The organism is Nocardia sp. NPDC051911 (assembly GCF_040681035.1).
Classification (GTDB): Bacteria; Actinomycetota; Actinomycetes; order Mycobacteriales; family Mycobacteriaceae; genus Nocardia; species Nocardia sichangensis.
Genome location: NZ_JBFAXY010000016.1, coordinates 1 through 57,671, shown reverse-complemented (window position 1 = coordinate 57,671; position 57,671 = coordinate 1). Strand labels below are relative to the sequence as shown.

Annotated in this window: 41 protein-coding genes (1 of these 41 running past the window's edge); 7 read left to right on the top strand and 34 right to left on the bottom strand. The window is 68.2% G+C overall.

What is annotated here, in order from left to right:
* From AB0L97_RS20785 to AB0L97_RS20770, 4 genes are all read left to right on the top strand, one after another.
* A protein-coding gene (locus tag AB0L97_RS20785) for a TetR/AcrR family transcriptional regulator (protein WP_364431903.1) crosses the window boundary here: on the top strand, positions 1-157 show its end. 464 nt of this gene lie to the left of the window's left edge; only the last 157 of its 621 coding nucleotides appear in the window; the start codon falls outside the window, past its left edge; the stop codon is at positions 155-157.
* A gap of 182 nt (positions 158-339) precedes the next feature.
* Positions 340-1,089 carry a DUF6008 family protein gene (locus tag AB0L97_RS20780; protein ID WP_364431900.1) on the top strand — a complete coding sequence of 250 codons (750 nt, stop codon included), beginning with the start codon at positions 340-342 and terminating at the stop codon, positions 1,087-1,089.
* 938 nt (positions 1,090-2,027) lie between these two features.
* Positions 2,028-2,402, top strand: a complete 375-nt coding sequence (locus tag AB0L97_RS20775) for a hypothetical protein (RefSeq protein ID WP_364431897.1) — start codon at positions 2,028-2,030, stop codon at positions 2,400-2,402.
* Between the two features lie 149 nt (positions 2,403-2,551).
* Positions 2,552-3,094 carry a hypothetical protein gene (locus AB0L97_RS20770; RefSeq protein WP_355072227.1) on the top strand — a complete coding sequence of 181 codons (543 nt, stop codon included), beginning with the start codon at positions 2,552-2,554 and terminating at the stop codon, positions 3,092-3,094.
* A gap of 45 nt (positions 3,095-3,139) precedes the next feature.
* Here AB0L97_RS20770 and AB0L97_RS20765 read toward each other — a convergent pair whose 3' ends face one another.
* From AB0L97_RS20765 to AB0L97_RS20750, 4 genes are all read right to left on the bottom strand, one after another.
* A complete protein-coding gene (locus AB0L97_RS20765) occupies positions 3,140-5,692 on the bottom strand; it encodes a hypothetical protein (RefSeq protein ID WP_355072225.1) in 2,553 nt (850 codons plus the stop codon).
* A gap of 107 nt (positions 5,693-5,799) precedes the next feature.
* On the bottom strand, positions 5,800-8,328 hold the full coding sequence (locus tag AB0L97_RS20760) for an AAA family ATPase (RefSeq protein WP_364431893.1): 2,529 nt from the start codon (positions 8,326-8,328) through the stop codon (positions 5,800-5,802).
* Positions 8,329-8,443: 115 nt separating this feature from the next.
* Positions 8,444-9,019: a dihydrofolate reductase family protein gene (locus tag AB0L97_RS20755; protein WP_355072221.1), complete on the bottom strand. Its 576-nt coding sequence runs from the start codon at positions 9,017-9,019 to the stop codon at positions 8,444-8,446.
* Between the two features lie 241 nt (positions 9,020-9,260).
* The gene (locus AB0L97_RS20750; protein WP_355072219.1) at positions 9,261-9,995 is read right to left on the bottom strand and encodes a MerR family transcriptional regulator; all 735 of its coding nucleotides are present in this window, start codon (positions 9,993-9,995) and stop codon (positions 9,261-9,263) included.
* Positions 9,996-10,199: 204 nt separating this feature from the next.
* Here AB0L97_RS20750 and AB0L97_RS20745 point away from each other — a divergent pair, with 204 nt between their 5' ends.
* Positions 10,200-10,556: a DUF1707 domain-containing protein gene (locus AB0L97_RS20745; RefSeq protein ID WP_356966539.1), complete on the top strand. Its 357-nt coding sequence runs from the start codon at positions 10,200-10,202 to the stop codon at positions 10,554-10,556.
* A gap of 6 nt (positions 10,557-10,562) precedes the next feature.
* Here the strand turns inward: AB0L97_RS20745 and AB0L97_RS20740 are convergent, their stop codons facing one another.
* Both AB0L97_RS20740 and AB0L97_RS20735 read right to left on the bottom strand, forming a co-directional pair.
* Entirely contained in the window at positions 10,563-12,806 is a 2,244-nt protein-coding gene (locus tag AB0L97_RS20740) for a tetratricopeptide repeat protein (protein WP_355072215.1), read from the bottom strand.
* A gap of 318 nt (positions 12,807-13,124) precedes the next feature.
* Positions 13,125-14,657, bottom strand: coding sequence for an amino acid permease (locus AB0L97_RS20735; RefSeq protein ID WP_364431886.1), 1,533 nt, complete (start codon positions 14,655-14,657; stop codon positions 13,125-13,127).
* Between the two features lie 212 nt (positions 14,658-14,869).
* Between AB0L97_RS20735 and AB0L97_RS20730 the strand changes: the two genes are divergently transcribed.
* Positions 14,870-15,934 carry an SPFH domain-containing protein gene (locus AB0L97_RS20730; RefSeq protein ID WP_355072211.1) on the top strand — a complete coding sequence of 355 codons (1,065 nt, stop codon included), beginning with the start codon at positions 14,870-14,872 and terminating at the stop codon, positions 15,932-15,934.
* Between the two features lie 35 nt (positions 15,935-15,969).
* On the opposite strand, the gene AB0L97_RS20725 is transcribed toward AB0L97_RS20730, so the two are convergent.
* From AB0L97_RS20725 to AB0L97_RS20635, 19 genes are all read right to left on the bottom strand, one after another.
* Positions 15,970-20,907 (bottom strand): NAD-glutamate dehydrogenase, encoded by a 4,938-nt coding sequence (locus tag AB0L97_RS20725; protein ID WP_364431882.1) that lies wholly within the window; start codon positions 20,905-20,907, stop codon positions 15,970-15,972.
* A 174-nt stretch (positions 20,908-21,081) separates the two neighbouring features.
* Positions 21,082-21,762, bottom strand: coding sequence for a hypothetical protein (locus AB0L97_RS20720; RefSeq protein ID WP_364431879.1), 681 nt, complete (start codon positions 21,760-21,762; stop codon positions 21,082-21,084).
* A 1-nt stretch (position 21,763) separates the two neighbouring features.
* Positions 21,764-22,816, bottom strand: coding sequence for a discoidin domain-containing protein (locus AB0L97_RS20715; RefSeq protein WP_364431876.1), 1,053 nt, complete (start codon positions 22,814-22,816; stop codon positions 21,764-21,766).
* Positions 22,817-22,893: 77 nt separating this feature from the next.
* On the bottom strand, positions 22,894-23,247 hold the full coding sequence (locus AB0L97_RS20710; protein WP_039804933.1) for a helix-turn-helix transcriptional regulator: 354 nt from the start codon (positions 23,245-23,247) through the stop codon (positions 22,894-22,896).
* A gap of 16 nt (positions 23,248-23,263) precedes the next feature.
* Positions 23,264-24,982 (bottom strand): type VII secretion protein EccE, encoded by a 1,719-nt coding sequence (gene eccE / locus AB0L97_RS20705; RefSeq protein ID WP_364431872.1) that lies wholly within the window; start codon positions 24,980-24,982, stop codon positions 23,264-23,266.
* Positions 24,979-26,337 (bottom strand): type VII secretion-associated serine protease mycosin, encoded by a 1,359-nt coding sequence (gene mycP, locus AB0L97_RS20700; RefSeq protein ID WP_364431869.1) that lies wholly within the window; start codon positions 26,335-26,337, stop codon positions 24,979-24,981. The genes eccE and mycP overlap by 4 nt, the downstream gene beginning before the upstream one ends.
* Positions 26,337-27,860 carry a type VII secretion integral membrane protein EccD gene (gene eccD, locus AB0L97_RS20695; protein WP_364431866.1) on the bottom strand — a complete coding sequence of 508 codons (1,524 nt, stop codon included), beginning with the start codon at positions 27,858-27,860 and terminating at the stop codon, positions 26,337-26,339. The genes mycP and eccD overlap by 1 nt, the downstream gene beginning before the upstream one ends.
* Before the next feature lie 34 nt (positions 27,861-27,894).
* Positions 27,895-29,487, bottom strand: coding sequence for an AAA family ATPase (locus AB0L97_RS20690; protein ID WP_364431863.1), 1,593 nt, complete (start codon positions 29,485-29,487; stop codon positions 27,895-27,897).
* Positions 29,488-29,521: 34 nt separating this feature from the next.
* Complete coding sequence (locus AB0L97_RS20685; RefSeq protein ID WP_364431860.1) at positions 29,522-30,352, bottom strand: ESX secretion-associated protein EspG; 831 nt, start codon at positions 30,350-30,352, stop codon at positions 29,522-29,524.
* Positions 30,353-30,411: 59 nt separating this feature from the next.
* Positions 30,412-31,770 carry a PPE domain-containing protein gene (locus tag AB0L97_RS20680; protein WP_364431857.1) on the bottom strand — a complete coding sequence of 453 codons (1,359 nt, stop codon included), beginning with the start codon at positions 31,768-31,770 and terminating at the stop codon, positions 30,412-30,414.
* 30 nt (positions 31,771-31,800) lie between these two features.
* Positions 31,801-32,112 (bottom strand): PE domain-containing protein, encoded by a 312-nt coding sequence (locus AB0L97_RS20675; protein ID WP_364431854.1) that lies wholly within the window; start codon positions 32,110-32,112, stop codon positions 31,801-31,803.
* Between the two features lie 553 nt (positions 32,113-32,665).
* Positions 32,666-32,965 (bottom strand): hypothetical protein, encoded by a 300-nt coding sequence (locus AB0L97_RS20670; protein WP_364431851.1) that lies wholly within the window; start codon positions 32,963-32,965, stop codon positions 32,666-32,668.
* 42 nt (positions 32,966-33,007) lie between these two features.
* On the bottom strand, positions 33,008-33,418 hold the full coding sequence (locus tag AB0L97_RS20665) for a hypothetical protein (RefSeq protein WP_364431848.1): 411 nt from the start codon (positions 33,416-33,418) through the stop codon (positions 33,008-33,010).
* Positions 33,419-33,481: 63 nt separating this feature from the next.
* Positions 33,482-33,622 (bottom strand): hypothetical protein, encoded by a 141-nt coding sequence (locus AB0L97_RS20660; RefSeq protein WP_364431845.1) that lies wholly within the window; start codon positions 33,620-33,622, stop codon positions 33,482-33,484.
* Between the two features lie 743 nt (positions 33,623-34,365).
* Positions 34,366-38,367, bottom strand: coding sequence for a type VII secretion protein EccCa (eccCa, locus tag AB0L97_RS20655; RefSeq protein ID WP_364431842.1), 4,002 nt, complete (start codon positions 38,365-38,367; stop codon positions 34,366-34,368).
* A complete protein-coding gene (eccB, locus tag AB0L97_RS20650; protein WP_364431839.1) occupies positions 38,364-39,920 on the bottom strand; it encodes a type VII secretion protein EccB in 1,557 nt (518 codons plus the stop codon). The genes eccCa and eccB overlap by 4 nt, the downstream gene beginning before the upstream one ends.
* A 105-nt stretch (positions 39,921-40,025) precedes the next feature.
* On the bottom strand, positions 40,026-41,786 hold the full coding sequence (gene eccA, locus AB0L97_RS20645; protein WP_364431836.1) for a type VII secretion AAA-ATPase EccA: 1,761 nt from the start codon (positions 41,784-41,786) through the stop codon (positions 40,026-40,028).
* A 528-nt stretch (positions 41,787-42,314) separates the two neighbouring features.
* Positions 42,315-43,979 (bottom strand): hypothetical protein, encoded by a 1,665-nt coding sequence (locus AB0L97_RS20640; RefSeq protein ID WP_364431833.1) that lies wholly within the window; start codon positions 43,977-43,979, stop codon positions 42,315-42,317.
* A 27-nt stretch (positions 43,980-44,006) separates the two neighbouring features.
* Positions 44,007-44,954: a C40 family peptidase gene (locus AB0L97_RS20635; protein ID WP_364431830.1), complete on the bottom strand. Its 948-nt coding sequence runs from the start codon at positions 44,952-44,954 to the stop codon at positions 44,007-44,009.
* A gap of 399 nt (positions 44,955-45,353) precedes the next feature.
* Here AB0L97_RS20635 and AB0L97_RS20630 point away from each other — a divergent pair, with 399 nt between their 5' ends.
* A complete protein-coding gene (locus AB0L97_RS20630) occupies positions 45,354-46,250 on the top strand; it encodes a hypothetical protein (protein ID WP_364431827.1) in 897 nt (298 codons plus the stop codon).
* A gap of 412 nt (positions 46,251-46,662) precedes the next feature.
* Here AB0L97_RS20630 and AB0L97_RS20625 read toward each other — a convergent pair whose 3' ends face one another.
* The 9 genes from AB0L97_RS20625 to AB0L97_RS20585 all read right to left on the bottom strand — a co-directional run bounded on the left by AB0L97_RS20625 (position 46,663) and on the right by AB0L97_RS20585 (position 56,813).
* Positions 46,663-48,606, bottom strand: a complete 1,944-nt coding sequence (locus AB0L97_RS20625; RefSeq protein ID WP_364431824.1) for a type VII secretion target — start codon at positions 48,604-48,606, stop codon at positions 46,663-46,665.
* A gap of 146 nt (positions 48,607-48,752) precedes the next feature.
* Positions 48,753-51,299, bottom strand: coding sequence for a hypothetical protein (locus AB0L97_RS20620; RefSeq protein WP_364431821.1), 2,547 nt, complete (start codon positions 51,297-51,299; stop codon positions 48,753-48,755).
* 7 nt (positions 51,300-51,306) lie between these two features.
* A complete protein-coding gene (locus AB0L97_RS20615; RefSeq protein ID WP_364431818.1) occupies positions 51,307-51,624 on the bottom strand; it encodes a hypothetical protein in 318 nt (105 codons plus the stop codon).
* 37 nt (positions 51,625-51,661) lie between these two features.
* Positions 51,662-52,036: a hypothetical protein gene (locus AB0L97_RS20610; RefSeq protein WP_364431815.1), complete on the bottom strand. Its 375-nt coding sequence runs from the start codon at positions 52,034-52,036 to the stop codon at positions 51,662-51,664.
* Positions 52,033-52,758 (bottom strand): hypothetical protein, encoded by a 726-nt coding sequence (locus tag AB0L97_RS20605; protein WP_364431812.1) that lies wholly within the window; start codon positions 52,756-52,758, stop codon positions 52,033-52,035. Before AB0L97_RS20605 ends, AB0L97_RS20610 begins: the two co-directional genes overlap by 4 nt.
* Positions 52,755-53,093 (bottom strand): hypothetical protein, encoded by a 339-nt coding sequence (locus tag AB0L97_RS20600; RefSeq protein ID WP_364431809.1) that lies wholly within the window; start codon positions 53,091-53,093, stop codon positions 52,755-52,757. The genes AB0L97_RS20605 and AB0L97_RS20600 overlap by 4 nt, the downstream gene beginning before the upstream one ends.
* Before the next feature lie 22 nt (positions 53,094-53,115).
* Entirely contained in the window at positions 53,116-54,579 is a 1,464-nt protein-coding gene (locus AB0L97_RS20595; RefSeq protein WP_364431806.1) for a PE family protein, read from the bottom strand.
* Between the two features lie 45 nt (positions 54,580-54,624).
* Positions 54,625-56,286 (bottom strand): hypothetical protein, encoded by a 1,662-nt coding sequence (locus AB0L97_RS20590; protein WP_364431803.1) that lies wholly within the window; start codon positions 56,284-56,286, stop codon positions 54,625-54,627.
* On the bottom strand, positions 56,283-56,813 hold the full coding sequence (locus tag AB0L97_RS20585) for a hypothetical protein (RefSeq protein ID WP_364431800.1): 531 nt from the start codon (positions 56,811-56,813) through the stop codon (positions 56,283-56,285). Before AB0L97_RS20585 ends, AB0L97_RS20590 begins: the two co-directional genes overlap by 4 nt.
* Between the last annotated feature and the right edge of the window lie 858 nt (positions 56,814-57,671).

Below are 57,671 nucleotides of genomic sequence, written 5' to 3'. Positions count from 1 at the left end.
GGCGTCCGCCGGTGAGATCCCTCAACTGGACGCCGATCTGGTCGCCTTCCAGATCGATGCGGTGCTCTGCGCGACGAATACCGCGCTGCGGATCGGTGATCCGGAGGCCGCCGACCGCGCCCACCGCATCGTCGAAGGCTTTCTGCGACCATCGTGAACTCGCGCTATACGCGTTGAGTATGACTCGAATCGAATTGTCGCAGGTACCAGGACATTCGGAAATCTCGGACACGAGCCCGCACGACCTTGTATCTTGCGAACAACGCGTTCCGCGCGTTTCCGAAGCAACTCCCCCCATCCGTCGCCGTTGCCGGAGGGCGCGCAGAAGGGCGGTTCCCCATGAACCACACAGCCGAGGCGACCGGGTTCGAAATCCTAGGTGCGATCTTGATGGTGGCCTGGATGGTCGTCATGTGGGCGGCCGTCGGCGTGCTCGCCATCGCGATGCGCAAACCGTTGCGACCATGGATGTTCCGCACCGCGCTCGGTGTGATCGCGTTGGGCGTCATCGCCCAGATAGGTCACTTCCAGGAGCACGTGGCACAGGTCGGATACTGGATCCAGCACCCGAACTCACCGGCGTGGATGACGCCGTGGGGCACCGGCTTGGCCAAGGGATTCGGCCAGGTCAACCATATGAAGCCGTCGCTCGGGATGGAAATCTTGCACTTGGTCGGCAATTTCCACTTCCTCGCCGGACTGGTCGGTGTCGCACTGGTCACCCACCACGCCCTGGAGAGCAAGGCGCGCAAGTGGGGCCGCATGGGCGTACTGATGCAGGGCATCCACGGACTCGAGCATCTCGCGCTCACCCTGACGGTCGCCTTCGGCACCAAAGCGATCGGCCTGTCGACCTTCTTCGGCCTGCTCGACCCGGGAGCCGGTGCGTCGACCTACCGCATCTGGTGGCATTTCCTGGCCAACGTGATCGGCACGAGCATCTTCGCCATGGCGCTGTACTACCTGTGGCAGGAGCGCGCCGTGATCGAAGCCCCGTTCCGCGACCCCGCCGCCGCGAAGCCGAGCCGCGCGCCCGCGGCGGCCACGGGTTCAGGGGCCCCGGCATACGCGGCGGTCACCGAGGCCTGATCCAGCAACCCTAAAAGGGCGTCTGCCATCGCGGCAGGCGCCCTTTTCGTGTATGCGCGAAGGGCTTTCCGTCGCAGCCCGTTCATCAGCCCACAGCGGCGAACCGCGCGGCACTGCCGCTGCCCTTCATTCGCCCCCACATCCCGCGCGCATGCCGGCTCCACCTCCGCGGTCAGCACGGCCCTGGCGTGGTGAGTGCAACGAAGACACAGCCCCCGTGCCCCGGCCGGTCGTGCTACCCACGTCACTTTCGGCGAGAGCGCCGCATCACTGCCGCGCCCCCTACCCGGCCCGCCGGAAGGCCGCACCGTCCCGAAAAAGCATCGCGTCGAGCAAGTTTCGCAAAGCCCCCGGGTTACAGGCGGTCGGCATCACCCCTGGTCAAGACGCCGACCCACGCCGGAAACTCCGCAATTCTTCCCAAGTATGGGAAAGCACTCGACAAGGCATCGACCCGTCGATTAATGTGACGTTATCCAACGGCACGATAGATAGGGACCCGCCGATCGGACCACACCGGGCCGATCTCCGATCCCGAGGTGGCGAGATGAACGGACGCGAACGATGACCGGCATCACGCCGCACCAGCGACGGACACAGACCTGGCTCGTCCGCCCGCTGATCGTGAGCGCGATAGCGGCCACGCCGGAAACCCCGGCGCCGGCCGAAGCGCTGGCCGGGCCCGACGCGATCGTCGCGGCACCGCGCCCCGCAGACCCGGGCCGCCACGGAGACGACAGGCCGGGCTCTTCCCATCCCGACAACCGGGACCGAGCCGACCGGCACCGGCCCGCGGACCAGACGTCCGCGACGGATGCCGCCCCGATCCCTTCCCCGCCCCCACCTCGCGCGGCAACCCCGACCATCGACGTTCGCCGCACCGCCGCCGCTCGAACCGTGTCGCCGCGCACGGCTCGAATTCCGAACGGAGACTTACGATGACCGCCACGACCAACTCCGCCGCACGGCGACTGCTCGCCTGTACCGCGATCGTCGGCATCCTCACCGCCGGCGCCGTCGGCATCGCGGGCGCCGAGTCGCACTCGGGCCCCTCCGACCCGCGCAACGGCACCGGCGACACCAACGGCTGGCACCAGATCGACCCGATGGGCTACAACCACCGCGACAACGACCCGCTCCGCGCGGACGAGCACGACGACGCCATCCGCGACTACCACCAGCGCCAGAGCACCCCTGCGCCGGCCGACACCACCACGGGCAACAATTCCGTCAGCCCCAGCTGGTCGCGCGTCGCCCGCCCGGACGGCAGCGGCTACACCGTCTGCCGCCCGCAGGCCCGCTGGTGCCAGTGATCGCCGGACCGGCTCACTCACTCGCACCCACAATCTTCCGCGACGTCCTTCTGGACTGATCGTACCGCTGTCTAGCGGCACATTACTTGAAGTATCACCAATCCCGGAAATCCACTCCGGCCGGGATAGCGCACGAAAGAGAAACACCAATGATCAACATTAACGGGCTTCGCCGGACGACCGCGTGTAACGACAAGCGCGGCACGGCACGGACGCTCACCCTGCTGGCGGCGGCAGCGGTGGCGGCGGGCGGCCTGAGCCTCGGCGCGGGCACCGCCGAGGCTCAGGGCGCTGCCTGCCTCTGGGCCGGTGGCGCCTACGGCCAGGGCACCACCGTCGTCGCGGGGGGCTCGACCTTCACCTGCGGCACCGATGGGGTCGGCGCGCCCTACTGGCACCGCGGACACAATGTGCGGCAGGCCAGCACCGTGCCCAACCCGGGCGCGTACACCCACCCAGCGGGCCTGTTCAGCCCCGGCGCCCGCCAGTACGGCACGGAATACAACGACTACTGCGTCGGAAGCCAGCTCATCGAGGGTTCCGAGGACGTCTACCAGGTCGTCTCGGACGGACGCGGCTCCGTGTGGTGGAAGGCCGCGGGATCGATCGACCAGTGGGCCTTCGATCCCGGCACCGGGCCGCAGCATTCCTGGCGGTCGTCGAGCCTGTGCTACGACGGCTCGCTGACCTGACGCCTGACCGACCTTCCTACCGGCACGCCCGTGACCGCCGCGCGGTTACGGGCGTGTTCGCGTTCGCGCGGGCCTTCGCTCCGATTCCAGCCGGATCCGCTCCTCGAGGTGATCCGGTACGTGCCAGCTGATGTCGGCCCTGGTAGCCGCCATCAGCTTTCTGCGTACGGTCGCCACCTGTGCATCGACCGTCCGGATCGAGCTGCCCCTGCGCGCGGCGATGGCGCTGTTGGCCCAGCCCGCGGCGGCCAGCACGGCGACCTCGCGTTCCGCGGGCGTCAACTCGTCCCAGCGCGAGGCCGTCGACCTGGCCTGCGACCGCCGCGCAGGCAGCAGCCGATCGGCGGGCAACCTACCCAGCAGCAGTAATTGCAGTTCGTCGCGTTCGGGACGCAGGCGGGCGCCGCGCTGAACCGCCGCTTCGTGCGCCTCAGCGCCGAGGACCGCGGTGACCGCCGCGACCGCCTGAGCGGTGCCCCTGGCCACCAGGGTCACCCGGTCTGCGACGATGCCCATGGAGCGGTGCAGCGTAGCGATCCCGCCTTGCAGATGGGCGATCTCGGTGGCGGCGGCGATCGCTTCGGCGCTGTCGGTGTCCCCCGCCTCGATCCGGGCGGACAGCAGGTAGGTCAGCGCCATCATCATGAAATGCGCGACCCAGCCCGCCGTCCAGGTGTCCCCCGTGATCAGCAGGCGTTCCAGGGTGGACCGCCCGAGCGTGACCGCCTCTCGCGGATCGCCGTGCCGGGACACCGCGATCATCCAGGCCAGCTCCGCCCATGAGGTCGCCCAGCCCGCGTCGGAAGCGACGGCCCGGTCCAGATGCCTGCGCGCGGCCCCGAGCGCGACGTCCGCGTCACCGAGGTTCGCGTACGTGAGCGCCTCGAACAATTCGCTGCGCTGCTCTCCGGCCCGGTCGCCCAAGGTGGCGAATTTCCTGCGCGCCCTGGCCAGCACGTCCACCGCCCGGATGTCGAGATGGATCAGCAGCAGTTCGAGTCCCCAGGTGAACTCCACCGCGGCGGGCAGGCCGACATCGGTCGCCGTCGTCTCCCGCCAGCCGCGCCGCAGTTCCGCGTCGGACAGGCACTCCGCGGCGCATTCGTCCAACAACTGCGCGGTATAGGCGTGTCTGCCCTGCCAGATGGCGATCCAGCCCACCAGCGCGGTCGCGTTGATCCGCAGCCGGGTCGGCGGCGGCTCCACCTGCGCGGTGACTTCCAGCGCCTGTTCGGTCAGGCTGGTGATGGCGCGGTTGGACCCGGTGATGAACGGCACGCGCAACGCCATCAGCGTCGCGGCGGTCTCCAGCCCGACCACGGCCTCCTCCGGATCGGCGAGACTGGTCTCGACGGCGATGAGGATGTTGTCCCAGGCCGCCCGGGCCCAGGCGATCCACTCCTGCTCCCGCGGGCCGTACCAGGTGGCCGGGCCCGCCGCCACGCGGTCGCGATAGTGCCGCCGATGCCGGGCGAACAGCCGCGCCTCGTCCAGGTGATCGCCGCGGGCCGACAGCCGGTCGCGCACGAACACCCGAACGCTTTCCAACAGGTAGTAGCGCACCGTCGAGGTGGTGATACGGGCCGACAGCAGCGAGCGTTCCACCAGGCGCTCGAGCAGCCCCTCGATTCGCTCCGCTGGCAACGTCGCGTCCGCGCACACCGCGACGATCGCGTCCACGTCGGCCCCGCCGCACGGCGTCTCGTCGTCCTCGGCGTCGCAACCGGTGGCGAACACGGACAAGCGGTCCAGCAGCAACTGCTCCGACGCGGTACACAGGCCGTAGGACCAGGCGATCACGTCACGCACGCTGCGGTGCCGTTCGCCGATGCCGCCCCTGGCCCCGTGCGTCCACTGCAGGCGGCGATCGTCGGTGTCACCGGACAACTCGCGCAACAGGATCGCCGGTGGCCGGTGCAGCAGCCGCGCCGCGGCCAGGCGGATGAACAGCGGGTTGTTGTCGACGTGCCCGCAGATGCGGGTGGCGATGGCGAGCTGGCCCGGATCCTCGGAGATCGGCCGCCCGGTGCGCTCGGCTCGCCGCCGGAACAGTTCGAGGGCGTGCACGCTGGACAGCGGAGGCACGGCTACCAGCTGCTCGTCGATCCAGCCGATCGGCTCCCGGCTGGTCGCGACGATGGTCAAGCCGGGGGCCGCCTGGAGCAGTCCGATGATCAGCGGGCCGACTCCGGCCAGCACGTGTTCGCAGTTGTCCAGCACCAGGATGGTCCGGTGCGTCTCGCCATCGGCGAGACCGTCGGCGAAGATCTCCACCAAGCCGTCCCAGGCGGAGCGGCCCGCGATGCCGTTCTTCGCGACGGACAGCAGCACCTCCTCGGCGACCGCCCCGGTCTCCGCGCCGGGCACCAGCCGGGCCAGGCGCGTCCAATACACCGGGTGCCGCGCCGCGCCGCGATAGCGCCGTACGGCTTCCACCGCCAACGTCGTCTTGCCGATGCCGCCGGGCCCGACCAGGGTGATCAACCGGGCGCTGGACGAGCTCAGCAGGGCTTCTATCCGCCGCAGTTCGGCATGCCTGCCCACGAACTCGACGGGCGCGGCGGGACCGTTGTCACCACCGCTGTTCACCTCCGACATGCCGACGCACCTACCGATCCAGACAATCACCGCTCGAGCAGCCTAATGGGCGCGGCCGGGGGAAGGGTTTCGCACGCCTCCGGCCCGGTCGCCGGGGAGGCAGTCGTCTATCGATCCCGGCTCCCCCCTCGACGGCGCCGGCTGGGCCGCCGCTCGGATTCGTAGCGCACCCGATCGGCGAGCTCGTCGGGGATGTGGGCCGCGATGTCGGCGCGCGAGGCGATCTCCAGCTTCTGCCGGATGGCGGCGACCTGCGCGTCGACCGTGCGGATGGAGCTGCGCCGCCGCCCGGCGATGGCGCTGTTGGGCCAGCCGGCCGCCGCGAAGACGGCGACATCGCGCTCGGCGTCCGACAGATCGTTCCAGCGGGAAGCGGGCCGCCGCGACACCGGCCGGGAGGCCGCCGGGCGATCCGGGCGCCGGGAGGCCGGGACCGGATCCGCGGTGGAACACCACAGTGCGTCCAGTTCGGGCCGCAGTCGCGTTCTGCGCTCGGCGGCGGCATAGGCCCGGTCGCCGAGCACCGCGCGGGCGGCCTCCGCCGCGCCGCGGAGTTCGGCGGCGATCAATGGAACGCGTTCGACGGAGATGCCCATCGAACGCTGCCGCGTCTTGAAACTGCCGACCAGATACGCGATCTCCGTCGCGGTGTCGGCGCACGCGGCACGATCGCGGCCCTCGGCGCGCTGCGCGAGCAGGACCTGGGCCAGCGCGACGATGTGCGCGCCCACCGCCCAGCTCGCCGTCCAAGTGTCCTGCTCACCGCGGTGCCGAGTGAGCACACCATGGGTCAGCGTCAGCGCCTCGGCGGCGGACCCGTGCTTGGCCAGCGCCACCGCGCGCGCGATCTCGGCCCAGGCTCGCGACAACGTCGAGCCCGACGATGCCGACCGCGCCAGGAACCGCGCGGTGTGCTCCAGCGCCTGCGTCCGGTCGCCGACGAGAGCGGCGCAGAACACCACGAACACGTCACTGCGCTCCGCGCCGATGCGATCGCCCTGTTCGGCGAACTTGTGGCGGGCCCGGGTGAGGATGGTGATCGCGCGCCGGTCGCCGCGTACGAGCATCAGTTCGAGGCCCCACATCCACTCGACCGGCGCGGGCAGCCCGAAATCTGTGTCGGTGTATCGCGGGCCCGCATCCGACGGCAGGGCCGCGCGGTCGGCGAGCAGTCGCGGGATGTGATCGGTCCGCCCCTGCCACAGCGAGTTCCAGCCGAGCAGAGCGGTGGCCAGGTCGGCGAGCCCGGAGGTGCCGGGGCCGGAGCCGCGGGTGGCCTCCAGCGCGCGTTCGGTCAACCGGGTCAGCGCGCCGGCGCCGGACTTGACGTACGGCACCTTCATCGAGAGCAGGACGGTGGCGATCTCGAGGGCGACCACGGCTTCGGCCGGGTCCGCCAACCCGGATTCGATGCCGAGCACGATGTCGTTCCACGCCGACCGCGCCCATGCCAGCCAGGTCTGATCCTGCGGACCGAGCCAGAGGGCCTGTCCGGCGACCACCTTGTCCCGCAGATACCGGCGGTGCCGTCCGGCGAGCCGGTCGAGCTCGGCGCGGCCCCGGCGGCACAGCCGCTCCCTGGCGAACACCCGGACGCTGCCCACCAGGTACCAGCTGACCGTGGTCGCGGTGAGGTGCGCGGACAACAGCGACTGTTCGGTGAGCCGCTCCAGCAGATGTTCGATCTCACCGGCGGGCAGGTCGTCATCGGCGCATACCGCGATCGCGGCGTCGAGGTCGATGCCCCCGCGCAGCGACTCGTCGTCGGTCTCGTATCCGGCGGCGAAGACCGACAGCCGCTCGAGCAGCAACTGCTCGGAGGCCCCGCACAGCGCGAACGACCACGCGATCACGTCGTAGACGCCGCGGTGGCGCCGCTCGGCGCCCGCACGTGCTCCGTGGGTCCAGTGCAACCGCTTGTCATCCGCGTCGCCGGTGAGTTCGTGCAGCACCATGATCGGCGGTTGATGCCGCAGGCGCGCCGCGGCAAGTCGGATGAACAGCGGGTTGTGGTCGACCCGGCGGCAGATCCGCGCGGCAACGGCCGTCGCCTCGCGCTCGTCCGGGATCGCGCGTCCGATGAGTTCGGCCCGCTGCCGGAACAATTCGAGCGACTGCCGCGGCGACAGCGGCGGTACGGGCAGGATGTACTCGTCGGCCCAGCCGATCGGTTCGCGGCTGGTGGCCAGGATGGTCAGTCCCGGTGTGCCTTCCAGCAACTCGGCGATCATCGCCGCCACCGCGCCGAGCAGGTGTTCGCAGTTGTCCAGAACTAGCACGGCGCGCTCGGTGCGACGGTCTCCGCTGGTGAAGGTGCGCACCAGCGCGTCGCGGGCCGGCGGCGAATCGGCATCGGCGCACACGGCCGACTGCATCACGTCCTGCGCGGTGGCGGTGCTGTCGGCCTCCAGCCCGGCCAATCGCGCCCAGTACACCGGCCTGCCCCGCACGCGGGCGCCACGGCGTAGGGCCTCCGCGGCTAATCGGGTTTTGCCGATCCCGCCCGGGCCGACCAGGGTGATCAGGCGGGCGCCGCCGTCCAGCAGCGTGCCCAGCCGGTCCAATTCCGTTTCCCGGCCGACGAATTCACTGGTGGATGCAGGCAGCACGTCGCCACGTGCCTGAACCAGGGACATAAAACGAAAGTTAGCCGACGACGCGGCAAAGCGCTCGACAATCAGAGGTTACGTCGACGGTGAAGCCGTCCGCTCGCGCGGTCGCCGGTCCGGTACGCGCTTCCCGCGCCGGTTCCTACCTGGCGGAGGCCATCTGCTGGTAGTGCATCTGGACCACCGCGCTGTCGAAGGTCATCACGTCCACCAGCTGCAAGCCCGACACCACCGCGGGCGTCGGGAACAGCGGAATCCCGCCACCGAGCAGGATGGGATGCACGAACAACCGGTACTCGTCGATCAGGTCGTGCTTCATGAACGCCGACGCCGTCTCCGCGCCGCCGAACAGGACCATGTCGCATCCCGGCTGCGCGCGCAACGCCGTGACCTCCTCGACGAGGTCCTCCCTGACCACGCGGGTGTTCCACCCCGCGCAGGCCATGGTGCGCGAGAAGACCAGTTTCGGCGTCTCTTTCCAGCACCGCGCGAAGTCCACGTAGAACTCCGAGATCGCCGGATCCACGTCGGCGGTCGGCCAGAACGACGCCATGATCTCGTAGGTCTTGCGGCCGTAGAGGAACAAGTCGGCCGAGCGCAATTCGTCCAGGAACGACTCGCACAGTTCCTCGTCCACCACCGGCCAGTGGACCTCCTGATCCGGCCCTTCCGCGAAGCCGTCGAGCGACATCTGCATCCACAGTGTCACGCTTCCCATGTGCCCACACCCATCTGCTGCCCTTGTGCGACATTCAGATTGTCGGGGGGAGCGACACTTCGGCGCATCGGTAGGTTGCCCGCAGACATACCTAAGTAGGGGATGTCAGGCGACTCGGCGCCGCGATCGCGCGCCGGATGGTCCCAATATACCGTTGATCAACGGCACGTTACCGCCACGTATCGCCAATGATGGGAATCTGAAACAGAAATTCTTCGGTCGGCGACGCCAGGCGGTCGGATCAGGCTTCCGGCAGCGCCTCGGCCAGCTCGGCGTCCTGGTCGAGATACCTTGCGACGAGCCGGTTCACGAGTTCGGCGGTGGTCTCCGCCGGGACCGGCCTGGTCGCCGCCAGGCGCTGGGCGAGCTCGGCGACCTGCGCCGGACCGCGTTCGGAGTCCTGGAACGACGCCCACGCGGTGCGCCGGAACAGGTCCACGTAGCGGCGGGCGATCCGCTCCGCGTCGGCACGCAGCTTCTCCAACTCGCCGAGGACCTCGTCGGCCGGGATGCCCGCGGCCGCCATCTGGTCGAGGCTCTGGGTCAGACGGCGGTCCGCGATCCGGTAGGTCGCGGCGTCGACGGGCTCGTACAGACCCGCGGCGACGACCCGGGCCAGACCGTTGGGCACGTCGCGATAGCGCTCCGCCAGTTCGGTCGCCGCGATCGTTTCCCCGGCGTCCACGACGAGCGGCTCGGTCGCGCCGGGCTCGCCGACACCGAGAATGTCCCCCAGGTCGTCGCCACGGTCCCAGGCGTTGAGCAATTCCTTGATGCCGTTGAGCTTGATCCCACGATCGAGCAACCTGCTGATGGTGCGCACCCGATTGAGGTGGTCGGCACCGTAGAACCCGGTACGCCCCTTGACCTGCGGGGGCGGCAGCACACCGCGTTCGTGGTAAACGCGCAGGCTGCGCACGGTCGTACCGGCCTCCCGCGCCAGCTCGTCGATCGTGTATTCCACACCCGCAGTCATACCTCAAGGAAACCACATCGCAACACGTGACGACCGCCGGTGCGCGGCCATTGCCGGGACGACCGACCGGTCTCTGGCGACATTTCAGCAAACATCACTGGCGTGCTGCGACGCGGCCTCCCGAGGGCGCGCCCACCAGCCGTTCTTCCCGCCTCTGGAAATCCATCCGACGCCCGGTTCCGCCGCTGCGCCTATCCTTCCGGCATGGGTGAATCCGCGGGTCTTCCGGCCAGTCTCGCCGACCGCGAGCGCGCGATGCGCGAGCTGACCCACCACCTGGGCACCGGACGGTTGAGCCTGGCCGAGTTCGACGAACTCAGCGCGGCCGTCGCGGCCGCGACCAGCAAGAGTCAACTGGCCGAACTGTTCGCCGACCTGCCGGGCAGCACACCGCCCCCGGCCGAGGTCACCCCGGTCAACCCGCTGCCGCGCCTGGTGGTGCTGGCCGGGGCGGCCGTGGTCTTCTCGGTGGTGCTCGCGGTGACCACGGGCAACTGGCTGTGGCTGCTGATGATATTGGCCGCGCCAGCGCTTTTCATGCTCACCGCGCGCACCACCTGAGACCGCTCACCACCTCGACTTCGGCCGCACGTAGTTGGCCAGGTCGACAAGGCGGTAACGGTGCAGCCGGTGCGGGGCGATCCGGGCCAGCGCCCGGAGGCTCGACTCGAGCCCGCGTTGCAGCCCCAGCGGGGTGAACGGGAAACCGAGCAGGGTGGCCTCCGCAGTGGCGGCCTGACCGCCCGCGCGCACCCACTCCAGCGCCGCGCCCACCACGATCACCTGCAGCTGCAGCGCCCGCGGTTCGTCCGGCGCGGCGTCCAGCCGCGCGGCCGCCTCCAGCAGGTCGGCCTCGGTGGTCTCCGGGATCGGTTGCGAGACCAGCAGCAGACACCCGGTCATGCGCGCCACGTTCTGATACCGCGACGCCTCCGGCACCTGATCGAGCACCTCGACGGCTTCCAGCAGGCCGCCGTCGGCGGCGAGCCTGCGGGCCAGGCCGAACGCCGCGCTCACCACGCCGTGATTGGTCCGCCAGACCGTGCGGTAGTACTCCTCGGCGAGCCGATGCCAGTGGTCGCCCGCGGCATCCCCGAGATGCTGGAGGGTGAGCTCGGCGGTGGCCGCCAGCGCCAGCGCGGGGGCGATCTCACCGGGCAGCATGCCGTGCACCAGGTCGAAGTACTCGTAGGCGCGCTCGTACTGCCCGTCCAGCAAGGCGGCGACGGCCGAGTACCACTCGATGCGCCAGTCCGTGCCGTAGTCCGGCCGCAGATCGGCGAGCCGGTCGCAGGCGGGCACCACCTCGCCCAGGTCCAGGTGCGCGCGCACCGCGGTGAGCGTGCCCTCCAATTCGAACGTCTCCGGCTCCGGGATGGTCCCGGAGACGATCCGGTCGGCGGTGCGGCGCAACGCGTCCAGGGCGTGCCTCGGATCGCCGTGCAGCAGTGTGGACAGCAGATCGGCGCTGGGATCCTCGCTGTCGATCAGCGGCACCGGCAGGGCGGCGACGACGCTCGGCGCGTCCAGCGCGGGCAGGCGATGCCGCCCGTCGGTCATGCCGTCGGTCTGGCCGATCAACGTCTCGATCCCGAAATCGCCGCGCATCGCGCCGAATTCCAGCGACGCCTGCGGATGTTCCTTCCCGGTGTCGTAGGCCAGCACCATCCGCAGCACGCCGGCGAGCTGGCCGTACATCGCGTAGGCGGTCGGGAAGCGGCGCCGCGGATCCGGATCGGTCGCCCGGCACAGCAGCCTGCGCAACGCCGGATATTCCCGCAGCAGCGGCTGATCGTCCGGCGAAGGGACGCCGGGCAGTTGGTGTCCGTCGGCGTTCTTGGGCATGTCCAGCACCAGCGCGGCCAGCGTCCGCCCCACGGTGTAGATGTCCGAGGCGACCGTCGGGCCGGTCTCGGTGATCTCGGGCGCCTGATAGCCCGGGGTGCCGTAGATGCTGCCGTAGGACTCCATCGCGGCCACCGCGCCGAGGTCGATCAGCTTGACCTCGTCCTCGCTGACCATGATGTTGTCGGGCTTGAGATCGTTGTAGGCCAGGCCGAACGAGTGCAGATAGTCCAGCGCGGGCAGGATCTCCATCATGAATGCGATCGCCTCGGACGCCGGAATACGTTCCGGCGCACGCAGATCCAGCATTTTCTTCAGCGAGCGTCCGCCGACGTACTCCATGACGATGTAGCCGTCGGCCACGTCGCGCCCGGAACGGTGCTTGACGAAGTTGTGGATCTTGACGATGCCGGGATAGGCCACCTCGGAAAGGAATTGGCGTTCGGCGAGGGCCACCACGTGCGCCTCGAAGTCGAGCGGGTTCTGCAACCCCTTCAACACCACCCAGCGGTCGCTCACATTGCGATCGATCGCAAGGTAGATCCATCCGAGCCCGCCGTGGGCCAGGCAGCCCTGCACTTCGTACTGGTCGGCGACCATCTCCCCCGGCTGGAGCAGGGGCCGGAAGTTGAACGGCGAAGCGCATCTTCCGCATTCGCCTTCTACGGCGCCGGGCCGCGCTTCGGTGGTGCGGCCGACCGGCTGCTGGCATTTCCAGCAAAACCGTTTGTGCTCGGGCACTTCCGGGTTCTGCATCACCGCGGTGCGCGGGTCGAGGGGGCTCACCTTGGGCATGGACACCAGGCCGCCGCCCAGTCTGCGCCCGCTCGGCCGCGAGCGCGCGCTGCGCCCGGAACCGGGGTCGGACTCGAGTGCGCCGAGCAACAACTCGGCGGTCCCGATGGTGTGCTCGTCGCCGTCCCGGTCGGCCGGTTCGACGGCGCTCGGAACCGAGTCGACTGCCACGGCACGTGGTTTCTCGACATACCGTGGAGTCGACCACGGATTGGGTGGTAGCGGAGGCACTTCGGTCTTGAGCAGGTGCCGAGTTGCCCAGGGGTGAGCAGTTCGCCGGGGCACGTCGGTACCGCGCATGCGCCGATTCGCCCAAGGGTGCGCAAGTGGACGGTCGGATGCGCTGGGGTGCTCCGGCATACGAACCTCTCAGACCCGCCGTGTGATCGCGGTTTCATTCTGGTCCGTCGCCTGTCGATGCGCGCTGGTTTTGTTCCCGACATTGGGAATAGATCCGCCCCGGACGAACGGCCCGGGGCGGATACTGCCTTACTCTTCGTCGGGCTTGTCGAGGATCACCACCGGATCGCCCGATTCGCGGCGCGGGCGCTCGGCCAGGACCGGGAACTGACCGGTGATGCCCTGGCGGATCTCCGCGATCTGCAGCACCCGCTTTCGGGCGAGGAACCAGCCGCCCACCAGCGCGGGGGCCATGATGACGACCATCGCGATCACCGCACCGCGCTGCACGTGGTCGTCGCTGAAGGCCATCAGCCCGACCACGACGGCGAGGAACACCAGCGTCGCGAAGCTCGTGTACGGCGCGCCGATCAGCCGGAACGACGGACGCTGCGCGCGGCCGGTGCGCGACCAGCGCCACAGCTGCAGCTGGCAGACCACGATGGCGGTCCACGCGAAGATGGTGCCCAGCGCCGACATGTTCAGCACGATCTCGAAGGCCTGATCCGGCACCACCGCGTTCAGGCCGACGCCGATGAGCGCGACCGCGCCGGTGGCGAGGATGCCGACGTAGGGCACGCCGCCACTGGACATCCGCGCCGCGATGGTGGGCGCGCTGCCGTTCATCGACATCGAGCGCAGGATGCGGCCGGTCGAGTAGAGACCGGCGTTCAGGCTGGAGAACGCCGCGGTCAGCACGACCAGGTTCATCACGGAGCCCGCACCCTCCACGCCGAGCCGCGAGAAGAAGGTGACGAAGGGGCTCTCGCCGTTCTTGAACGCGGTGTAGGGCAGCAGCAACGCGAGCAGGACCAGCGAACCCACGTAGAACAGCGCGATCCGGGCGATCACCGAATTGATCGCGCGCGGCATGATCTTCTCCGGGTTCTCCGCCTCACCGGCCGCGGTGCCGACCAGTTCCACTGCGGCGTAGGCGAATACGACACCGGTGGTGACCAGGACCAGCGGGAGGATCCCGGTCGGGAACAGCCCGCCGTGGTCGGCGATCACGCTCGGACCGGTGGTCTGGCCGTCGATCTTGAAGCGACCCGCGAGGAACACCGTGCCGACGATCAGGAAGGTCACCAGCGCGACCACCTTGATCAGCGCGGCCCAGAACTCGAGCTCGCCGAACCACTTCACCGAGACCAGGTTGATGCTGACCACGATCGCGAGTGAGACCAGGGCGATCGTCCACTGCGGTATCGCCTCGAACGCTCCCCAGTAATGGACATACGTCGCGATGGCGGTGATGTCTACGATCCCGGTCATGCACCAGTGGAAGAAGTACATCCACCCGACCGCGAACGCCAGCTTCTCGCCGTAGAACTCGCGGGCGTAGGAGACGAACGATCCCGAGGAGGGGCGATGCAGCACCAGCTCACCGAGCGCCCGCAGGATGAAGAACACGAACACGCCGCAGATGGCGTACACGATGAACAGGCCGGGGCCCGCGCTGGCCAGCCGGCCACCCGCGCCGAGGAACAGGCCGGTGCCGATCGCCCCACCGATCGCGATCATCTGCAGCTGACGCGGGCGCAGCGACTTGTGATAGCCCGAGTCCTCGTCTTCGAGCGCGGCAGCCTGCGCGGGCGCATCCGCGGGTGGTCGAACTGTGGTCATGGCGGTGGCCTTTCACGTGACGGCGATCATAACTTCGCTCAATGTACCGTTATGTAGCGGCACGTTCAATAGCGAGTCGCGACTTGTAACACGCTGGACATCAAAGTCTTTGAAAAAAGGGCGTCCGATCAGCGACGATCGCCGCGACATTCGTTGATCGTGCCACCGCGTATCGGTACGCTAGATGAGACAAATCGGATGAGGGAGCGCAGATGGCCTGGTTCGAGCGGGAATTCATCGCGGTCCCCGAGGACCGCAAGAACCAATTGGTCTACAAGTGGCCGGACGTCAACATCCGCCGGTACAGCCGCGCGATGGTCAACGCCGACCAGATCGCCCTCTTCCTGAAGTCCGGGCGTGTGGTGGGCGCGATGGGCCCGGGACGCCACCGCATCGACGCCGACGAGCTACCGGTGCTCGGCGCGCTCGTCGACACCCTCACCGGCGGCAACTACTACCGCGCCGAACTGTATTTCGTCTCCACGCGCGAGTTTCCGGGGATTCGCTTCGGCGGCCGACTGGACGACATCCTCGACCCGGTCAGCGAGCAGGTGGTGACGCTGCGCGTCTTCGGCGAATTCGCCGTGAGCGTCCGCGATCCGGCCGAACTGCTCACCGCGCTCGCGGGCACGGCCGATCTCACCGACCAGGAACGGGTGCAGAACTGGTGCGCCGACCTGCTGCTCAAATCCATGAAGATGGCGGTGACCCGGGGGGTCGCAGGCGGCGACTGGCCGGTGCTGGGCCTCTCGGCACAGCTGCAACCCATCGAGCAGGCCGTGTTGCGCCAGACCAACACCGCGCTCTACGAATACGGGCTGCGCATCCCGCGGATGGGTAACTTCGACATCAGCCTCGCGCCGGAGGACGCCGACCGGCTGAAGCGGCTGGCCAAAGACGTCAAGTACATCAACCTCACCGGCGATTTCCAGCGCTATGCCGCGGGCGAGCTCGCACTCGGCGCGAGCCAAGGCTTCGCGCGCGGGCACCACCACGGCGTCGAAGGCGGATTCCTCGGCGCGGCGCTGAGTTTGAACGCGATCGGCCATCACGTCGGCAGCCCCTCCCCCGCGCCGCAATTGCCCGCCGCCGCGCCCGAGACGGCCCAGACGTCGTGCGCCGCTTGCCAGTCCGCGAATCCCGCGGGCGCGAAGTTCTGCATGAACTGCGGGGCGCGTCTCGCCCCGCAACCGCGGCACTGCCCGAACTGCGGTTCGGAAGCGACGCCCGGCGCCAAGTTCTGCGGCAACTGCGGAACGCCGATGCCCGGAGGCTGACGCCGAGCGCCTGCCTCCGGGCATCGGGTGGAAGATCAGCCCGCGACCGTCGGTGCGACGGTCGACTCACCGCCGCTGACCATGCCGCGCACCTGCCGCGCTGCCACCGAGAGCGCCGCGAGATCGTGCGTCTCGGACGCGAAGATCTGCGCCAGCGCCGCGCCGGCACGGGCCAGCCGGGACCGGTTGGTCGATTCCCAGTACGCGATCTTCTCCGCGGTGCTGTCCTGCGGTTCGGTCGCGGTCAGTACGTCGCGGGTCAGCGACCGCAGCGAATCGTAGAGATCCTCGCGGACCGCCAGCCGGGCCAGCGCCCGCCAGCGCCCGCCGCGCTCCAGCTCGCCCACCGCGGTCACCAGCCGTTCGATCTGGAAGTGCTCGTTGAGCGCGTAGTACAGCGCCGCGACCTCGGCGGGATCGCGATCGGCGATGTCGGACAGGTCGATCACGTCCAGGAGCGGGAAGCGGTGGATCAAGCCGAACGCTTCCTCGGCGAGTTCCCGCGGCGCGCCGCGGGTGATCGACCGCCGCGAACGCTCGGCGAGGTCGTCGCTGAGGTAGCCGGTCAGCCACCCGGGGACCTGGCCGGAGAGGGCGCGCACGCCGTCGCGGTACCTGGCGATGTCCGCGCCGATCGCGATCGGCTGCGGCCGGTTGGACAGCAGCCAGCGCGCGGCCCGATCCAGCGTGCGCTTGGTCTCCAGCTCCAGCTCGTTGCGCGCCGCCGTGGACATCGGCGTCTGCCTGATCCGCTCCCACAGCGCGTGCAGATCGAAGATCTCCACCGCCGCCTTGTACGCGCGCACCGCGTCGTCGGTGGTCGCCCCGGCCTCTTCCGCGAGCCGGAAGGCGTAGGTGATGCCGCCGTAGTCCACCATCTCGTTGATCACGACGGTGGCCACGATCTCGCGCCGCAGCGGGTGCCTGCCGATCGCCGTGGCGAACCGCTCCCGCAGCGGCGCGGGGAAGTAGGCGGGCAGCACCGACGCGAACGCCGCGCTGTCAAGCAGATCGCCGGCCAGCAGGTCGGCCTTGAGCGAGAGTTTGACGTGCGCCATCAGATTCGCCAGCTCGGGCGAGCTGAGCCCGAACCCCTCGGCGGCGCGGCGAGCCAGTTCCGCCTCGGTCGGCAGTGCCTCGAGTTCGCGGTCCAGACCGCGGCGCTGCTCCAGGTCGTTGATCAGCCTGCCGTGCACCCCGGACATGCCCGCCGCGTCGGCCCGCGACATCCCGAGCCGGAAGTTCTGCGAGATGTTGTCGCGCAGCACGAGTTCGGAGACCTCGTCGGTCATCGAGGCCAGCAACGGGTTGCGCTCGTCGACGGCGAGTTCACCGCTGGAGACCACGGCGTCGAGCAGGATCTTGATATTGACCTCGTGGTCGGAGCAGTCCACGCCCGCCGAGTTGTCCAGCGCGTCGGTGTTCATCCGTCCGCCGTTGCGCGAGAACTCGATCCGGCCCAGCGCCGTCGCGCCCAGGTTGCCGCCCTCGCCGATCACTTTGACCCGGAGCTGGTCGGCATTCACCCGGACCGCGTCGTTGGACTTGTCGCCCACCTCGGCGTTGGTCTCGGTGCTCGCCTTGATGTAGGTGCCGATACCGCCGTTCCACAACAGATCCACCGGAGCCAGGAGAATGGCTTTGATCATCTCCGGCGGCGACAGGGTGGTGACGCTCGCGGGCAGGTCGAGCGCCGCGCGCACCTCGGGCGTCACCGGGATCGCCTTGGCTGAGCGATCGTAGACGCCGCCGCCGGGGCTGATCAGCGACGTGTCGTAGTCCGCCCACGACGACCTCGGCAACGCGAACATCCGCTTCCGCTCCTGATAGGAACGCGCGGCGTCGGGAATCGGGTCGAGGAAGATGTGGCGGTGGTCGAAAGCGGCCACCAGACGAATGTGCTCGGACAACAACATGCCGTTGCCGAACACGTCACCACTCATGTCGCCGACACCGACCACCGTGAAGTCCTGGGTCTGGGTATCGATCTCCATCTCACGGAAGTGCCGCTTGACACTCTCCCACGCACCCTTGGCCGTGATGCCCATCGCCTTGTGGTCATAACCCGCCGAACCACCCGAAGCGAACGCGTCACCCAACCAGAAACCGTAACTCTGCGCCACATCGTTGGCGATATCGGAGAACGTCGCGGTGCCCTTGTCGGCAGCCACCACGAGATAGGTGTCGTCACCGTCCCGACGCACCACCTGCGCGGGCGGAAGCACTTCGCCGGTCGCGCGATCGACGTTGTCGGTGATGTCCAGCAGGCCGGAGATGAACGTGCGATAGCAGGCGACGCCTTCCGCGCCGAAGGCCTGCCGGTCGGCCGCCGGATCGCCGGTGGCCGCCGGTGGCTGCTTGACCACGAAACCGCCCTTGGCGCCGACCGGCACGATCACCGCGTTCTTCACCGCTTGCGCTTTGACCAGACCGAGAATCTCGGTGCGGAAGTCCTCCAACCGGTCCGACCACCGCAGACCGCCACGCGCGACCGAACCGAAGCGCAGGTGCACGCCTTCCACCCGCGGCGAGTACACGAAGATCTCGAACTGCGGCTTCGGCTTGGGCAGTTCGGCGATCGCGTGCGGATTGAGCTTGAGCGACAGGTAATCCAGCGCGGCTCCGGCCGCGTCGCGCCGGTAGTAGTTGGTGCGCAGGGTCGCCTCGATCAGACCGAACAGCGCGCGCAGGATGCGGTCGGTGTCCAGGCTGACCACCGCGTCGATCTCGGCCTGCACCCGCTCGGCGATCTCCGCGGCCCGGCCCGCGGCCTCCGCCTCGACGCCGTCCGGGTCGAAGTACGCCGCGAACAACTCGATGCACGACCGCGCCGTCGCCGGATGGGTGAGCAGCACGCGGGTGATGTTGCCGAAGGTGTAGGCGAATCCGGCTTGCTGCAAGTACTTCGCGTAGGCCCGCAGCAGGGCGACCTCACGCCAGTGCAGGCCGGCGCGCAGGACCAGTTCGTTGAGGCCGTCGACTTCGGCGCGGCCGAACCACATCGCGGTCACGGCATCCGGGAAACGCCGTCGCACACTGGTTTCCGGCAGCGACGCGGCCTCGACGGAGTGCGCCAGCTGCGCGAGCGGCTCGACGGCGAGCGCTTCCCGCAACGGCGCCGCGGTCACCCGCAGCCCGAAGTCGTAGATCCAGCGGTCCGGCCGGTCCGCCAGCACGACACGGTAGGGCCGCTCGTCGACCACCTCCACACCGAGGCTGTGCAGCACCGGCAGCACGCGGCTCAACGAGATGCCCTCGCCCGCGACGTAGAGCGTGAAACGCCATTCCGGTGCGGCGGAGTCGCCCTGGCGGTAGAGATCGGTGTCGATCTCCCCATCGGACAGCCGCTCGAGGCGGCGCAGATCGGTGAGCGCGTGCGCGGGCTCGTGCTCCTGCTGGTAGCCGGTGGGGAAGGCCGCCGCGTAGTCGGTGGCCAGCGCCTGCGGTACGTCGGACGCGCCCGCGGCCTCGGCGACCAGCCGGTCGCCCCAGGTCCACGTCGTCGCCAGCAGCAGCTCCTGGATCCGCTCGCGATTCTCCTCGGAGATGTCGGCGGCGTCGGCGCCCGGCTTGCGGTGCACCGTGAAGTAGACGACGGCCAGCTCCGATTCGGTGGCCCGCGCCGAGTACGCGATCTGTTCGGCGTCGAACTGCTCGCGCAGGATCTCGCCCATGCGCACGCGGACCTCGGTGGAGTAGCGGTCGCGCGGCATGTAGACCAGGCAGTAGATGGTGTCGCTGCGCGAATCGCGCCGGATGAACAGCCGCACCTGCCGCCGCAGACCCAGATTCATGACCGCGGAGACGGTTTCGAACAGCCTGCGCGCGTCGGTGGAGAACAGCTCGACCCGCGGGAACGACTGCATCATCTCCAGCATGGCCTGCCCGGAGAACGAGTCCAGGCCGAAGCCCGCCCATTCGATGACCTGCAGCACGCGCCGGGAGATGACGGGGATGTCGAGAATGTTCTCGTGCAGGCCCGCGACGGTGAAGGTGCCGACGAAGACGTGTTCGCCCTTGACCATCTTCACGGTATCGCCCCAGGCCGCACGGCCGCTCGGGTCGCTCGCGCCGTAATCGGCCACGCTGATGAAGTACAGATCGCGGGAGCCAGGCAGCAGCGAGTCCACGGAGCCGTTGGCCATCCGCAGCACGGTGCGCTTCGCGCCGACCACGGGCACGCTGATGTCCGCGGTGGCGCCGTTGCCGAGGATGCCGAGCCCGGTGCCGGGCAGCTGCCACGGCTCGAAGGGGGCGTCGGCGCTCGGCGCGGAGCGGCGGAAGTGGTAGTAGCCGTAGCCGAGCGGGGTGAAGTGCCCGTCCGACAGCCAACGCAGCAGACCGGCGGTCTGCGGGATCTCCGCGTCGCCCGCCCATTGCGCCGCCTGATCGAGCTGGTCGGCAACGGTATTGAGCACTTCGACCATGGTCGGCGTGTCGTCGGCCACGCGGCGCAGGTCGGCCAGCAGCGGCGGCAGGGCCTGTTCGATCCGGTCGACCAGTTCGTCGGACAGACCCGCGCCCAGCTGCACGTGGATCCACGACTCGCGCAACGCCCGACCGTCGGTCTCCGCCGCCGGTTCGGCCACACCGTCGCGGGGTGCGATGGACAGCGCCCGGCCGTCGGCGTCGCGCGACACGTCGAACACCGGATGCACGACCTCGGTGACCGTGGCGCCCAGGCGGCGCAGCGCGGCGGTCACCGAGTCGACCAGCAACGGCATGTCGTCGTTGACGATCTGGATCGCGGCGCCGACCCCGGCGCTGTCGTCCGGCCGGTAGACGTGGGTGGTCGCCGAACCGGGCGCGCGCGTGGCCGCCAGTTCCAGATGCTGACGGAAGATCCGCTCGGCCCGATCCGTGATCGCCGACGTCGAGGACCCCGGCTGGATCCACCGGAAGTACGCCGCTTCCAGATCGGTCGGATCATCGCGGAACCGCTTCGATGAAATCGTCTGCTGGGTGGTTGCCACCATCGATCCGTTGCCTTCCCGAGAACTGCGCTCGTACGTGTTTCGTACTTCACATAACGTACCGCTGGATAACGGCACAATCAACAGTGTAACAATAATTTTCTGTCGCGGACATGGGTTGCGGCGTCCGGGATCAGGTATTTCCGGGCCCCGCCGGAAGTGGGCGCTGCTACGTCAGCGGACCAGTCCCGCACGCGACAGGAAGGTCTGCGCGCCCGTTCGACCGGCGAAGTTGCTCGTCTCCAACCGCAGACCGGTCCGGGTGTCCGCGTACCAGACGGTTGCCGAGGGGCCGATCGCCGCGTAGACAGGACCGTCGACGAGGGCCGTACCACCCGCGCCGCGCCATCGAGAGATGCTGTCGGCCAGGCGATCCTGCGGTAGCAGTTCGGCGTAGAAGGTCATGTCCCGGCCGCCCGCGATATTGCCGAACAGCATCGGGTCGGAGGCGGCGATGACGCACTTCTCCCGCTGCCCGCCGGAATCCAATGGTTGACAGCTAGCGGCCGTGCGGAGGAGATCCGGGATGGCCCGGACCGGCGCGCTCCCCTGCGCGATCGACGGCAGGGACGGCGAACAGGACCATAGACCCCAGACGACGGCCACGACCATCAGCAGCGCGAGCACCCCCACCGCTTGCCACTGCCAGCGCGGATATGCTTTGTCCACAAACCTTTTCGCTTCACCGCCGACCTTCTCGGCGACTTCGGCGACCTGACCGGGCAGGTGCTCCGCGACGGACTTCACCGTGTCCACGGCCGAGCGCAGCGGCGCTCCGCAATGGGTGCAGCGGGCATCGGCGCCGGTGTTGCGGTGGCCGCAGTACTGGCAGACGAGTTCGGGCAGTGTGGACACCTCAGTGCCCCGTGATGACGATGGAGGAGATCGCGGTGGTGTTGATCGACGAATCGCCCTTGGACTCGAGCACGGTCAACACGATCTTCGAGGCGCTCACCGCGGGCGCCAGCTTGGTCACAACCAAGGTCCGCTGGTCGAGCGTCGGCTGCGTGTAGACGGTCTTGGTGCCGTCGTCGAACATGTATGAAACCCGGCTGACGGTGCGGTATTTCGCCCATTGATCGGTGCCGTCCGCGCTGATGTGGTCCCAGCCGGGCACGATCCCGATCGAATCGATCTGGTAGGTCTTGCCCAGATCGATGGTGATGACCTGACCGTCGACCTTGTAGGCCCGCACGCACGACCACGCCTTGCCTGCCTGCCCACCGAACGCGTCCATGCCGGGGGTACTGCCGGGCGGGCACTTCGACTCCGCGGACTTCGGCTGAATGATCGAGCTCGACGGCGGAGCGGGCGAGGTCGAAGGCGCGGCGGAGGTCGGCGGCGGCGTGACCACCAGAACCTGGTCCTGCGCTGTGTTCTTCGCACCACCGCCGGTGGTGATCAACAGCAGCAACAGCAGCACGGCGATCACCGCGGCCACGATCAACGCGACTTTGGGTTTGCGCAACTGGACGAGCGCGTCCTTGGCGACCTGCTGCGCGGGGGCGAGCCGGTTGGCCGAGGCCGTGGACGGACGTTCCGGCTCCGGCTCCGCCTCAGCCTGCGCAGTGGATCGCGCGGCGACCGAGGAGAAGTCGTTCCCGAACTCCATAGCCGGAGTGGAATCCTGCGCCTGCCCGTTCAGCAGCGCGAGAATCCGCTCACTGGCCTTGGGGCCGTCACCGGTGCGGCGCCGCGGCGCGACGTCCATCGGCTGCGAGTCGAGATCGGGCAACCCGAGCGACTGGACGCTGATAGCCGCGCTGTCACCCGGCTCGGCGCTGCCGCCGAAATCCGCGCCGACCGTGGACGACGTCGTGGAGGGCCCGAACGAAGGATCAGCGAGCAGTGCGTCGAGGACCGCACCTCGATGACGGAGAAACACATCTCCCGGGTCCTCGGCGGGCATGTCCGGATCGTATCCGGCCCGCGGCGCTCGCCGAGGCGGCCGCTATTCCCGCTGGAGAGAACAGCCGACCGGCCGGGTCAGCGCTTCTTCTCCTCGGTCACGAAGTACTCCGGCGGCACGTCGAAGACGCGAGCCAGCGCGATCACCAAGTCCAGGCGCGGGATCGCGTCACCGTGGATCAGCCGGTACAGGCCGGACTGCGACACCGGCACGTCCGGGTAGGCCAGTTCCAGGTGCTGCGCCAGTGAGTAGAGCGTCAGCGACCGCGTCGATCCGTCCTCGGTGGAGACGACGGATTCCGCGATCAGCTCCGACAATCGGCTGGAGAAGATCGCCGCGGCGGCCTGTCTCGGGGTCAGCGCGTCCCCGGCGTCCTGATGAGGGAGTTCGCCGCCATCGGAATGGGTGTCCGCTACCACGGTGATAGACATTAACCGACCGCTCCCATCAGCTCACGCGACGGCCACCGGGTTGCGGAGGTGCAACCACGGGTCCGGATGCCCCCGCGGGATGCGCGGGCGGGCCGTCGACAGTATCGAAATATCGTGTTTCGCCTCTCGGCTCGATCAGGTCGACCCGCACCGTGCGCATCGGGATGCTCACGTCCACCGCGGTCGCGCTGACCTGGTTGATCGCGAGATCGACAGCGCGCCTGCGCGGACCGCCGGGCTCGCTGATGGTGACCGTCGTGTGCGCGTTGGACGCACGCGGCGGCAGATGGTCGAAGACCGCGATGGTGGCCGGCGTCTCCGCTTCCCCGTTTGCTGCGCCGTGCCCGTCGCCCGGGTCGGCCAAGCGCATCGAGCGCGGGTCGCCGACCGCGGTAACCAGTTGACGCCAGCTGTCCGGCCGCGCCGAATGGATCTCCACGTCCGCGCCGACCACCATCGCCCGCAGGACGATCTGCTGGGCGACGGGCAGCTTGGCATGGACGTCGATGGTGCGTCTGCGCGGGTTGAACCGGGCCGGGTCGAACAGCGGCAACGCCAGGGTGTGACGTGGCTGGCCGCTGATCGCACCGAGGATCTGACCGTTCGGGCCGATCGCGATGGCCAGTTCGGCGGCGAGGTCCTCCGGCGCGATGTCGGCGCCGGACTCGAAACCGCGCAGGGCTCGGATCGAGTCGCCGGTTGGCAACGATGCCAGCAAGGCCGTGGACTGGTCGCCACCCAGTAGTCGCAGGTAGTCCGGCAGTTCGGTGGTGACAGCCGGACCGATGAACCGGACCAGCGCGCGTGGCCCCTCGGTGTCGGAGGTCAGGCTCACCACCAGTGTGGTGCGGCCGCGGTTCCAGGTCCAGCAGTCGTCCAGACCCACCCCGCCCAGCCGGGACCAGTCGATCAGGAAGCTGGTCACACACCGGCCCGGCAACGACGTCTGTAGATTGCTCCAGGTTTCCTGGAGGTCGGAGAGTTCGATTCCCGCGTGCAGCAGGCGCGTCGCGTCCCGCAGGGCGGCGGCCGGCAGCGCGTGCGCTGCGATACCCCGCTCGCGCAGGCGGCCCGCGATCCGATGCGTGGCGCTGGCCAGCGCTTGCGGGGCGACCACCGCGCACGGCCCGCGCTTGCTCAGCGCCGCCAGATTGCGTTCCTGATCGAGCCGGACCACCAACCAGGTCAGCCGGTCTCCCACCACGGGGTGCGAGCCGATCAGCTGGTCGTAGAGCATGCTGTAGCTACCGCTGGAGCGGACCCGCTGACCGGTCGTGACGATGTCGATGTCGACCGCGATGCCGAAGTGGTCCAGCATCGGAAGCAGCAGGTCGACCGGGATCGTGTCCTCGGTATAGAGGGTTCGCTCGGCGATGACGGTGGGCAGATCCAGGTTCGGCGCGAGCTGGATCATCGCGATCAGCGTGTCACCCGCCTCGTTGACGCCGCACACACCCGCGGCGACCTGCACGTCGCGAATGCGCGCGGTCTGCGTGCGTTCGCGCGCCCGCGCGGTCCGGCCGGTGCGGTAGGCCACCCAGTCCAGCAACCAGCGCATACCGGTCCGTCCGTTCACCCGGACGGTCACCGTCACGACCAGGACGGTGACCACCACCGCGCTCACCCACCACGGCGTCTTGGCCGACAGCCCGACCAGCAGCGGGCTGCCGACGACGACGAAGGCGGCGAACGGACCCCGCTCGACGCCGGCGACCCGTACGCTCGGAAAGCTCACCGGCGCCTCCGCATCGCGGAATTCAAGTGGCTGCCGGCCAGGCCGAGCAGTACGGCGGCGAGGATGACGACGGTCGCGGTGATCGCGGGACGCAGGTCCTTCGCGCGCGGCGGAGGAGGCATCGGCAGTTCCGAGGACTGGAACAGGCCCGCGGGTTGCTGCGGCGGTGTGCGGTAGCTCAGGGCGGCGAGCGGATCGACCATGCCCGCGCCCACCATGTTGTCGATTCCGCGTCCCGGGGCGTGCGCGCTGGCTTGCAGGCGGGAGGCGATCTCGCGTGGGGTCTCATTGGGGAAGCGCGAGCGCAACAGGGCGGCCACACCGCTGACGTAGGCCGCGGCGAACGACGCGCCGCCGACGGGCACGAGCTTGTCCGGTTCGCCGACGCCGTTGATCAGGCCACCGCCGCCGGGGCCGAGCGATTCGATGCCGGTGCCCGGCGCGGCGACCGAAACCCACGGTCCGGTGAGCGAATCCGGCATGGGCGCGCCGGTCGCGGTGGTGAAACCGACCGTGAGCACGTCGGCGCCGAACCATCCTGGTGTGGAGATCGTCTTCACGTCGCGCCAGTTGCGCGCGTCAGCGGGGCGTGTCGGGTCGACGTCCGGGTTCTGCGTGCAACCGGCGCCGCCGCCTGCGTTGCCCGCGCCGGCCACGATGAGCGCGCCGCGCACGTGGACGGCATAGCCGATGGCCGCCGACAGCATGGACTGATCGGGCTGCGCGTCCACCGGCAGACAGATCGGCAGTGACACGGTGATCACACCGGCGCCCTGGTTGGCGGCGCGAGTGATCGCCCGCGCCAGCGTCCGGATCTCGACGGCGGTCCGCTGGCTCGGATCAGAACTCGGGTGTTCGGGACTGAACGCGCCGGAACGGGTGCGGATGGAGATGATCCGCGCGTCCGGCGCCACACCGGAGAATCCGTCCGCGGGATCGGAGGTGGCCCCGATGATTCCGGCGACCAGCGTGCCGTGTGCGTCGCAGTCGGACAGCCCGTCGCCACCCGCGGCGAGATAGTCGCCACCGCCCACCAGGTTGGGCAGGCGCGGGTGCGGCTGCACACCTGTGTCGATGACGGCGACGGTCACGCCTGCGCCCCGGCTGAGCGCCTTGGCGCGGCGCAGATCCAGCGCCAGTTCCGCCGGCGGAGTACGGCTGAGGTCGCTATCGGGCAGCGCGCCCGCGGCCAGGCAGCCCTTCTGCTGCTTCATCGGCTCTTCGGGCCCCGGCGGGTCGTCCGCGGGCGGCGCGCCGACCACGACCTGCGGCGGCTCCAGCGCGACGGCGGGGGCGGCGGTGATCGCCAGCATTACCCCGGCGAGAACCGCGACCGCGGCACTGCCGACCTTCATCAGATCCCTCGCATAGCGGTGTAGACGCCCATGATCCAGAAGGCGAGCACCGGAACCACCAGGATCAGCGCGTACTCCACCAGATCGATGACACGACGGGTGACCGGGGACAGCCGCTTGCCCGGCAGCCGGAGCGCGGCCATACACGCCACGCACGCCGCCAACGCCACCACGAGTCCGACCACGAGACGTGCGACCGGGGTCTCGTAGGCGCCCACCTCGACGAAACCGACACCGCAGACGGTGACCACGGAGCCGGCGATCAGCGCGATCGCCTGGACGCGGTCGGGGTGCCAGCGAGCGCGCATCGCCAGCAGGCCGCCGATCGCGGTGCCCATGACGATCTCGCGGATCCCACCGGGGCTGGCCGCGGCCGAGATCACCGCGGAAGACGCGAGCACCGTGGAGATCGCGGCGATCAGGCCACGCAGGCTGGTCACCGCGAGCCGGGCTCGGCCCTCGATACCGGCCTCCTCGGCAGTGCGCTGCCGCTCGCCGACCGCGGTGTGCTCGTCCCCTTCGCGCACCGTCTCCGCGTCGAAGATGTCGGTCAGTGTCGTCGGGGAGACCTCGTTGCCCGGGTCGGGCAGATCCGGCGGCCGGATGCGCGCGATGACCACGGCCAAGCGTGGCGCCGTGGTCAACAACACGATGCCGACGAACGCCACGCCGCCGGCGACCTGCCCGACGGACAGATCCACGTAGGTCAACGGCAGGGCCGCGATGGTCAGCGCGATGCCGAGCACCGTGACCGCCATCAGGGTCGCGATGCCGATCCTGCTCAACCGCATCATGGTGGCGGCGGCCACCGCGGCGACCACGGCCCCGGCCGCCAGATTGGCCGCGGCGAACGGCCCCGGCTGGTCGTAGGCGGGCGGCACCAGCATCGCCCCTCCGGCGAACAGCAGCGGCGTCGCCGCCAGCGTCAGGCCGAGGGTGATCGTCGCCGCGGCGTTGCGCCTGCGCGACAGCGCGGCGCCCGCCCAGCACAGCCCGCCGAGCAGCAGGGCGGGCAGGCCGCACCACAGGGTCGACCCGGTCATGGTCCACGACCAAGCCAGCATGGCGGCCACCGCGGAGGCCCCGATGCCGAGCACGGCCAGACCGACAATCGCGGCGGTGTTCGCGTCGAATTCGGCGAACTCGCGCTCGTTGATCAGGGCGAGCGCGTCGGTGATGTCCTCGACCACCGGCGTGAACACCTCGGCCGACTCGACGACCGACAGCATCAACACCGTGCCGTCGTCGATGTCGTGGTCGGCAAGGCTGCGCCAGCGTGGAATCGGCGGCTCGCCCGGGCGGGCCAGGCTCCACTGACCTTGCGGCGGCGTGAAATCGACGTTCTCGTCATCGATCGCCGAAGCCAGCACGACCAGCAGGTCGTCGATGAAGGTCTCGATGGTGAACTTGGTCGGCACCACGACGTCGACCTGATACGTGGAGATCATCACGGCGATCCGGGCCCGTGCGACCTCCGCCGACGGCTGCGTCCCGGCAGGCGCGGGCGCGACGGCAGTGCTCATGCCTCCGCCTCGCTGATTCGCTCGCTACGCCCGCTCATCGCCACCCTCCGCGGTCACCGGAGTTGTCGGCGCCGCTGGAGAGGTATCCAGGGAATCCATCGGCCAGCCATGCGGCCAACTCTTCGAACGCGAGCACGGTCTCCTTCTCCAACAGCCGCAGATCGATCTCGCCGCCCTCGGCCAAGTGCGCGTCGTAGGGCAGCACACAGGTGGGGCGCTGCGCGCTCTCGAACAGTTTCTCGATCGCGTCCACGTCGACGGTCGGCTTCAGCGGCTGATGGTGCACGATGCCGACGATCGACTTCGCGATCAAATGTTGCAGGCCATGGGAACTCAGCCAGTTCAGTGTGGCCACCGCGCCGGTCACGCCGCCGACGGTGGCCGGAGTGACGACCACGACGGCGTCGCTGGTCTGCAACACCGTCGACGTGACCGAATCCAGCACGCCGGTCCCGCAGTCGACCACCAGCAGATTGAAGTGCTTGCGCAGCACTTCCACGGCGGTGCTGTACTCGCGGCCGGACAACGCCTCGGTGGCCTCGGTGCTCCATGGCGACGCGATCACCGCGAGATCGGAGGAATTGATCGAGGTGAACGACTGCACCGCGGAGAATGCGTCGAGGTTCTGGGACTGCGCCAGATCGCGCAGCGTCAGGCCGTACGGGTGCCTGCAGGTACGGGTGGAGAGATCGCCGAAGTCCGGGTTCGCGTCGATCGCGACCACCCGGTCCGGGCGCAGGCCCGCGAAGGTCGACCCGAGCGTCGCCGCGGTGGTGGTGCGGCCGACGCCGCCCTTCACGCTGATCACCGCGATCTGATAGGTAGTGGTCAGCTGGGTCCGGATTCGCGCTTTGCGATCCTCGGCACGCTGTTCGGCGGGCGAGAGCCCGAGGTTGAAACCGACTTTGTTGAGCGCGCCCCGCATTCCCGAGGAGGAGCGCAGCTGCGCGCGTTTCGCGGCGGAGATGTCGGCGAGCAGTTCGATCGAACTGAGCGCGGCGGGCAGCACCTCGATCCGCGGCGTCGGCTCATAAGCGGTGCGGTCGACGCGCTCGGGGACCCAGGGGGTCGCCGAGCCGGACGACCACTCCTGATTCGCGGATGCGGCGTCGGTGCGCGCGATCGCTTGGGACGGCGTGGCGGACTGCTGCTCGGCCCGGTACTGCTCGGCGGACCGCTGCTGTGCCGAATACTGTTGCGCTGCTCTCGGCGCTGCCGCGGGCGGCGCCGAGTAATCCGGCGAAGGCGTGCCCGCCTGCGGCGGAGCGGAATTGAACTGAGGTGGTGGCGTACTCGTCTGCGCGGGCGGGACATTCGCCTGGGGCGGCGGCGCGCTTGCCTGCGCATTCATTTGCGGCGGCAGCGTGCTCGCGCCAGTCGGCGGCGTCACCATCGCCTGTGTGGAGCGTGGCTCGGATTCCCCGGCGGGCGACCGTGGCTCACGCGGAGCGCCGATCACGGGGTCGACGAGGGTGGGGTTGTCGGCGTCCTGCCGGGTCTCGGGGGCGGGGCCGGGTGCGACGGCCGCGTCGCTCAGCTCGTTCGTCGGTGCGAAGTACGCGTCGTAACCACCGCGAGCGCGCGCGGACTCGGCCGAATGACCGTTGATGCTCGGTGCTCGGTTCATTTCCGTCGTCCTCTCGACAAACACGGTCCGACGTTCAGTTCAGTCTGCTGGTGTCGAACCAACTTCGACCGGGCAGCAGGTCGACCAACGCCCCGATACCCGACCGCAAGGCCGCGTCGTCGCCCGGCGCATATCTCGCCCACTTCTGTCCGTCCATCGCGACGCTCGGCGTCACGATGATTCGCCCCGACAGGGTATCCAGCACGTTCACGCTGAATTCGGGCTCCGCCGAGCTACCGTCATGGTGCTCGATCATCACCACCTCCGCCCGTCGTACCACCTCGTCCAGAACCCGGCTCAGCACCGCGGCGGCATGCGGTTCCGCACCGAGTTCCACCAGGGCACGCCGCCGTTCGTCCTGGTCGTCGGGAATCTCGCCGAATTGCTCGACCGGCGCGGCGATCGACTCGAACCGCAACGCCTGCGCCGGACCGAGCGCGGACGCGACTGCGGCCGACAAGGTGTCGAGCTGGCGGTCCTGCTGGAACACCGACTGAATGACGACGTGGTCATCGGAGCGCACCGCGAGCACATGGGTCTCGCCCGCGCGCACCAGCGACATCCGCAGCATTCCCTTCGACTCGCCATCCAACCCGGTATCCAGGATCCGGACATCCATTTCCACATCCGGGCGGTACAGACTGGTGAGCCAATGCTCGACCACCGGGTGCACGCGACCGTCCTCGAGCACACCCACTTCGGTGAGCTGCGCGGCGACTACGGCATGCACCCGATCCCGATCCTCGATGCGGTAGATATTCGGCAGCAGCGCCAATACCGGCGGATAGGAATCGATGCCGACCAAATGCTGTAACAGCAGGGCGGCATCGACATTCAGGTCGATTGCTACTGGATCGTCTTCCACACCTTCCCCGAATGCATTGTGATCATCTCCCTCGACTCGATATTCGACCTCGGCGCGCTTCACCGGGGAGGTTCTGCGGAGGCGAGCACCGCTTCGTCTTCGTCCGGCTCGATGACGCCGACCGCCAGTACCAGTTCGGGCGTCGGCTCGTCCCTGTCATCGCGGTCGTCGTACTCGATGACCCCGATGACGGGAGCTTGCTCGAGGACCGGAACATCTTGAGCTTCGCCTGGTACGAACACCTTCGACGACTTCTTCTCGTCGTTACGGCGTCGTCGCATCCGCGCCTTGGGCGCGACCGCACCGCGTGGCGGGCCCTTGCGGGCCATCGGTCCGGACGCCGCTTGCTGCGGCATGGCGCCGAATGCCCTTCCGGCTCCGGGCGTCCAGTTGGCGGGCATCCGGAACCCGGTCGAGGCGCCCGGCATCGATCCGAGGCCACCGCGAGCCATATTCAGCGCGACGAGACTCCCGGCCCCACCACTCAATCCGGCCAACGTCGGCGAGTTCTGCGACGTGCCATAGAGCCAGGACTGGTCTGTGGCACCGTCTCCTACGCCGTTCGCTCCCGAATCACCGGACCAATTACTGGGATCCGCGTTCGCCAATTGCTCGGGATCGGTGCCCGGGTTCGCCGGATCCGTCGGCTGAGTCGGATCGGTCGGCTGAGTCGGATCCGTCGGCTGAGTCGTATCGGTGGGTTGGGTCGTGTCGGTAGGGGTCTTGTCGCCGACCGATTCGGAGCCGCCGTTATCCGATCCGGTCAACCTCTCGCTCGTCGACGAGGTCGACGTATGCGTCTGAGTTGGACCGCTTTCGGTATTGTTGGCCGGATTGTCGTACGACGGGTATTGCGTCTGCGGGTCCGGCCCTGCACCGCCGGTAACAATGGGCGGCGCCTCGATCGGCGGCGGCAGTGCGGCGAGCGTGGGCACCAGTGCCCCGGCGTAACCGGCCATCACCCCGAGGGCGGCGCCTCTGAGCGCGAGCAACTCAACTTCGGCTTCCGCGACCGCGGGCCCGCTCAACGGGCCCATGCCGCCGACGAGCGCGATCCCCTCCTGCAACCGCACCTGGGCAACCTTGGCGGCGACCGCCGCCATGGCGGCCTTCGCCGTGGAGCAGATGTCAGCCGCTCGGTCCAGCAACTCGCCGGTCGTCTCCGCCACTGTGGCCTGCTCACGCATCCATGCCGCGTGTTTACGGAACGCAGCCTGCGCCTGCTGAGAGGTGAGCGCTTGAAAGGTCCCGCTCATCTGGAGCATCGAGCCCTCGGTGTTGGCCGCGGCGGCATTCAATTGCATGGCCATAGCCCTGTAGGCATTCGCGGTCAACCGCGTCGTGGTAACCCCATCGCCGGCGAGCAGCGGGGCGATGATCGCCTCCGGTGCCAACGCGCCGAATACGACAGCAAGCATCTCATCAGCTTTCGCTCGGGCTATCCAGGCCTAGATGGCCGCTGACGCGATGTCCACCTGGGTACCACCGACCATGTCACCGGCGGCGAAGGCGACACCGACCTCCGGCAGGGCAACCGCGCCTTCGCTTCCCATGGCGACTCCGTTCGCCGTGGTGGGAAAGAACAACCCTGCTTGCTTGCCGCATGCGGCGGGAATGAGCGCGCTCACGTCGTCGAGACCCGGCGGAAACGGGACAGCGACGGGCGCGGCCGCACCGAGCATCAGCATCAAGTCCTCCGCGCTGACGCCGAGCTGGGAAGCGATAACCGGGAGATGATCCGGATCAACAGCGAGATACATGGAAGTCTCCTAACGACCGGCACCACTCTTGGCGAGTAGTACATCGAAAACGCTAAGGCATTCCCAGAGGTGGGAATGCCGTGAAAATGGGGCTGCACGTGGGATCTTGCGGGCCGCGGCGCCCACTCGGACCGCACCGGATCCGGCCCGAGGAGGTTCAGGGCTCAACCGGGCCGCCCGGTCGGCGGCCGCTCTGTGCGACGACGTTCACGCACCTCAGGTCGGCAGCGTCTACGCGACCGTTTGCCGGTACAGGCACTGCGGCCGACCCTCGGCAGCCGGATGCACACGGTAGCCCTCGGCAGTACCGGCTCCTCGTTTCGTCCGGGTCACAACGGTATGCACCGGGCCCTGGTCGACGGCATCGAGATGTTCGACCCAAGAGCGGGGCCGACAGAAAGAAGTCGATGCCATCCATGTTCCGGAGAACAGGGACGGCATCGACATTCATATCGATGGAGATCGGTTCGGCTTCCAACTCTCCCACCACGAGTGTCAGGCGACTCGCCCGTCGAGGCCATAGGTGGCGGACGGGACCGCGTCGGCCCGACGACTACGTGAACAGGCCCGAAAGCCGGTGATCCAGTGTCTGCACATCGCCACCACTGCCGGAAATCTTGGTCACCTTTCCGTTCAGGTGCGCCATGGCAGCCTCGAGCGCACCCAGCCTGGAGTGAAAATCCCGAGTGATGTCCGAGAAGGCGTTGGCGCCGTCACCTTGGAAGGTTGCCAGCGTCTCATCCCAGCGCTTCTTGACATCCGGAATGATCTGGTCGCGAATGCGGCCGATGATTTGTTCGGTATCGGCGGTGAGTCCGTCCACCTGCCCGTAGACGTTCTTGATTCTTCCCATTGTCCTCAAACCTTTCTAGAGCTGTATCGGGTTTCGTGGCCGTCAGAAATTGAGGTCGATCTTCGACTGATCCTGGCCGATGGCGGAGGTGTTCTCCATCTGGTTGTTGGCCCATGTGCCAGAGGCGTTTCCGACGTCGGTCACGCCGTCGTTACCCAGCCGCGCGATCTCACCCGCCCGGTCCATACCCTCCGCGTCGGCCTGGATCCTGGCCGCGTCCATCGGATCCATGATGCGGGTCTGCAACATGTTGCACAAGCTCTTGATGTGCTCGTACGTATTGCCGACCGCGTTGTAGATGGCAGTGCCGATCTCACCCTCGACGGCGGCAGGGAACTGATGCTGCACTCCGGACAATGCTTGCCCGGCCGACTCGAACTCGCCCAGAATAGTGGCGAACTGCACTCGGGCCTTACTCAAAGTATCGTGGTCGATTTCAGTGGTAAAACTCATGGCTCCTTGCCATTCCTTTCGAACAATGTGTTTTTTGCCGCTCGGCACGCCTACCGAGAAGCCTCATAGTCGGCGGTTCCCGCCTCGCGTATCGAAGCTGTCGAGCACCCCCATGAGCACCGCTTTCGCCGTCGCGTCCTCCTGGGTGTCGTCCTCGTCGCATTCGATGACGCCGATCGCCGGCGGTCGCTCCAGCACCGGCACGTCGAGCTGTTCACCTGGTATGGAGTCCTTCCCAGGCCTGCCCTTGTCCTCCTTCCTGAGACACCGCGTCCGAGCGGCCGGGGCACTGACACCCCGGCAGGCGGCACGAGTACCGGACGCCATCGATTGTCGGCGCGTACGGTGCGGCTCCAGAGACGACGTCCTGGCCCCACGCATCCGGCCCGCGCTCACCGACACCCGAATCGGCCGTTGAACCGGCCGACGACAGCGCACGCTCCACCATTACGCCCATGGCGAGAATCGATGCCTCGTCGATGCCAGCGCGGGCGGCCGACACGGCAACCAACGACGCTGCTCCGGGGCAGCTGGGGAGGATCCGATTCGCCTGCGGCCCCTCGGCGACGTACACGTCGAACGGCATGACTCGCCCTCTCTCTACCGGGCTACACGGTCGGTCAACTGCCGACAGCGGCGGCGCTACGGCTGACGAGAGCGTCGCAGACCGAATCGGCGGTCTCATAGTGAATTCCGACCGGGACAGAAGCGTTGTGGTACGGATTCGGTTCGGTGATACCGACATTGCTGTCGATGCGAGTCACCCACAGCGTCGGCTTCGCGGCACCGAGTCGGGCACTGATCACGGGAAGTTGTTCGGTAGGAACTGGCACTGGAACCATCGAAGCCTCCAATCGATCGGTGCCACTCACACTCGAGCGGTACACCAAGAACGCTAAGCTATTCCCAACCTTGGGGGACAAAGGAACCTCGGCCGTGCGGCGCGTTCACTCCGGCGTCCACGCGGCTTGGACCAAGTCCTTGCGGGAATGCAGCGGCTCCACGAAGATTCCCCTTCCCACCGGCTGTTTGGTGGGCTTCACGTCACCGATGAGCATGCCGTCCAGCCTCGACCCATCGAGGATGACGCCGGAACAGTTGAGGTTCTTGATCTGCCCGAGAACGCTGTCGTACATCGCGGAATCGGCTTGGGCGATATTCCGGGCCGCGACGACATGCAGCCCGGTATCGCGGCCATCGATCATGAGCTCCCGCAACGGATCGAGCGGATTGAGCTGTCCGCGTTGGACAACCATATGGTAGTCATCGATGACGACGAAGATTTCCGGCCCGCTCCACCACGAACGATCCCTGAGCTGTTGCGGTGTCACATTGTCCGGCGGACGCCTGCTTCGCATCTTGGCGACGAACGGCGGCAGATTCTCGCTGAGATCCCGAGCGCTGGTCAGATAGCCGACCAACTGGTCGTCGGGCAAGGCTTCCATATGCTGGCGTCGGTAATCAATCAGCAGCACCCGCGCCTGGTCCTTGGTGAAACGGGTGCGGATGGACTCCAGCAGTGCCGATACCACCGTCGACTTTCCGGATCCCGACGAGCCCAGCACGACCAGATGCGTAGATACGCCGAAGTCGTGCACAGCGGGACCGAGGTCGGATTCCCGGACACCGAACGGCACGACCAGTCGCTGCGCGAGATCGGTCGGCTCGGGGATACGCGCGAGGACCTCGCTCAGCGAGACCTGGCTCGGCAGCAACCTCACTTCCGGTGCCGTACGACCGTCGTGTGTCCGCCGCAATTGGTCGGCAACGGCGGTCAGTCCGGCAGCAACCGACTCGGCATCGCCATTCCCGTCCGCACGTGGCAGTGCGGTGAGCATGTGCAATCCTTCAGAGGAAATACACCGGCCCGGCCGATTCGGCGGGATGGCCGCCACGACACTCCGCTGCCCGGTGAAAACCGTATCGGTCAGGTCACCCAACCGCATTTCCAGGCGGGTCTGCACCATGTCTTTGATCTGTGGCCGGATCGCTGCCCACCGCGAACTGCTGATGACCAGATGGATACCGTAATTGAGGCCCTGTACCGCAATGGATTCCATCGTGGGCATGTACTCGTCGTAGAAGGGCCCATTCGTCGCGAATCCGATGTCCCAACCGTCGACGACGATGAACACATCCCCGTGGACATCGCCGGCCGCGGTCAACCGCGCGGACTCGGCGGCGGAGCCGCGGCGACGCCGAAACTCACGCATCGTGTCGATGCCGAGTTCGGTGAACAGCGTCTGTCGCATGGCGATCAAGTTGTTGATCAACGCGAAAGTCCGTCGAATACGGTCGGTGTCACGTGCGGAGGCCACGGAGCCGACATGCGGCACGGTGCGAAGACCGGACAGGCCGCCCGAGAAGTCCAGGCAATAGAACTGCACCTGTTCGGGCGTGTGGGTCATGGCGGCCGATACGACCAGGGTCTGCAGCGCGGTCGACTTCCCCGACTGCGGGCCACCGACCACGGCCACGTGGCCGCCCGCGCTGGACAGATCGACCGACCACACGTCCTGGCGCTGCTGGCGTGGCTTGTCCACGATCGCCAGCGGAAGTTGCAGCGCGCCTCGGGGAACGGCACCGACGAGCTTGTCGAGGGTGGGCGGCGTGCCGAGCGGCGGCAGCCACATCTTGTGCGCGGGCCTGCCGTGGCCGGCGAATTGCTGCAGCACGGTCTCCATGATGGTCACCGGCTCGCCTTCCAACGCGGGCGTCGGCGCGACCGGCTGCGGCGCGGCGATCGAGGCCGGACGCGCGTCGGCGATATGCACCGCGGTGAAACGCTGCGGCGGCCGGTATCCGCCCCCGGCACGCCGCACCCGCTGTGCGTTGGCCGTGGAGTTCTGCACCGGCGCGGTGTAAGGCTCACCGACATACGCGGCTTGGAACCGTTGCAGATCGCCTGCGCCGACGCGGAGGTAGCCGGCGCCGGGCTTCTTCGGCAAGTGATAGGCGTCGGCGGTGCCGATGGCGTCGCGCGAGTCGCTGGTCTGGTTGGTGCGCAGGGCAACTCGGTACGACAAGTGCGCCTCGAGTTCGCCCATCCGGTTGGCAGGCACCTTCTGCGAGGCGAGCAACAGGTGGATGCGCAGCGATCGACCGAGCCGGCCGATGGCCACGAACAGTTTGGAGAAGCCAGGATGCTGTTCGAGCAGTTCGGCGAACTCGTCGAGAATGATCAGCAGCGTGGGCATCGGGGGCAGGTCCGCGCCTTGCTCGCGCACTCGTTCGTAGTCCGCCACGCTGGCGAAGTTGCCCGCGTCGCGCAGAATACGTTGCCTGCGGGCCATTTCACCGTTGATCACGTCTTCCATACGAGTGACGAGATCGGCTTCCTCCTCCATGTTGGTCACGACGGCGGTGACATGGGAGAGGCGGTCGTAGCCGAGGAAGGTGGCGCCACCCTTGAAGTCGACCAGCAACAGGTTCAGTACGTCCGGCGAGTGCGTGGCGATTGCCGAGAGCACCAGCGTGCGCAGGAATTCCGATTTGCCGGAACCGGTCGCGCCGATGCACATGCCGTGCGGGCCCATGCCTTCCTCGGCGGACTCCTTGATGTCGAGATAGACGACACTGCCCGCCGGATCGTGCCCGAAGGGGATGTTCAACCGCGAGCGGTCCGCGTCTCGGCGCCGGGGCCACTGCAGATCGATGCGCACCGCGCCCGGATCGGGCAGACCGACCATTTCCTCCCAGGAGGTACCGCCGCTGGCTTGCTCGGCGGCCACCGCCTCCACCACTGTGGACAGCCGGTACGGCGAGATACTGCGCGCCATCCTGGTCATCGCCGCCACCGACAGCGTGTCGGCGACGCCGACGCGACGCAGGCCGCGGACGGTCACTTCGTTGAGCGACCGGTCGTCACGCACGGTGAAACGCAGGGCCCGCGGCAGATTCTGTTCGGTGGCGCCCAGCCGCAACCAGGTGCAGCCGTCGATGCCGGAGATGTCACGGTCGCTCGCGGGCCCGGCGACGTCGACGAGCAGCAGGAAGTGCGTGCGATCCAAGGTGGGCTGCGAATTCGCCGAGAACGGACCGCGATTGAGTCCGGCGAGCACCTTGGTGCGCAGTTCGGCGACGGTGCGGTAGACCATCCGGCTGGAGCCGATGGCGTCGGTCTCGTTCGGATGCTGGGTGTGCGGCAGCCATTTCAGCCAGGACCATTCCGGCGCGTCCGGGTCGGACAGCACCGCCGCGACCGCCACCTGGTCCGGTCCGTGCAGCACTACCACCTCGGCGATCATTGCGCGGACCAACCCCGACACCAGGCGCGGGTCGCCGTCGATGCCCACCTGCGGCGCCGACAGCAGATTGATCGCGACCGGCATGCCGCCGACCGTGGAATAGGCCTTGGCGAAGCGAGTCAGCTCGACGACGCCGACCGGGTCCAGATCGAACGTGGGCGCGGCTTCGGGGACGATCACGCGCACCTGGTTGGCGATGCGCCCGCGGCCGACCCGCACGCGCAGGAACTGCGGACTCGCGACCTGCACCTCCCACATCCGCTTGCCGCCGATCAACCGGGCGATCTCGTCGGGACCAGGGTGGGTGTAGCGGAGGAAGGTATGCAGCTCGGCTTCCGCCGCGTGCACCATCTTGCGGTTGTCGGTGATACTGCGCAGGTAGTCCTTGCGTTCCTCGTTCAGGCTCGCCGCACCGCCGGAATTGCCCCCGAAGGCGCCGCCCATCATGCCGAACATCGACACGACCATCATGGCCGGGAACATCAGCGTCATCGGGTTCATGGCACCGCCGCCGCGGAACATCATGACCATCATCCCTGCCATGGCCGCGACCATGACCACGGGCATGATCATCCGCAGCCGCGAAGGCGGAACCGGTTTGGGCAGCTCCGTCGGCGGTTGCAACCGCAACTCGGTCACGGCGGGTGCTTTGGGACCGCGCACCATCCGTGCGGGCCGGACGAATCGGCGAGTGCTGGTCACTGCGTTCCCCCGAGCCCGGCGACGATCTTGTTGTTCGGAATTCCGTCGTGTTGGATGCGAGCTTCCTTCTGGGACAGGGCGGGTCCGACCGCGAAGAGCGAGATGATGCTCCACGGCGCGGGGACCGGGGCGCGCAGGGCGAGCGAGGTCAAGGTGGGATCGCCGCCGCCGCCGCTGTTCGGCTCGGTGATGAGGCCGTAGCGCACGCCGCTGTCGGAGACCCAGTAGAGCGATTCCCGCAACGGCGATCCCGGCTCGGTGCCGGTCACCTGCACGAAACGGCCGGTGTCCCTTGGCAGGTAGGCAGCGTCCGCGGTGGTGCCGCGTGAGGCGGCGGAGGTCACCAAATCCACCGCGCGACCCTGTTCGTCCTTCGTCAGCGGCAACTGTCTCCCCACCAACAGCTCGGTGGCCGCGTTCGGATCGTTTCCCGAGCGCGACCAGTGCAAGCAGGTCACGCCGGATCGCTCCGGGTCGACCAGGCGAATGGGACGCGTCGGGTAGGTGGCGGTGCCCGGCCACTGACCTGGACGCAGGTTCGCCGCGATCACGTCGGGCCCGACGGTGCGGGTCGACACCGCGCCTTGCGAGTCGGCGTTGCGCACCATCGCCGCCAGCACCGAGCTGACCCGCACCAACCCCGACTGTGAGACGAGGTAGTACGAAACTCCCTGGTCCGGTGTCGATACGGTGAGTACCGACCCGACCGGCGTGGTCAATCCATTGTTCAGCGTGACCGACTCGCCCTTACCCGGTACGTCGGGCACCCGCAACGGAGGAGCCTCGGGAATGGCGTTGACCAAGCCTTTGGACGCCGCCATCACCGGAGCGGTCGAATCGATGCCGAGCGCCATGGCCACCGCGGTGGTCGCGAGATCGATCGCGGCGCGCACCACGCCTTTCTCGGCGTCGCCGTACACCAACCAGGTCGTGTTGTCGTCGCGCAGCAGACGTGCCTCACCCTCCCCCAATGCGCGATTGGCGTCGCCGTCCACGGTGAGCGGGCCGCCGATCGCCGTCGTGCGCACCGCGGAGCGACTCACGGTCGGCAGACCGGTCGCGGGGTTGACCGGCGCCGCAGCACCGGTTCGCGCCGTGTCGCACACCGTCCACGACGAATCCCTCTCGCCGGTGTCGACGATGCTGCCAGGCGCACCGGGAATACCGACCCACGGCCCGCGGGGAAATTTCGACAGCTCGTCCCGGGAGACCTGCACCGGCTTGTCGGGGGACCCGACGATCAACCGGGCCGACGTCAGATTCAGCGCCGGGAACAGCCGGTTGTTCACGCGCACGAACAGCGCGCCGGTGTCCTTCTCCGCGATGATCTTCGAGTCCCCCACCTTCTTGGCGGGCTTGAAGAACGCCAGCACGGCGGCGCCCGCGATGATCACGCACGCGAGCGCGATGCCGACGGTCAGCGCGGTCGAGCGACCGCGCTGCGGGTCATCGATCATCGACGCGTCGCGCCGGACCAGCGCGTGCTCGATCCGGCGCAGCAGAAAGCGCCAGCCGGAAATCTGGTGTTTGGTCACAACCCGGAAGCGCGCCACCGGTTCTCGTTCCTTCCGCCGCCCTGCCACCACACCGTAACCAGCGGTTACGGCATGAATACGACCACTATTCCCAACCTTGGGAACAGTGGATCAGCGGACGCCTCACACCCGCGTGCTCGGCGCCAAACCCTCCAGCGCCGCGGTGACATCGAACGCGTCGATCGTCATGAGCTCCTGGTCGGTCATCGCGGCGATATCAGCGTTCTCCCTGGTGAAGCGATAGTCGCGCTCGGCTTCGGCGGCCTCGACCACGTTGCGCACGAAACGACCGTTGCCGGCCAGATCGATCAATCGCCTGCCGTTCTTGGTCTGCCCCGCCAACTCCTCGCACCGCAGCCGCAGCACCTCGCGTGCCTGCTCGGAGAGGATCGAGTCCTTCTTCCGCGCGATGTGTTCGGCGATCTGCACCAGTTCGTCTGCGCCGTAGCTGGCGAAGCGGATGCGCTTGGTGAAGCGGGACGCCAGACCGTCGTTGGACGCGAGGAACCGGTCGATCTGGTCCTCGTATCCCGCGATGATCACGACGAGCTTGTCGCGATCGTTCTCCATCCGGGCCAGCAGCGTGTCGACCGCTTCCTTGCCGAACGCGTCGCCGCCGGAAAGACCTTCCTGGATCAGCGTGTACGCCTCGTCGATGAACAGCACACCGCCGAGCGCCGTGTCGATCAGCGCGTTGGTCTTGGGGGCCGTGTGGCCCAGGTGGGTGCCGACCATGTCGTTGCGGGAGACCTCGATGACATCGGCGTTCTCTACGACACCCAGGCCTGCGAAGATCTTGGCGATCACACGGGCGATGGTCGTCTTGCCGGTGCCGGGCGGCCCCGAGAAGATCAAATGCTGCGACTTGGAATCCACCGCGAGCCCGCGCTTGGCGCGCACCTGGTCCATCAGCACGCCTGACTTGAGCCGGTCGACCTGTTCTTTGACCGAGTCCATGCCGATCTGCGCCTGCAGCAGATCAGAAGCCTCCGCGAGGAGACTCTCTCGCTCCGCACGCGCCGCGCTGGCGGCCGCCTCGCGCGGATCGTCACCCGTCTTCGGATCCCACTTGTTGGTGCGGGAGGCGATGAGTTCCGCGGTGGCGACCTCGAATCGGTACGCCTTGTCCCGAACCGCGCGCTGCCATTCCTCGCGCTCGGGCCACAGCGCCGAGCCCTGTAGTCCTTTGAGGACCTTGTCGGCGGCTTCGTGGTCGCCGTTGTGCCGCATCAGCATGCCGAGCAAGAAGTGCGCGTCGGCCCAGATGTAGGACAGACTGCCCGAGGAGCTGTCCTCCACGATCCGCTGCGCGCGCGGCATGGCCTCACCGAAGCGACCCAGATGCGCCAACGACTGCGCGGTCATCAACTCCGCGGCGATGTCCAGCAGACCGTCTTCCAGTACCGGCCGCGCGCTGCGCAGCGTGAGCACATCCGGCCATTGCTTCGTCCGGAAGTAAAGCGACATACGCACGAAATCGGATACGTCGTCGCGCGGAACCTCGTCGAGAATCGCCGCGGCCTCCTGCCATTCACCGCCTTCGGCATACGAGCACGCCTGTGCGATGGCGATCTGGTCGCGGTCGGCCATCGCGACGCGCAGGCCGTACATGCCGATCTCGACCTGGCACCACAGGGCGCGATCGACCAGACCCGCCCGTTGTTGATCGCGGTAGAGGTTGTGCACCGAGCGATAGGCGCCATAGATCACCTCAGAGGTGACCTCCCCCGCCATGGCGCGCCCGAGCCAGGCATCGCACATGTCCGGGTCGAGATCGGTGGCAGCCCGAAACGCTGCCGCCGCGTGCTGTTCGTTGCGCACGCCACCGGCGACCAACCCAAGATTCTGAACACCCGTGTAGAACGCGTCCTCGGCCGCTGACACTCGGACTTCCCTTCCGCCGATCTAGCCTCATCGAACGATAGATTCCGGCGGTCACGCCCAGGACTCGACTACTTCCCAGCAATGGGAATACCCCAGCACGCCAGCCGCCGAGCCGGGACATGCCAATTTTGAACGTGCCATCAGTTAACGGTATGTTTACCTCGGGGTCGGCAAACATCCGCCTGCAGACGACCCCTTAGGCGGCGGCTGGCCAGCCGCGATCCGGTCCCTCCAGCCGCCGCGCAGCAGGTGAGAGGCTCTGGCGAAATTTCTTGCCGCTATTTAGGTGCACACTATTGAACGTTCCGACAGAAGAGGGTACTGTCTGAACACAGATCGCCAGTCCCTCATCCTGACGATCTGAACCCAAGGCAACGGCCGGTGGCACCGGCAGGCCACCGGCCGTTGCGGGGGTACGACACCCAGGCCGGTAGCACGGTGTGTTTACGTCTACCACTGCCACCACTTCGACTCAGCAACCCATTCCCGTGCTTGGGAATGGGTTTTCTTGTGCCATCGATCGTCCGCTCAGTCGCGCGCCCCCGGCGGATCCACGCGATCGGACGACGTCACCCGCGACGGAGCCGCCGCCGCGTCGGCGAGATGGACACTGTCGACGCCCGCTTCGGCCCCCTTCTCCCGGACCAAGCGCAGCGGCGGTCGCGCGGACGGAGCGTGCACCACGGCCGGAACGTCCCGAGTACGACGGGTCTTGGTCCACGGGGTCACCGCGGGCCGACGGGCTTTCGGAGTGGCCTTCACCGGAGGTTCGGGCTTCGGCGGTGCGGGATTCGACGGGCCCGACTGCGCCACGGCACGCCCCCAAGGGGTGGACGCCGCGGTGGAGCCCTGCTGGGTGATGGGCGGAATACTCGGCGAATCGCCCATGACGGGACTCTCTACCGCGGACCGGTCCGCTACGGACAGCTGGCCGGCGGGCGCAACCGCGTCGGATGCCGAGCCGGGCCGGTGCACATCGGCGTCGGGCGTCGAGCGCGCCGAAACCTCGGGCATCGCATCACGATTGGCGACCGGCGCGGCATCCGCTTGCGCGGAGATGGCACGGGGGGTCTCGAGCCCGGCGGGTCGCTGCGCCGCCTCGAAATCCCCACCGTTGCGCGCGATATCGGGTACCGGTGATTTCCTCGCGGGATCCGCGGCCGGATCACGTGGGTCCGCACCGGCAGGTGTGGCCGACCGGTCGCCGGCCTGGACCGGACCACCCGCGCGGCCTTCGGATCCATTCCGTTCGACCGGCCGGTCCCCGTTACCTATCGCGTTCGTGGCATCGCGCATCGCGACGGGGACTCGCACGTTGTCGGTGCGGTGTCCGTCGAGACCAATGTTCCCCTGTGCAGCCGGAGCGAAGCGTGACCCGGGCTGTGCGTCGCGCCCGACCGGGAATTCCCGCGCTGCGGGGGCAGGACCGTGCGGTGTGGGAGTGTCCGTCGCGGTGTGCTGCGCCACATCGTCGAACGGCGTCGATGTCGTGAAGTCGAGTTCCGCGACGTTCTCGGCGAATGTCGCCGCGTGCCGCATGATGTCGTCGGCGTGATCATCGAGCACCTTTGCGAAATGCTGCACCGCGTCGGGGTCGATGTCCAACCGGGTGGCTCCGCTCGACGAAGGGATGTCGAGGGCGTTGCGGGTGGCGTCGTACACGATCCCGTTGACCATGTCGTCGATGGCCTGCTCGAGCGGTTCGATGGCTTTGCCGACGACCTCGGCGACGATGTAGCCGACCAGGTACTGCACCATCTCCTCGCACAGGCGGCGCGCAGCTGCCGCGACCAGCGGCGCGGACGGAGCCAGCGGCGGCGTCACCATCATCGATGCATAGGTCGCGGCCAAGGCGGCGAGTTCGGCCAATACGGCGATCTTCACCGCGGTGATCACTGTCGCCGCCACTTCGAGGGCCTGCCCCACGAGCTCGCAGGCGCTGTCGAGTTGTCTCATGTGGGTAGCGCTCATGCCCGCCCAGGTGGCGACCAGCTGCTGGTAGGACTCGCCAGAGTAGAAGGCGCCCATCTGGTTTATCACACCGGTCGCCGAGTCGTGCGTATCCCGCACTTGCTCGGCGAAGGTCCGGACATGCCCCGCGAGGGCACGCACATCGTCCTCGTTGATGTCCGGGTAGGGGATGCCGCAGATGTTGAGGAACAGCGCGACCTCGCTGGGGATGTTTATGGCCACGCTGCGTTCTCCTCCGCGGTCACCGGCTCACAGCACCCGCACGACGACGGCTTCGCTCGGCATACGTGACCATTTCACCGTCGAACCCGTGTAGGGCGCCTCGATGACCATCCCGTTGCCCGCGGCCAGCTGCACGTGCTCGGGCCCTCTCGTGCTGAACGAGCTGGCAGGGAACACCAGGTCACCGGGACGCACATCCTCGGGATGCACCCGGACCCCGCTGTAGATCTGCTCGTATGTGGTGCGCGGCAACACCACTTCCCCGTGGCTGGCCTGGGCGACGGCGTACTGGGTAAGGCCCGAGCAGTCGAATCCGCCGCCGCTCGGACCACCCGCGCCGCCGCCACCCCAGACATACGGCGTGCCGAGCCAGTTACTGGCGGCCAGTACCGCGTTGCTGCCGATCGTCCCGTCTGAGGGCACCATGCCGCTGCGACGCAACCGAGACGAGGACCTGGCCCTGGAACGCGTCCGTCGCCGCCGCCGAGGAGCGCCGCCGTGCCCGGCCTGCCGGGTCACCGGCGTCGCGGGCGGCATGATCTGCGCGGCCTGCTGACGCGCGGCGGCGACATCGGCGTCGACCTGCTTGGTGGCATTCGAGATGGTGGTCTGCGCGGCATCCAGCAACGCGGGACCGCTGAAGCGGGTGTCGCCCACCGCGGCGATCGCCTGTATCCGGCTCTGGAGATCCGCGATCTGGTTGGTCAGACGACCGCGGCTGTTGACTGTTCCGTCACCGGATTCGCCCACGGCCTTCTGCACGATGCTGTCCTTGCCCGCATGCGATTCCGCGATCGACAACTGCATGCCCTGCGCCTCGCCGTACCGACGCGCCGCCACGCCGGAATGGGCACCCAGGTCGGCGGCGATCGCTTGGGTCGTGGTCGCCGCCTGGCCGGCGGGCTGGCCGTCGCCGTAGAGCGCAAGCAGCGATCGGAGCACTCCGTCCAGGTCGTTCGTCAGTGCCGGTGCCATTCGACCGACTCGCCATCGCTCATCACCGACCGCCTCTCACACGCTTCCAAATATTGTGTCGCCCGAACCGATTCCGCCGTATTCCCATTCCTGGGTGGGTAATCGAACTATGAACCACTTCCCAGAATCGGGAAGCCGGGAGAATGAGGGTGACTTCTGAGAGGCGGTGGCGGCTGCATGGTAACGACGGCGACGAATACCCAAGCCAAGAAGGCAACGGCGTCCGCATCCGCCACTCTGGCGAGCTATGCCTCCGACGCCAAGCATGTGGTGCCGATCCATTTGCACTGCCCGCCCGGTGCGTCGGAAGGGCTGCGCGCCTTCATCGCGATGGCGGAGACCGCCATCCAAACCGCCGTCGACCTGCTCGGCCGCGGCATGCCCAAGCCGCCGCCGGACGTGGAAGAGCTGCTGCAGCCCGACTTCTACAAAACCCTCGGCAAGGGCGAAGCTGACGAGGAATATCGCAAAAGCGTCGACAAGGTCGAGGCCAAGCAGTTTCAACTGCTGCAGATGGACGACAAGGTGATCAGGACCTCGCAGACCGTGGCCAGCGAGCAGGCGCGGGCTGTGAAATCCATCCAAGATATCGTCGCCAACCTCAACGAAACGCTGAAGCGCGCGGGCACGCGCAAACTCAAGCCCAAAGACGAGCTTCCCTATCTCGAAGCTGTCGCCACCGCGGTGGACCGGGTCTACGACAAGGTCACCGCGATCGCCGAACTCAACGATCACATGGCCAACGGCGGCGGAAGCGGCAGCGGCAACGGAAGTTCGAGCGGCGGCCAGGCCAACGGGGGAAGCACCTCCGGCGGCAGCAGTGGCGGCGGCGACGGCGGACTGTCGTCGCTGTTGCCGATGCTGGCGATGCTGCCGATGGCGGCCATGCCGCTGATCTCGCAGATACCCCAGATGATGCAGAAGGCCGAAGAGGACAAGGCGAAAAAGGCCGAGGAGAACCAGAAGAACGGCGCTCCCGGACAGCCGGGCCAAGCGCCGCCACCCGGCAACCAGGCCGCGCCTGCCGTCGCGCCGCCGCAGGGCGCCCCGAACGCGCAGCCGGCCGGAGCGCAACCGGCCACCGCGCCGCCCGGCGGCGTCACCGCGGCCCCGGCGGCGAATACCGCGCCGCCCGACGAACAGAACGGGGCTCCGGCCACCGGATCACCCGGCGTCATCCCTGCTCGGCGGACCAGGGAGAGGTCCGCCGCCGACCGGCCCGACAGCCAGACCGTGCAGGATGCGGTGGAGGAGCGCGAACCGGATCGGGAAGAAAGCTCGGTCATCGACGCATAGTCGAGCGGCCGTTGGGTCGCCGCTCGAAGTGATCCCGCGTGTAGCTGGCTCGCACGCTCGATATCCCGGCTATCCGCCTGGCACGATCGGGGTCCGGCGGGCAGGCGTCGGCGCGGGCCGTGTGGATCAACGCAACTATCGGTGTCTGCCGCGTCGGTCACGTGAGCACGGCAGCGCAGCCTCCCCGTATAACCGCCGGTCTTCGACCGGTCCTTGACGCCCGGTATGGGCCGTCACCGCAACTCGGTCGGAATTGCCGGTTCCTGTGTGTGCCCTCGCCCCCATGCACAGCCCGGTTTCGCGTAGCACGGCTGCTGGCTAGGTATCGCGCGATCCGGGTCGCGGCGAGGTGGGTGTGAAACCCTACCGCACCGCGTCCGTACCTCCGAAAAACTCTAGACGAGTTCAGCTTTCACGCCTGCTCCGGCGGCGCCACCGGCGGCGGCGTCGAAGGCGCGACGACGATGGTGGGCGGCGGCCCTCCGGCGACTTCCGGTGCGGTGACCGAGGGAACCGTCTCGGGCCGAGCGACCCGCTCGGGCTGCACGGCGGCAGAGACGGGCGCCGGTGTCGAGACGAATTGCGGATGCAACGTGATCTGTTCGTGCGCGTAGACAGCGTCGCGCAGAGTCTGTCGGCCCGGTTCGTCGGCCAGCAGCAGCACCAGCTCGTTGCATCGTCGCTCGAAAACCATACTGCGCAACGGGGAAACCCCGGCATCCAGCCGCAGCTGGCCGATCTCCACGCGGCCCACGTCGACCCGCTGCCCGAGCATCGAGGCCGCCAGCAGATCGTCGGCGTCGCGCAGCTCGTCCCACAGTGCGCGCGGCACGACCCTCCCGGCTTGCAACTCGGCGAGGATCCGTTCCCGCACCGTGCGCGACGTGGCGGCTTCGGCGGGCACCGGTCCGGAACGTCCGACCTGTGCGTGGGCATCCGCGGCCAGCTCCACACATCGAGAAGCCACCTTCGCGTCGGGCACCGACGCGACATGCTCCAGGCCGGGGATCGAACCAGCAAGACCGAGGCGGTCAGCCGTGTCGGGGGTGAACGCGCGCAGGTCGACGTCGTAGACCGGACCGACAAGTCCTTCCATCGCCGCGTCACCGAATCGGGCACGCAAGCCTGGGTCGATCGGTCCGGACGAGACCAGGGCGGACAAGCTCGCGTTCGCTTTGCCGCCCCACGCCAGGCCGAATTCCGCCAGTACCCGCGCCGGATCCGTGACACCCTCCCACGGTGAACCGGCACCGTCGTCGGCCGCGAGCAACTCGTCCCAGTTCCACGGCGTGGAAACCTCACGCGGCAGGAACAGTCCTGCGGGCAACCAACCACGTCCTTCGTTGGAAGTGATGAAGACGCCGATTCCCCCTGGACCGCGCATCACCGCGACCGCCCAGGCCATACCCACCGGAGAGTCCACGGCGGCGAGCACGCTGCCGAGCAGCGTCTTGGCCAGCACCAGATCGTCGTTCACCCGGCTGCCCACCACGTAGGCGGGTTCGGCCTGCTTGTCCTTCGCCGAGGCGACAGCGGCGGCGAACGGGCTCGCGACCGGGACCGGCATGGGCGGCATGTCCGACCGGCCGGTCGCGCCGCTGGTCGGCTGCGTGGCGCCTCGGTCGTCCGGGCTCGCGTTGAGTGGCCCGACTCCACCGGGAGGCATGCCTCCGGTCGTCGGCGCGGTCACGCCGGTGCTCGACGGTCCCCCCGTTGTTGTCGGCGTCGCGCCGGCCGCGTTCGGCGTTCCAGCGCCATTGGTGCCGACCGATTCCGTCGGCGCGGCGGTCGCTCCGGGCACACCCGTACCCGTGGGCGACGCACCGTTAGGGCCGCCGGGCGACGTACCGAGCGGGTAGTTCTGGGCGCCGTCGGGATCGGCCGATGCCGGGCCTGCCGATGCCGGGCCCGCCGAAACGGGGCCTGCCGAAGTAGGAGCGGCCGACACGGGGCTGTCGCCTGGCGCCACCGGCGTCCTCGTGCCGCCCGGACCGTACTGATCGGTCGGGCTTCCGCCGAGCCCGGTCGGGGACGTGTGACCGGAGTCGTCCATCAGCCGCCGGATCTCCGAGGCGGCTTCCGATTCGTGCCGCTCATAGGCGGCCGCAGACGCCTGCAACGAGTCGGCGGTGCGGTCGTGTTCAATGGCCAGCGCCTCGCCCGCACGCTGGCGCGCATCGTAATAACGCTCCAGCGCTTCGTAGACCGGATAGGCGATCTTGCCGTAGGTGGGCAGGAAGTTGGCGAGCCAGTCAGCGGGCGGTTTGGCCCATTCCCTGGTATCGGCCGCGACCCGGCGGTGTTGGTCGGCCAGCTGACGCAAAACCGCAGGGTCGATTTCCATGCTGTTCGGCATGCTCGATCAGATCCTTTCCCACCACACGTCCCACTATTGTCAATCCTTCCCAGCCATGGGTAGTGCGCGGCGTTTGCCCGGTTCACGCTTTGATCAGTGGCATTGGGCCGTTGCGCTTTTCGTCTATTGCGGCGCCCGGCCCATCCTCACCGACCCGGACCCGCGGTGATGGTCGGGCGACGAGTCCGGGCGGCAGCGGGGCCCGGAGCCGGTGCGACGAAGTCCGGATGACCCACGATTTGCGCGTGCGCGTACACCGCGTCGCGCAGACGCCGGCGTGTCGCGTCCTCCGCCAGCAGTAGCACGAGTTCGTCGCAGCGTCGCTCGAAAACCATGGCGCGCAACGCGCTCATCTCCGACGTGTACCGGCCGTCGGCCTGATCGGCGCGCAACTCGCCCAGCGCGACCCTGGACACATCGGCACGCCGCGACAGCATCGTCGCGGTGAGCAGGTCGTCGGCATCCCGCAGCTCCTCCCACCACTCCTGCGGTACCTCACGGCCCGGCCGGAGCGCGCCGAGGATCCGCTCCCGTGTCGCAGGCGCTGCCAGCGCGGCGGGGGAACCCAGACCCGCCTTGTGGACCCGGGCATGCGCGTCCCAGGCCAACTCCCAGCATCGCACCCCGACCTCCGACTCCGGCGTGGTCGCGGCCCGCTGCACCAGCGCGGGAGCTCCGATCAGTTCGAGGCGGTCGACCAGATTCGGCTTCGGCGCGCTGAAGTCCATCGCCGAAGCCGCGGGGACTTCCCCTTCGATCGGCACGTCACCCAATTGCCGGCGCAACTCGGCACCGACTTCCTCCGAAGAGACGACGGCGGTCAGCCGAGCACCGGACTTGCGGCCCCAGGCGATTCCGAATTCGGCCAGAACACGCGCGGGATCGGCGACACCCTCCCACGCGCTCTGGGCCACCTCCCACACCCACGGCGTGGACATCTCACGCGGCAGGTACAGCCCGGCGGGCATCCAGCCGCGGCCCTCGTTCGAGGTGATGAACGCGGTGATGCCGCTCGAATGACGCATCACCGAGACTGCCCAGCCGAGCCCGAGGACCGCGTCGCCGCCCGCGGCAAGGACGCCGCCGAGCAGCATGCGGGCCAGCACCAGGTCGCCATCCACTCGCTCGCCCAGGACGAATGCCGGTGCGGCCGCCGACGTCATGGCCGCGCCCACCACGGTGCGCATCGAGTCGTCGGAGTCGTCCTTGTCCGCATCAGCACGCTGTTCGGTCCGTTCCGGCGGCTGCGCCCGGCCGGTGCCGCTCGCCCCGGGAGGTGGCGTCGCGCCCACCGCCGTGACTTTGGGCGCGGCGGCCGGTCCACGGGTTTCGCTCGGCGCGACCGTGGTCTGCTTCGGCTGGACTGGCGGCGGACCCGAGCCCGCCTGTGCCGCTGGAGCGGAGACCGATGATCCGGGAGGCGGGGCCGAGGCGGCGGGTGTGGCCGCTACAGACGATGCGGGCGGCGCGGCAGCAACAGGCGCCGCGACAGGCGGAGGAAGAATCAACGGCGGTGGCGCCGATGCGACCGGGTCGGCCCCGGGCACGGAGGAACCGGTGATCTGGTCGGGTGCGACGGTGTCGTGCGATTCCGCCGCGGAAACGGTAGTGGAACGGTCGGGACTCGCGGACTCGGTTCTATCGACCGAGACATCTTGGTCCCTTCCGTGTGAACCGTGTGCGTCCGCACCGGGCACACCTTGGTCGTGGCCGTCCTCCGGCACATCGTCATGCGAAGCCAGGGGCTCGCTGTCGGTGATGTGTGTGCGCGGCGCGCCACTCGCGGCAGGTAGACCGGGCCCGTTGTCGAGGACCCCACCGGGCGAATTGCTCACGGGGACGGTCGTCGTCCCACCGGGCGTGCGCTGGTCGGGCACAGGGTTCGTCGCCGAAGGGACGACCGGAGTGTCCTGCACCGGCTCCGGATTCGGTTGTTGCCCGAGTTCGTCACCGGGCAACAGCACCTCGCCCGGGTCCACAGTCGGTCGATGATCGACTTTTCCGGGGAACACCGCAACCGGCGAATCGTCCTTCGGCCCGTTCACCCGCGGTGATCCGTCTTGCCGTGGGCTGCCGGAGTGATCCGTGGCGGGACGGTTCTGTTGGTGGTCGCCACCGCTGTGGTCGTGCGCCCTGCGGTGTTCCGGCTCCCAAGGCCCCGGCTGGTTCAGCGCATCGCCGATCCGATTCAAACTGGGCAGGTCGTTCGGGCCGAGCGCGCCGAGCGCGGCTCGGACGATATCCTCGACGTCGTCCCGGGCGGCGTTGATTATTCCGGGAATCCGGTTCCGGATCGCCTGGGCGTCGGCTTCGTCTTCCTCCGCCGCGGCGGCCCGCTTCGTCGCGTTGATCCTCCGGGTGGCCTCATCGACCACGTCCAGGATCTTGTGGCGTGTCCGGTAGACGAGGTCGGAGAAGAAGCGAAAGGTGTCGGCTGCCGCCTCCAAGGCGTCGGCGAACGCCTGCGGATTCTTGCTCTGGCGCAGCATCTCGTCCTTGATCGGGTCCAGAGCGGCGCTGGCGCGAACCCGTTCGTCGAAGTCGCGGCGCTTGCCGTCGGCCTCGAGCAGATCCAACCCCGCCGCGCCGTCGCGCGCGAGACGTTCGAGCGCATCCCAGTCTCCCGGCGAAATCGCCGGCCAGTTGTCTTTGACGATCTCGGTCCAGTACGGACTGCTGCGCTCCGGTTCCATCAGCGAGTCAGATGGGTTCGGCGCTACGCACCGCGGCGCCGCCTTCTCGATCGTGGTCACCGTGCGCGTGGGAGATCCGTGCCGCGAACTGCGTGGTCGCCTCCGCCCGGCGGCCGTTGGCACGCACCGCACGCTCGAAGGTGGTCCTGATCCACTCCGTTTTCGCCACGAGTTGGCGGTCGAGCTCCGATTCGGGTCGCCGCGGCGCGACGAAGCCGTCGACGGTCCCTTTCGCCCGACCGCCGGTCGTGGTCATCGCCGTCCCCCACTTGTAGGCGGTGGCGATCACCTCGTGCGGCGGGTCGGTGTCGAGTCTGTCGGTCATTGTCGCTGTCCTGTCTCGCCGTTGCGGCGGTCGGCACTCAGGTGTCGCGTCGGAACTCGGATTCCTCCATGGCGCGATACGACGCCTCGGTCGGAAGATCGAACGAGTCGATCGTGTAGGAACGGGTGCCCTTGTACTCCATCTCGGCCCGCAGGCCCACACGCGATTTCGCGTGCGCCAACCGCGCGAGCTTGACGATCTGGGACGCCAGCCACTCGTCGCCGTTGTCGCGGGCGTCATCGGTGATGTACAGGCCGATGATCTCCCCGTCCCGGTCGCACCCGACGCCGACGGTGTGATCGGGGTTGAACACCTCGTAGGTCAGGTTCCGCCAGTCCGGCGGGGCGGCTTCGCGCTCACCGTCGTCGTCGACATCGAAGTCATCGACCTGGAACGAGTGCATGTCGGTCATCGGCTGCTCTCCGAGATTCGTTCGCCGGGGCGAGGATCGATCAAGTAGTCGGCTTCGTCGGACACCGATTCCAGACGCGCTGCCAGCGCGGACCACGCGGAGTCCTCGATGCGCATGACTTGGCGCAACTGCCAGAACCGGGCGCCGAGATACATCTCACCGGTGCCGTCGGTGGCCACATCGAGATGGTCTGGACCATCGGTGGTCGCGTTCAAGGTGACGGCCGTGAGCGGCGGGCGGGTGTCGTCGACGTTGATCAAGGTCGCGCCGCCGCCGGGAATGAAGCTCTGCCGCAGCCGGGCGCTGGTTCCGATCGCGACGTCCGCGCTGTTGGTGGTGATGGTGACCTCGGGATTCAACAGCAGTTGCAGCACCCACGAGCGAGCCGCCTGCTCGGGATGGTCGGCGTTGATCGCGATGGTGAGGGTGGCCGCCAAGTCGACCACGAGAACCGAATCCGTATTCGTGACACCGGCGATCACCAGACGCCTGGCGGTGCCCGCCGGGTACGGCAGATCGTCGGCGGCCAGGGACACCACGTCCGCACCGACCGCGCCGCCGGTCGCCGGGTGCGCCGAGACGGTTCCGGTGGCGATATCGATCGTGTAGGCGACGATCGTCTCCGAAATGCCGTCCGCCACCCCGGCCAGACGGACCAGCCCCTCGTCGTGCAGCCACCGCACCGTGTCCGCGACGGTGACGTCCGGGGCCGGCTCGGTCATCCTGCCTGCCCGGAAGCGGTGGCGATCGGCTCGGCCGCGTCGACGGGGTTCTCCATGACGCTTTGGTACTGCCGTGCCGCGTCGGCGGTGCTCTCCCGGATGGCGGCCATGATCTCGGTGACCAGTTCGGGGCAGGTCAGCCGAGCAGCGGTGCCCGGCGCGAGGTAGAGGTCGGTCAGCCTGCCCATCGCGTCGACTTCCGGGATGACCGCGCCGCTGGGCGACGGCCTGCGCGCCCTGATGTTGTCGATCTTCTCCCGCATCTCGGCGATCCGGTGCCGCAGATTGCGGGCGGCGTCCAAAGCCGCCTGCACGTCCGGGTGGATGGAACTCATGGCTCCACCTCGCTGCGCTCACTCATGCGTTACCTCCGGATTGGGTCGGTGTCTGGTTGCCCGGGCCGGGCGTCGGCGGGGTCACGGTCGGGGCTATGGTCGGCCGTTCGCCGATCACCGCTTCGGTGTGCGGTGTGTCATCGACATACATCAAGCGGTCCGGATGCCACGCCACGACTCGGTTGCGGTCGTTGCCATTGCCTCCCGCGTTGCCCATACCCGGCGCCATCGGCATGTACGGCATCATCGGCGATCCGCCACGCGCGGCAGTTGCCCCTGCGGCCGACGACGCGGCGAGTGGTTCGATGACCGCCGTGCGGGGCATGCCCGACCCCAGACTGGCCGCCGCGGCCACCGGAAGAGCGGTCGCCGCGACGGTTTCGGCCTCGACATCCGGGATGCCGAGACCTGGACTGCCGGCGGGCATCCCGCTCGGGCTGCCCGTCCCGAGGCCGCTGGGAATGCCGAGATCGTCGTAACCGTAGTCATCGACGCCGTAGTCGTCGTAGGCCTCCGACGGATCCGACTTGCCGAGCTGACTCAGTGGCATTCCGGCCGAAGTCATCGCACTCATCAAGGCGGGCAGCATCTGGCTCAACGCGCTGCTGTCACCGTTACCGCTTCCCTTGCCATCGCCGGTGCCTTTGCCGGTGCCGACCTTCGAGCCGACCTCGGTGGAATACCCGGTGATCGTCTCCGCCGAACGAGCGTTCTGTTCGTTGAATTTCGCCAGCGCGGCTTGGATACCGACTTCGTTCTTGGAGCGCATCGCCGCGAGGAGCTCCTTGCGCGCGGCGATGATCTCTTCCGGCGTGGGGTGTTTCGCTTTCGCGGTGCGGAATGCGTCGCTGTAGGTGTCGATTCCGTCGGCCAGCAGACCGAGACCCGTGCCGAGCTGGTCGAGCCATCCGCGGCGCCGGCCGAGTTCCGACGCCGCCTTCGCGCCGACCGGTTCCCAGTGCTGCATCGACCGCGTCGCCGAGTCCACTCCGTCGACGACCGCGAGGTGCGGTCCTCCGGCGAACTTGCGCAACGCGTCCGCGAATCCCTTCGCCGCGCCCGGCCCGGGACCCGAGTGCAACTGCTGGGCGAAGGTCAACGGGTCGACGGCGCCCCCCGCGACGGGGAACCTCAGCGCGGGCGGGCGCCGCTGGCCGATTTCCTGGACATCGCCGACGGGATTGGCCAGGCGTTCACCGCCGCTGCCGTTGATGGCCCGTGCGCCCTCGTCATCGCCCGCGGTGTACTCGGCTGCCGCCGTGCCGATGTTGTACGCGGTGCGCTGGATATCGGTGAGAACACCCGCCATGCCATTGAGCAGAGACGCGGCTTGCGCGTTGAGCTGCGGCACCGCCGCGGCGGAAATCGGGTCAGCTCCCGCGGGTACCACCCATCCGCCGGGTATCGCCGCCCCGGTATCGCGCGCCACCCCGGCGAGTTTCGACGCCGCAGCGACGAGTTCCTGCGGATCCACATTCAGCGCCATCGCGACCTCCTATCCTCGTCTGCCGCTGCCACATTGTTCGCGCGATCAGCCCGCGGGTACCGCGACAACCGGCATTGCCGCGTTCGCGGACTGATCGGCCGTGCCCGGCGTCGCCGAGGGCGCGCCCCCGTCCACCGGCGCGGTCACATCGGTGTCCTTCGGGTGCACGAACCCCTGGAACGCACCGAATTCTCCTGCCTTGTCGGACATCTCAGCTGGATTGCACGGTTTCAGCTCGCCGTCGACGATGACTTCCATCGTGCCACCCGTGTCGGAAGGGAATACCACGAGAACCGCCGTGCGCTTCTCCCAGATACCGACGTCTCCGGTCATCGCCTGGAAAGGATCGATGGGAGCGCCGATCTGCTTCTTGTCCGACCACTTCGACGACGTCTTCTCGTACGCCTTCTGCGCGTCGGTGCCGCTCTTGTTGCCGAACGCCGCGTCGAGGACTTGGGCGCGCATCGCGGAAACCTTTTGCGTGCGTCCGTCGGGGAAGGTGTAGACCACGCTGCCGTCCGCACCCGGTGTCCGACCGGGCGCCACCGCGGGCTGTGTGGAAGTCGTCGTCCCGGTCGGCGCGCCGGTGTGCTGCGTCGTGGGGGCCGTCGCGGCAGGCTGTGCGGCCGCGGGCTGCGCGACGGTCGGCGACGCGACCTGCTGCGGGTACACCGGATCGAGTTCGTCGTCGTAGCGACGCGGATCCAGCGCCGCGCGGCGGCTGTTCAGGTCCGTGTCAGCGCCGAAACGATTCCCGAGTGTCCCCAACATCAACGGCAGCATGGACATCGCGTCCAGGCCGGAACTCGCAGGCGACGTGGCGGCCGGCGACGGCACACTCGGAGTCTCGGGTGTCGTCACGCCCGGCGTGGTTCCGGTGGGGTCGATACCGTTGGGTGTCTGATTGTTCAGACCGGTGCGGTCCGTACCGGTGCCGTTCAGATCTGCCGGCGTCGTGCCGGAAGTCGGGTCGTCGAGACTGTCCAGGCCGGTGGGGAAGCCGCTGTTGTCCACGGCAGGCGGGGTCGTCTGGTTATTGCCGGTCGTGGGGTAGTTCGACGTGTCGACGTTCTGCGGATACCCCGTCGGATTGGCCGCGGCCGTCTCCAGCGCCTTCACCCGATCCTGGAGGTCCTTGGTCATCTTGTCGGTCTCGTCGGAATCACCTTTGATGTCTTTTGCGATGTCTTCCTGCTCGGATTTCGTGGTGTTCGTGATTTGCAGAGACTTTTCGCAACCTTCGGTGACGTACGTCATGACATGACGGTTTTCATCCAGATCCGGGGGCGGAGCCGCGGCTTGGGTGTTGAGATATGGAATGAGTTTGTTCTTATAGCCGTCTCTGGCGGTCTCTACGGAGACCTTCGAATTGTGGACCTTTTTCGCGACCCCGACGTCCCGCTTCTCCATCTTCTCGAAAGTGTTCACCAGCTTGTCGTTTACCATCGCGTAGTCTTCGAAGACGGCAGCCCTGACCGAATAATTCTTCAGGTCGACCTGCGGCACCGGCGCCTTGATCGGCATTTTTTCCGCGTTGCCCTTACCGAGATATTCCCAGCCCATCTGGAGAGTCGTGTGCAGGCACTTGTCGTCGCCCTTATCTACTTCCAGAAAATCATGAACCGCGATATAGAGCTTGAGCCGCTCCGCCGGCCACCGTTTGGAATATACGTCCGGGACATACAGGGTCGGCATGTCCTCGCTCATGGAGACACCAGCGCGGCCGAACTAGTGCCTCGATATTCCACACCCGCCGGACGCACCGGGAGCTTGTCCGGAACAGCTTGCGGCTCTTTCGGCGGAGGCGGCCCCGCACCGGGCCGGAAGCTCGACATACCGGCCGCCACACCGGCACCGGCCAACCAACCTCGGGCCGCATTGCCCGTCACGGCCCTCGTAGTCGCGACAGCCGGGCTGAACGCGCCCGAAAGTGCCCGTGCGGCCAGATTTCGGCCCCCCATGGTCGCGACCGCACCCCGGAGGGCACCACCGGCCCCGCCTCCGAGGAGCGAGAAGGCGGCGGATTCGGCGCCTCTACTAGCTGCGTCACCCCAGTTGCCGGTCGAGATGCCGTCCCAAAGCGTCTCCGCCGCGAAAGACCCCACCATGGCGCCGAACGTGGTGCCGACCCCCGGAATGGGAATAAGCGATCCGACCGCGCCACCGGCGACGGTGGCCGTTGTGGTCACCGCGAACTTGGCGACATCCTTCCATGGAATACCGAAGAAGCCCATGAGATCACCTTCCGGATGCTAGGCGGAGTGCCGGTCCATGACGGTCGGCCGTCCAGTCTTCACCTGCGTTCATTGCGATCGACACCACCTGGGCCGAAGGCTCGCAAGGCCCGTGCCTCACCACGGCAAAGTCCGCCTCTCGATCGAACCCCTCACCATCGACCGGAGCGGGCATACGCGACGATCGACCATGAGTGAGACCTACTTTCGACGTCTTCATTGTCGAGGCTTCCCAACTCGGGGAAGTGCGACGCTGGTAGAACCGGAAGGGCCGGACCGCATCCATCTACACTGACGAGCGCGAAATGTCCAGGCTGCCAACCAGTTCACAGCGACTTATGAGGAAGGGTCGGATGAACATCTGCCACCCGTTGCTCGAAGCTACCGCTCGGGCGTCCTCTATCCGCCGATGGCCACAGACAACCGGGGGAAGGTCATGACCTCTGCTGAAATCTGGCCCGCTGAGGTCGAAGCAAAAGAGCCGGAAACGGCGGAAGATCAGCGGACCGGGCCCGCGACGCCGTGGTCGAGCCGACCGGATCAGCAACGGTCACGACCGGGCACGGCTGCGCCGGGACTGCCGAGCGGTCCCCCGCCGCCCGGCCAGCCGGGCGCTCCTGCATCCGGTACCTCCAGCGGTGCCGGGCAGCCGGGGCCTCCTGGGGGGCCGAGTGTTGCTGTGCAGGCCGGTGCTTCGAGTCCACCCCCGGCGAGCCTGGCGGGCGTACCTGGCCAGCAGTCGGGCGTGAACGTGCCTGGTCAACCGGGTGGTGTGGTGGCTCCTCGGGTGGAGGCGGCGCCGGGTGGGGGTGTGGGTCGGGAGCCTGAGCCGGAGCCGGAGCCGTTGGTGGATCCGGA

What these genes read in the sequence shown, in the direction of transcription:
- AB0L97_RS20780 (WP_364431900.1), top strand. Translation starts at nt 340, where the DNA reads ATGAACCACACAGCCGAGGCGACCGGGTTCGAAATCCTAGGTGCGATC.
- AB0L97_RS20775 (WP_364431897.1), top strand. Translation starts at nt 2,028, where the DNA reads ATGACCGCCACGACCAACTCCGCCGCACGGCGACTGCTCGCCTGTACC.
- AB0L97_RS20770 (WP_355072227.1), top strand. Translation starts at nt 2,552, where the DNA reads ATGATCAACATTAACGGGCTTCGCCGGACGACCGCGTGTAACGACAAG.
- AB0L97_RS20765 (WP_355072225.1), bottom strand. Translation starts at nt 5,692, where the DNA reads ATGTCGGAGGTGAACAGCGGTGGTGACAACGGTCCCGCCGCGCCCGTC.
- AB0L97_RS20760 (WP_364431893.1), bottom strand. Translation starts at nt 8,328, where the DNA reads ATGTCCCTGGTTCAGGCACGTGGCGACGTGCTGCCTGCATCCACCAGT.
- AB0L97_RS20755 (WP_355072221.1), bottom strand. Translation starts at nt 9,019, where the DNA reads ATGGGAAGCGTGACACTGTGGATGCAGATGTCGCTCGACGGCTTCGCG.
- AB0L97_RS20750 (WP_355072219.1), bottom strand. Translation starts at nt 9,995, where the DNA reads ATGACTGCGGGTGTGGAATACACGATCGACGAGCTGGCGCGGGAGGCC.
- AB0L97_RS20745 (WP_356966539.1), top strand. Translation starts at nt 10,200, where the DNA reads ATGGGTGAATCCGCGGGTCTTCCGGCCAGTCTCGCCGACCGCGAGCGC.
- AB0L97_RS20735 (WP_364431886.1), bottom strand. Translation starts at nt 14,657, where the DNA reads ATGACCACAGTTCGACCACCCGCGGATGCGCCCGCGCAGGCTGCCGCG.
- AB0L97_RS20730 (WP_355072211.1), top strand. Translation starts at nt 14,870, where the DNA reads ATGGCCTGGTTCGAGCGGGAATTCATCGCGGTCCCCGAGGACCGCAAG.
- AB0L97_RS20715 (WP_364431876.1), bottom strand. Translation starts at nt 22,816, where the DNA reads ATGCCCGCCGAGGACCCGGGAGATGTGTTTCTCCGTCATCGAGGTGCG.
- AB0L97_RS20710 (WP_039804933.1), bottom strand. Translation starts at nt 23,247, where the DNA reads ATGTCTATCACCGTGGTAGCGGACACCCATTCCGATGGCGGCGAACTC.
- mycP (WP_364431869.1), bottom strand. Translation starts at nt 26,337, where the DNA reads ATGAAGGTCGGCAGTGCCGCGGTCGCGGTTCTCGCCGGGGTAATGCTG.
- eccD (WP_364431866.1), bottom strand. Translation starts at nt 27,860, where the DNA reads ATGAGCACTGCCGTCGCGCCCGCGCCTGCCGGGACGCAGCCGTCGGCG.
- AB0L97_RS20690 (WP_364431863.1), bottom strand. Translation starts at nt 29,487, where the DNA reads ATGAACCGAGCACCGAGCATCAACGGTCATTCGGCCGAGTCCGCGCGC.
- AB0L97_RS20680 (WP_364431857.1), bottom strand. Translation starts at nt 31,770, where the DNA reads ATGCTTGCTGTCGTATTCGGCGCGTTGGCACCGGAGGCGATCATCGCC.
- AB0L97_RS20675 (WP_364431854.1), bottom strand. Translation starts at nt 32,112, where the DNA reads ATGTATCTCGCTGTTGATCCGGATCATCTCCCGGTTATCGCTTCCCAG.
- AB0L97_RS20670 (WP_364431851.1), bottom strand. Translation starts at nt 32,965, where the DNA reads ATGGGAAGAATCAAGAACGTCTACGGGCAGGTGGACGGACTCACCGCC.
- AB0L97_RS20665 (WP_364431848.1), bottom strand. Translation starts at nt 33,418, where the DNA reads ATGAGTTTTACCACTGAAATCGACCACGATACTTTGAGTAAGGCCCGA.
- AB0L97_RS20635 (WP_364431830.1), bottom strand. Translation starts at nt 44,954, where the DNA reads ATGGCACCGGCACTGACGAACGACCTGGACGGAGTGCTCCGATCGCTG.
- AB0L97_RS20625 (WP_364431824.1), bottom strand. Translation starts at nt 48,606, where the DNA reads ATGCCGAACAGCATGGAAATCGACCCTGCGGTTTTGCGTCAGCTGGCC.
- AB0L97_RS20620 (WP_364431821.1), bottom strand. Translation starts at nt 51,299, where the DNA reads ATGGAACCGGAGCGCAGCAGTCCGTACTGGACCGAGATCGTCAAAGAC.
- AB0L97_RS20615 (WP_364431818.1), bottom strand. Translation starts at nt 51,624, where the DNA reads ATGACCGACAGACTCGACACCGACCCGCCGCACGAGGTGATCGCCACC.
- AB0L97_RS20610 (WP_364431815.1), bottom strand. Translation starts at nt 52,036, where the DNA reads ATGACCGACATGCACTCGTTCCAGGTCGATGACTTCGATGTCGACGAC.
- AB0L97_RS20605 (WP_364431812.1), bottom strand. Translation starts at nt 52,758, where the DNA reads ATGACCGAGCCGGCCCCGGACGTCACCGTCGCGGACACGGTGCGGTGG.
- AB0L97_RS20600 (WP_364431809.1), bottom strand. Translation starts at nt 53,093, where the DNA reads ATGAGTTCCATCCACCCGGACGTGCAGGCGGCTTTGGACGCCGCCCGC.
- AB0L97_RS20595 (WP_364431806.1), bottom strand. Translation starts at nt 54,579, where the DNA reads ATGGCGCTGAATGTGGATCCGCAGGAACTCGTCGCTGCGGCGTCGAAA.
- AB0L97_RS20590 (WP_364431803.1), bottom strand. Translation starts at nt 56,286, where the DNA reads ATGAGCGAGGACATGCCGACCCTGTATGTCCCGGACGTATATTCCAAA.
- AB0L97_RS20585 (WP_364431800.1), bottom strand. Translation starts at nt 56,813, where the DNA reads ATGGGCTTCTTCGGTATTCCATGGAAGGATGTCGCCAAGTTCGCGGTG.